This is a genomic window from Polyangium fumosum, from assembly GCF_005144585.1.
Lineage (GTDB): Bacteria > Myxococcota_A > Polyangia > Polyangiales > Polyangiaceae > Polyangium > Polyangium fumosum.
On record NZ_SSMQ01000076.1, the window covers coordinates 1 to 57,671 of the forward strand.

Below are 57,671 nucleotides of genomic sequence, written 5' to 3' on the forward strand. Positions count from 1 at the left end.
GATACGCGAGACCTCCGCACGAATGGCTGCCGCTTGTTGTTCCGTACACATGTTGAGGCTCCTTCCGGCGGGGAGCCTGGGCACGAGGGACACGGGGCGTCAGGACGGGGGTGGGCGAGGTGATACAGAAGATCTCGCTTGCCAACTCAGGTTCGAACTCTACCAACAGCAGCGCGCCGGCTTCCGACAGCGCAATTTGCCGAAACTGGTCGTCCACGGGAGCCCTCGGACCATGAGGCCATGCGTCAGGTACAGGCGACCGAGACTCGGGCAAGACAGAAATCGGCTCCAGCAGGTACCGCAGATTCTGCGGTACATCCACCGGGTGAGGTTCCACACGCCGCTCCTGGTGTCTCTTCGGCGTCCGACCAGAAAGCTCCAGGAGTAGCGGAACGATACGTTTATGAATGACAGGAACACATTGCAAAAGGATGATGTACAGTTTTTGTTTGTCGCCCACCCTACGAGACTGCTCGGCCAGAGTCGTAACCATTTCGGCGGTCTCTCGGGCGTGTTGAATTTCCAGCGTTGCAAATCCTGGTAACTTCCGAAAAATGTAATCGGCGCTCAACCAGACGTAGGCCACTTGCAGAAATTCATTTGGCGCGAGCTTCAATATGTCGTCCTGCCGTTTGATAAGCCAGCCGACCGTATCAGTCCAAAGTAGGTAATCTGGAATCGGCCAATCGAAGTCGGGCAGGATCTCCTTGAACGACCTTTTCGGTGTCTCCGCAAATCTACAGAGGAAACGACGGAGCAGGACCCCGCCATCAGCGTTGAGGTCGGCACGGATCCGCTCCAGGAGATCCACCGGTTTCGCCGCGTACACCACAGCCTCAAGGAACAGGTCCACCCCGGTACCAGGCTCGGCACTTGGCGGCGCAACTCGGACTGCGTTGCTGCTGTCTACCTCTTGACCGGCGACATACATCGACTTTAGCAAACGCCGCCACTCGCGCAGGCAATCGTCGCCCTCGCGACGTGCCTCAAGTAGATGCTGTCCGAGCAGACGAATCGCGCGATGCCAAATTGGGTTGGTCGCGCGATCTCGCAGCGCATCAAGCCTTCGAGCACGAACCTCGCCTAGAAGATAGCGTTGCCGTGCATATTCGGCATATATGTCATGCGAAAATCGAACCACCTCGTCAGCTTTTAGCACCAGGCCGATTTTGAGTAGACTTTCAACGGCCTCAAGCTGGACAGGATCCAAATCGCTCGTGGGGACGGCAAAGAGCCAGTCGTCGCCCATCTTCGCTGCAATCCATTTGAGCAGGTGGCCATGCCTTTCATCCCTGCCGAGCGCGCACACGTACTGCTCCCAGAACCAGGTGACGAGATCGGATTCCCCCACCCAACCTGCAACGTCTGGTGGCCCGATCTCCATCGCGACGCGTGCGACGACATCCAGAATCTTGATCTTGCTGACGATAGGAACTAGATCTCGTCGTAACAGAAGTGGCGATAAAAACGCACAGTCTCGCGCCAAGGAATCGAGTTCCGGTTGTGCAAGAGCATCGACGGGCGTGAGCAATTCTTTTGGTAGCTGCGCTCCGTACGCATTCAATTCGCGTCTTACTCGATCCCATGTGGTGGTCTGACAGGTGATAACGAGCCTCCAGGGCGAGTCGGCTTCCTTGAGCCCCATGGCTCGAAGAGCATGGCTGATCGATTTTAGGTTTGACTCGCTTACCAAACGCTCAGCACTGTCGAGCACGAGCAGCAGCCAGTTTTCCGATGGATCGCGAAATTCCTCCTCGAGTGCTTGAGCTGAATGGATATCTCCTGAAGTAAGGATGCTCGCAACATCCCCGGCGTCCGCACAGAAGATCGGACCAGGAAGGTGCGCGTTCTCCACTAGCATTTTCACCAGGGCGGATTTACCGACACCAGAGTCGCCAGTCACCACGACCACCCGGTGCTGCATCACGGCATCGGCAAGTCGGCGCAGGAGCGCCTCGCGCGGCAGATGGACGCCCTGCCCGATTACATCACTGATTTGATGTCTCCATCGTCTGGTCCACGTGGACAGGTGCTTTCGTTCACTGCCACGCGGCAGCATTGGCCACGCCGTCCGGATGAGGTGTGCAGCGAACGCTGCTGCGGTTGCGGCCGCATAGGGCTTCCAAGTATCGCGCTCGTGGCTTTGGATGATCGCTGTTTCTGCATTCGACTGCGACGTCGGCAGGTCCGAGATGCCGCGAATCATGAGGAAACCCAGCGTTTGGCGCTCACGGAGCTCCTCGGCGGCCTGCGCCACGCCCGCACCCTCCATTTCGATCGCTAGCGCGCTGGGTATTTTCTCGAGCACCTCCTTCAGGAGGTCGTTCTCGACGTGGTCAACCACCTTGTCGCCGGAAGCAACAAGCCCGAAATGCACTTGTGGCTTACCTGCATCTGCGGGGGGCTCTCTCCGCATTTGTCTTCCCCAATCGTCCTCAACTATGCTCTCAGCACCTCGAATTAGGCTACCTGTCATGCGAAATGTAAAATCGGGGCGCGGCGTAAACTTCACGCCCTGCTTGCCATATTCATAGTACTGGATGACTCGACTAACGACGACATCGCCCTTGCGGACGTTCCCACGCGCTAGCCCGCCAGCGATACCCACGAGCAGTACATACCGAGGCATGAATCGGTCTACGGTGGGGCCCAGTGCGATTGCTCCCGTGGTGCCGAGCGGCTGCGCCAGAAGCGCCACGACGACCCGATACCTCCCCTTTCCGTTCGCCTGCGAGATCCATCCCGCCTGCCAGGCATACTGGTTCGGCGCTTCTTGGGTTCCTGGAACGCGCTCGATGTCCTCCACGTGCGCGAGCATCGCGTGGTACTCGGGCTCGATGACTGTGATGATCGCGACGTCAGTCTGATGCAGCACCATCGGAGCGTGAGTCTACCAGCCGACGTGCGTTCGTCAGCGCGGTCTTTTCGACGTCCGGTCGGGAGCGCGACTCGCCTCGTGTCGTCCGGCAAACCGCTGATCGGTCCTGCGTCAGGGCGTGATCGCCTACAGACTCATCGCGTCTCCGTTCCGACACCCATGCCTGCGGGACGACCATCCCCACTCCCGGTGTCCTCCTGCATCACCTTGATGGCCACCAGGCCCCGCCGCGCCTCGGCCATGTACCTCGCGCGCACCGTCCTGTACTGACTGTCCGGATACTCGCGCTCGTGCTGCTGCAAAACGGCGATCGCCTCGGTGAAGTTTCCCCGCTGCACGGCGTGCCGCGCGTGCTCGATGCCCCTCCGCTCGGGAGGCACGCCGGGGAAGGTCCACGGGTTCGAGGTGGCTGCGGGTACGGTCAACGCGGGCGAGGACGCCGACGCGGACACGGTCGGGGTCACCGGCGACGGCGCGTCCCGAACAGCTTCCTGGCCCGCCCGCTCCACCTCGATGACGACGGTTGTCACCATGGGCCGGACCTCTCGGACGGGCTTCGCCATTCCTCTCGGCACCGACATCCCGCCGATGAATCCCCCGACGAGCCCTCCGAGCGTGCCGGTCACGCCCCAGAAGGCCGGGTTCTTGAAGAGCCGCTCGAGCACCGGCCTCGCAGCCCGAAGGAGCGCCCTCGGCGACATCGAAGAAGACGGCGCCCTCGGCGCGATGAGCCGCTTCCCAGACGGCGGTGTCCCAGCATCGCTCTCGGTGGCGGAGAAGGCCCCCAGTCCGAACGGCAGCAGCGCCAGCCTGCGCCGCCTCGCAGGCGTGTTCGGCGTGAGGCTCCGCTCCACCCTGCGCTGGAAGACCTCCTTCGCATCAGCGAGGCGCGCCTGCGCCGTGTTCCGCGAAATCCCAAGCTCCTTGGCGGTCTCCGGCAGCGTCTTCTCGTCGAGCTCGTGGAGGAGCAGAATCTTCGCCTGTTCCGGCTTCATCTGCTCGAGTACATCGGCGACGAGCTCGACGTCTTCGAGGCGCTCATGCAGGCTCGTCTCGTCGGCAACCTGGACGCCAGCGTTCGGCTCCGGCGCCTCGTACCGGTGGCGACGCAGCCGATAATGGCTCGCGGCCTCCCGCGCACAGATGCAAAAGAGCCAGGGCTCGATACCGTCCTCCTCGACCGGGAGCTTCTCAATGCCCTTGTACACCTTGATGAGGACCATCTGGACGATGTCCTCCAGGTCCGCCGCGCGAACACCGAGCTTCTGGAGCCGGCGCACGATCGTCTGGTGGTGCTTGTCGTAGAGCACCATGAACGCGCGGAGCTGTGGGGAGGCATCACGGTGAATTCGGCCCACACGAAGATACACGCGCCAACCCTGGCCGGGCGTCCAACAAACTTTCAGAACACGTCGAAGATCCCGACCACGCCGGCGCGGACCGCGAAGGTAACCGCCGAGATCCTCCACGCCTCTTCCCCATCGAGCCGCACCACCACGGGCGGGTCGTAGTGGATCACGTCGACCGCGAGCCGCCCTCCCAGGGAGCCGAAACGCAGCTCCAAACCGCCGCGCACGCCCACGCCGAACACGTTCTGCTGCGCTCGAGACTCGTTTGTCCTGTCGGCCTGCAGCCAGAAGTGCGTGACGTGTCCGGACAGGCATGCCTCCAGGAACAGGCGCCGTCCCCAGACACCCGGGTGAACGCAGGGAAGAAGCGCGAGGCCAAGCTGCGAGGCCGCCCGCGTGCCGTCGCGCCCAGGAACGTCGTACCGCCCCTCCAACGAAGCCGAAAACAAGCGCCACCGAAGCCCCCCGCCGAGCGTGAAGCTCGGCGCGACCCCTGGCGCGGCCTCGAGAGCCACGCCTCCGCCGAGCGTGAGCATGAGCTTGGGTACCCACGGTGACCGAGGCGGGCTCGGGCGCGGCGGCGCGGGCGTGTCACGTACGGGGGCCTCTATCGATCGTGGTGGGGGCACAGGAGGAACGGGCGGGGTCGACGGAGGCGGATTGGCCTGTGCGGGCGCCACGGGGGCGGACTCCGCCGGCGCAGGTGGCTGCGGGACGGTCACGGGATCGACGATGTCGACGAGGAAGACGGCCACGTTCTCGACGAGCTGATCGCAGCGCAGCGCAGGGGCCCATGCCTTCGAGGTGTTGACGATCTGGCCCTCCTCGTCGCGCGCCTCGATGAAAGCCTCGAACTTCTGTGGCGTGCTCACCACGGTCACCGAGATCGTGCGCGGTGCGGCGTCGTCGAACGGATCGTAGCCGAGGCGCGCTGCGACGGAGAGCTGCTGCTCCTTCTTATCGGAACAGCTTTCGGTTCCTGCGGACTGCACGTACTCGAGGCGCCACGGTGGCACACGCAGTGGTTCGCCTCTGGCCCCAGAGACAAACCCGAGCACGACGGCCACGACAAGGCTGCTGGCCACCACCTGGCAGCGCTGCAGGATGAGGCTCATGGTGTGTTTGTCCTTCAGGAACCTGCGGATTGACCCCGCCCGGACCGAGGGATAGCATCGCGCGGCATGCGGGGCGTTACGGTCGTTGTCCTTCTGGGAACGCTGCTCGGGGTGGGGCTCGCGAGTTGTTCCGACCCCGTCTACATCGACTTCACCACGAAGTGCACCGACGAGGAGGACCGCGTGGTCCCCTGCTGCGGGCCGCCTGGGAAGAAGTACGCGTGTCCGCCGAATGCAGGCGATGATGCCGACGTGGATGCCGGCGGCGCCGAGGCTGATGCGGGCGACGATGATGGCGGTCCAGGATCGACGTGCCCTGGAGACTGCATCACGCCAGGCAGCGGCGGCTTCAACCGGCATCCGTCGTACGTCTGGTTCGGCGAGGAGACGGATCCTCCGCCGCCGCCACTTCCTGCCGAGCCCTACGAGAGCTGGGTGGACGTCGTGTTCGCTGAACCTTCGTGCCCGACATGCTCCTGCGTGACGCCCTCCGTGGGCTGCGTCCTGCCGAGCGCGTGGGATGCAAAGTCGACCGCTTGTCAAGACAATTCGCTGTTCACCCTCACCCCTTTCGATCCTCCTGCTGGCTGGGACGGGAGTTGTACTTCATCGAGCCCCATCCCAGCAGGCGTGCTGTGCGACGGAGTTCCGTGCGTTCGATCGTTGGTGGTCGAACCGCCCACGGTCGCGCCGTGCGTCGCAGAGCCCGCGATACCGCCCGAGGGGCAGCCTGTCCCACCGCCGATTCGGACGAGGGCCATCGAGTACGCGGCCGGCGACGTGGGGACCTGCGACATCGCCAGGATCTGCGTCCTCCCGCCACCACCAGGCTACAGGCTTTGCCGCGTCGCCTACGGGTTGGGGGCCTTGGCATCGTGTCCAGCGGGCTGGACGGACCGACATGATGGTTGGGCGCAGGTTGAGGAGCAGCGAGCTTGCTCAGCATGCGCGTGCGGCGATCCGCAAGGGGGAGCATGCTCGGTACGGGTCCGGGTTTATGCGAATGAGTCTTGCGCGAACGAGCAGGGAGCTCTCGTTCTGCCCTCGACCGAGGGCCCGAAGTGCGTCGACCTCCCGATGGGCACGGCGCTCGCGAGCAAGATGGCCGAGGTGATCTTCTCAGAGCCTGGTACCTGCGAGCCCAGCGGGGGTGAGGTCATCGGCGCGGCGTACACGGGCGCTCCCGTCACCTACTGCTGCGTCCCGGAGCTTGCTCCGCCGCCATAGCGATTACGGCGTTAGAATCCGCAGATTCCGTTCGAGCAGACGAGGTTGAAGCAATCCTCGTTCTTCGTGCAGGGATAACCGTCCTTCCACACACAGGTCCCACCGAGGCCGCATAGCTGTCCGGGGAGGCAGTCGGCCCATGGGATGGGACCGGCGATCGGGACGCATTCCCCATCGACCTCACACTGCTGGCAGCCGTTGCATACGACCTTGCAGCAGACCCCGACCGCTGCGCAGATCCCCGTCGCGCACTGCTCGTCGGCCTCGCACTTGTAACCGGTGCAGACGGGACAGTGGCCAAGCAAGGAGCCGCAGTCGACGCCCGATTCGTCCCCATTCTGGATCCCATCGTCGCATCGGACGCAAAGGCCTTCCCAGCAATACCCACCAGGACAATCCGCGTCGACGTTGCACGTCCCCGGGCAGAGCGGACATGACCCGCCGCAATCGACCTCGGTCTCGTCCCCGTTCTTCACGCCGTCATCGCAGCGCGCGCACAGGTTCCCGGCCTCGCAGGTATGCCCCGGCTTGCAGTCCGCGTCCTGCAGGCACCCGATGCACGTGCCCGCGCCGTCGCACACGCCGGGGCACTTCTCGTCGTTGGCGCACGGCTCGATGCGGCAGCGGAACCCGACGCGCTCGTTGAAGCGGTGGCAGGTGCCGTCGCACATCCAGCCCGTGCAGAAGGGGAAATCGCCGCAGTCGGTGGCCTTCTCGCACGGGCACCCCTCGCCCCCGTCCGCGCAGGATGGGTCGCTACACGAGGGCAAGACGGAGAAGGCCGGAAGAAGCAGGGCGAACGTGCATGCGGCGACGAAGCGGCAAAGGGACATGGGGCCTCCTTGCCTCACGTCATGCCCTCGCGCGCGGCCGGCGTCGAGGGAGGATTGCGGAGCGCCAGGGTTCGTCCGCGAACATGAACCGGGAAGAAGACAGGAGAGCGGCCGTCCTTCCGGAGAAGCAAGGGCCGACGTAACGAAGGGATAACAATACAGGGGAAAGCCCCCATCGATCCATTCTTCTACCGCGCCTGCGGCGCGCTTTCCTGCGCGTCATGTGAGGTGAGGGCCTCCGTGTGCGCGCTCCCATGGAGGACCCCGTGACGACCACGATTCCGAAGAATATTCGCCAGGAGTTCGAGAAGAAGATCCGGCGTGGCATCTTCAACCCCGTCGCGCGCTTCCTTCACGAGAACATCCGTGAGGAGCGCATGCAGGAAGCCCTCGGCTTCACCTGGGCGCTCTACAAGCGGCACGCCGAGGTGGGCGACATCCTCGACGACGCCCTGCTCGTTCACGCCTGCCGTCTACGCGCCATCGACCTGAGCCGCCATCTCGCCTCCGGCGATCGGACCCAGAGGCTCAAGGACGTCTTCGACCAGCGTAACTACAACCGCCGCCGCGTCGAGGTCCTGGGCCTCGGCGAGTATGTCGCGGAGTTCGAGGACAACCCGCAGATCGACAACCAGGAGTCGAACGCGGATGTCGGCAGGGCACGGCCCCGCAGCCTGAATCCGATGGGTCGGATCATCAGCGCCATCAGCCTGAACGAATGGCTGGAGACGCTGGCTCCGCGGGACCGCCAGCTCATCGAGCTGCGCGCCGCAGGGCACGACCTCGACGAGATCGGAACCGCGCTCGGCATGGAAAGGGTCGCCGTCTGCCGCAGGGTCAAGGTGCTCGGCGAGCTCCTGGCCGAGCACGCCGGGATGCCGGACGCTGTCCATCGCAGGCAGCTCAAGCGCGCGAAGGCGAGCGAGGAGCCGGCGCCGGAGAGCGGCATCCGGGCGAAGACGCGGGGACGGCCCAGGAAGGCGCAGGCGCCGAACTCCATCAAGAGGGACCGGCCCTCTCGGTGGGTACGGCGCGCGGCATGATGCCGCGGAGAACGGGTTCGTCCCGTTCTCATAGCTCCGGGTTCCAGCGCGAGGCGGGCACGCTGGTCCCTGGTCGGTACGTGGCCCGTCCTGGGACCGATCAACCCCATCGAGTTGGTGTACGGAAGGCTTCGATCAGCATGAACAAGCCGCGCTTCACCGAGACGCAGGGCCGCTACCTGGCCTTCCTCCACGCCTACACGTCCGTCCATGGGCACGCCCCCTCCGAGGCGGAGATGCAGAAGCACTTCCAGGTGAGCGCCCCGTCCGTCCACCGGATGGTCGTCACGCTCGAGCAGCGAGGGCTGATCACGCGCGAGCCTGGCATGGCCCGTTCGATCCGGGTGCTCGTCCCGACGGCGGAACTGCCTCCGCTCGAGGGCGCCAAATCGGGGGCGCGTGAACGACGAGCCGCGAACTCGGCGGAGGACCCTCAAGATCGCGCAGCGGTCGTGGAGCAGACGGGGCGCGAGGTGGTGAAGGTCATACTCGCGCGGGCGCTCGATCTCGGCATCGACGACGCGGACAGCCTGCCACTGATCGCCGCGGCAGCGGGCGCGATCGAGAAGATGCTACGCGCGGCTGGCACCGCACCACGAGGCGCACGGTTGGTGCGGGAGCGGGTGCTCCACGCTGCCGAAGAGGAGTACGTGCGCCTGTGCAGCAAACACGACGAGGAAGGGGATCCCGCGGAGGATGCGGCGAGGTTCAGGGAGTTGCTCGAGCCCGACGATGGGCGTGGATGAAGGGCGTCAGTGCCTGGTGGCCAGCGGAATCCAACAAGTCCAACGCGGCCCGCGTCGATCCCGGGGTCCCTGGAGAGAAAACCGCGGCTTTCCAGCCACTTGTCGACTTGGAAGACGTCTGGGGCTCGGGGCCCAACGGAACGTCCAGGTGCCTGCTCCCGAGGGAGTCATAGCGGCGACGCACAGAAGTAGGGTGCGTGCCAGACCGCCGTGATGGGCGGAACTCACCCGCAAAGTGGAACCATTCCGCGAGGTTGCAACGCACCTGGGCCCGTGACCAGCCCCAACCCACCTCGGTTATTTTTAACCAAGGTCCGGTGCTCTCGCCCGAGCCGCGAGCGCAGGCTCTGCTGCCCACTCGCTCAAGCTGCCTCGAACGTCCCGTCCTCCTCGCCGACCTTGATCAGTCCGCAATCCGCGGCAAGTGCCATGGCTGACGCGAGCCGATCCGAGGTCAACTGCACCCGCCATGGCTTGGGGGCCAACACCGTCAGCCCCTCTTCCTCGATGCTGACGCGCAGCCGCTGCGTGCCACCATCATAGCGGTTTGCCGCCACGGCAAAGTGCTGGCTCAGCACCATGCTCTCGAACAGCAGCGTCAAGAACTCCCGCGCCGGCCTCGACCTGCACCTTGCAACGGTGCCCCTCCAGTGCTTCAGCGAGACGCGCTCGACGTGGCCCGTCCCCATCGCCCGCTCGGCCACGGGCTCAACGGCGAGCAGCTCCGCGGCCCTCGCGCAAAGGAGCAGCGCCCGGAGAGCGTGCGCGACGAGCGTGTCGTCCTCTGACTCGGAACGTAGCGCGTCGTCGATGCGTGAGACGGCGGCGAACACGCAGGCATCTTCCTCGACGATCGCCCGCTCGCAGAGCGCCTCGAAGCTGTCCATCTCGGGGACCAGCCGCTCGGCAAGATCGCCCACCGTGAAGTTCGCGGCGTCCTCTCCGAGGATCTCCTCGATCGCCAGCATGGCCACGCGTACCATCATTTCGCTGTCCCGATCTCCGCGAGCGATGCGACGCTCGAGCCATACGAGCAAGCATTCGTGCGCCAGTCGCTGGGTTTGTCGAACCTGAAGGGCGGTCCACCGCAGCCGGGCCGTGTGGAGGCGCTCGGGCACGACGAGAGGCGCGTGGTCAGGGAGGCGTGCATAGACCATGGCTCGCCGGATCTCGTCCAGGGAGAGGGGCCGCTCCGCCCACGTCAATACGGCAAAGGCGAGCGCAAGGGTGGCGCTACGCCACCCCATCTCGCTCTCTTCGCCTACGGCCCCCTCGTCGAAGAACGCCTTCCGGAACGACGCCTGCTCTGCCATCGTCGGCGTGAGCACGCTCCACCCGGGAAACAGGTTCGTGGCGTCTTCCTCGGTCCCCTTCCCCGGCTCGAGCCCGAGGAGGTGCGTGCTGGCGCAGCTCGCAAGGGTCTCATCGATCGCCTCGGCCAGACGCACGCCCTCGCCGCATGCACGGTGAAATCCACCTCCGACAGGATCGAGGAAACCGAGCCCGCCGACGGTCTTCGACGCCGGGCCATACTGCACGGCTGCCATCAAGCTCGTGTTCTCGTAGCTTCGTTTCCAGGCCGCGAAGGTCAGCGGTACTGCGGCTCCGTCGTCCGTCATTGGGGGCTTCGCCGTCGTACCCGGGATGCCGCCGATGCCGTTCCGCACGTGGCCCCAGGTGAACAGCACCTCGACGCGCTCGCGGAACTCGCTGAATCGCTCGCCGAAGATCTGCTTTTGCCCCGCAGCCGCAGCGAGCTCGTGAAACTTCCAGTGGATCCAGCTCAGCAACGAGAACGGGCGGACGTGCACGGTCACGTTGTTGATGCCGGGCAGGCAGGTCGCCATCATCTCGAGGTTCGCCTGCCGGAGACCGAGAAAATCCACGCCGCCGTGTTCGGGCACGTAGGGCGGGACGAAGAAGGGTCCGCTCGGGATCTGCGCGCTCATGGCTTCAACCGCACCGTCAGTCGCCTGCAAGACGTACACTGCGCCACGCGGTAAGCTTCGAGGTCCTGGGCTACGCGCGTATTCAGCTCGACGAAGCAGTGCGCGCACACGGGCTCCTCGGTCCGCTGCTCGCGAATGGTGGGCTTCATCCCCAACCTCGAAAGGGCGGCGCGAAGCTGTGGACCGTAGGGTTGGTCCTTGGAGAACAGCGGGGAGCTTGCATCGGGCATACGCCCGGCGCGGTAGGCATCCATCACGTCCTGCAGGTCCCGACGACGCGTTCTCGTCTCCAGGATGGCCAGAAGACGCGGCTTCAGGTCCGCCACCTGCCCGCCGAGCAGCAAGCTCGTGAAGCCGACGTGCTGGTCCGTGAGCAAGGCCGACACGGCACGCGCCTGATCGACATCCCCGCCCGCGAAGCGCTCCAGCGCCTCGTACAGGTTCGCATGCAGGGCGCGGAGATCGACGTCCACGGCCGCAAGGAGCGACACCAGCGCCGCGGCCGTGAACACGTGCTGCTCCAGGGCGCCAATCCCCTCAGCCAGGCGTGCATATGCGCATGCCAGATGGAACCAGTGGCGCAGGAACGCGGCCGCGCGCGCCCGATCCTTCAGCCGGCGCAGGAGCATGTGCATGCTCACCTCGAACCAGATCACCAGGGCCGCGCGGCGAGCTGCCTCGCTGTCTGCCCCGCTGACGAGGCCCTGCATCTGCTCGTCGAAGTACTCGAGGGCGCTCTCTGCACGACGGCGCGGGGCATCGTCGCCATCGCCCTCGGGGTCTCCGTCGTCGTCCGCAAGCGCGCCGGGGGCCTGTTCCCCAAGCGAGCCACGCTGCGTCGGTTGGCTGATCAGGCGCCTCCGGAGCTGCGCCAGCACACGCTCGAACGCCGCCTCCTCGTTCCCGGACGAACTAGCTGGGAGGAAACCATTGTTCGAGCTGGGGAGATCCGGATCCGGGGCGATCTCGTCGAGGTCCACGACGACGTCGGGCGCCTCGTCATTCGCACTCCCCTGCGTGCTTCGGTCGGTGACCTTGATACGACGGTTGAAGGTCGCGAGGTGCTTCGACGAGCTCATCGCGAAGTACTCGAGCAGCGCGACGTCGTCCTCCTCGGTCTCCTCGCGGTTGATGAGCCGCAAGAGCGAGGTCACGCTGAGGCGATGGAGCCGGGGCATGCGGAGGATCTCGTCGAGCTGCACCCATCCGCGTGCCGTGCGCTCACCGAGAGAGAGCTCGATCTGCAGCGCGCTCGCGAAGGCGAACCGCTCGGCATGCGGGAGCGGTATCCGGAAGTCTCCTGTCGAGTCCACCGCGATCGCGAGCTCGACCTGATCGCCGCCTGCGAGCACGAGCCTGCCATGCCAGGTCCCCGAGGGATCGAACATGGCGAGCAGCCGGCCCACGAGCATGCCGTCGCCGAGGATCGCGGCGTGGACGAGGCAGCTCTGCCCAAGGCCAGGCGTGCGGACAGGACGCTCGGCGAAGTCCTTCGGGATCGCCACGTTCTTCCAGCGCACATGCGTCGTGACCTTCGGCTCGAGACGGAGCACGCCGACCTCCACGTTGTTGATCGTGCAGAGCGACTGCGTCGTCGCGTTGATGCTGCCGGTCACGGTCAGCTTCGCCTCGGGGAGCTCCACCTCGATCCACTTGGCGTGCAGGCCGCGCTCGTCCTCGTCGGAGAGGTCGGGCCGAACCGCACGCAGGGGCTTGTTCCAGCTCTTCGCCTTCGCGAAAGGGAAGGGCGACGAACTGTGCTCGGCAGCCGAAAGCCCCACGGCGATCGTCGAGCTGCCGGTCTTCTCGGCTAGCTTGCGGACAGCAGCACCGTCGGGGTCGTGGAACGGGGAGAGGACGAAGGTCTGCCGGCCGCCACCGTTTGTGGCACACGTCTCGGCGATCTGGTCGATGGCGGGCCTGCCTACCGTGTGGATGAGCCGGGGCTGGCCCTCGATGGGCCGATCAGCGAAAGAGCGGGCCGCGCTGCGCGCCTGCGCCGCGAAGGTCGAGGCCCACGACAAATCGGGCACCATGAATCCGTCGCGCGTACGAAGCGCCTCCAGGAAGCGGGCAAAGTCATCGAACGCCGCAGGCGCAGACGCGGGCTCGAGTACCTCGAGCACCTCGAGGTTCCTGCCGTGTCCGCCGAACGTGAGGTTGCCGCTGCCGACGAGGAGGAGATCGCCCTCGGGGCCCGCGAGGTAGGTGCACTTCGGGTGGAAGACGCCGCGGGGCAAGGCGACGGGGATCAGCCGGTACTCCTGGCCCACGCGGCTCGAGCGCCGCTCCATGAGGGAGGCGCGGTAGCCCTCGGCGTCGGTGACGACCCAGATGTCGCGGCAGCCCTTCTCGCGGAGGCGGCGGAGGAGGATGGACTCGAAGAAGGTCAGGCTGAGGGCGTAGGTCGTGAAGAGGGCCTGTTCCCAGGGGCGGGAGGCGATCACGTCGTCGGGGGTGATGGTGGACATCCGTGCGCTGCCTGGGGGGTGCGTGCCTACAGAGGCTACCCCACGAGAAGAGTACCCGGGCCCTCCGCGGGTAACAACAGGCCGGACTATTCCTTCTTCCCCTTCGCATGCTCCCGGAGCGCTCGCTCACTCACTGCGAGCGCCTCGGCGGCAGCCACGTAGGACCCGTGCTCATTGTGTGCCGCGCGTGCGAGCCGCTGTTTGAATGCCTCCACCCGCTCGTTCCACGTCCCCGTCCCCAGGTCACCCTCCCCTTGCACATCCTTCCGCTCCACGGCCTCGAAACGCGCCTGGAGTGCCTGCCACTCGGCAAGCCCTTCCTCGAGCCAGCGGCCCCCTGTGCCTCCCGTGGCGCGCGCCATCAAAATCAGCGCCAGTCTCTGCAAATCCCGCAAGTTGCCCGATAAAGGCGACTTCCCGAGCGCCTGCGCCATGGCTCCGTTCCAGGGTGCATCCTGCGGTAGCTCCCCGGACGAACGCGCCTCGCGCCATACCCGCTGCCAGTCCTCGCGCAGGTCCTCCCGGCACTCACGCAATGGGGGGATCTCGACGAGGAGCAGGCTCACCCGATCGAACAGGTCCGTGTCGAGCCGTGCGCGTAGCGCCTCCAGGGAGAGGTGCGATGCGCACACGATCTCGGCGCTGGCCTCCTTCTCCTCGGTGCCACCCACCGGGCGGAACCGCCGCTTCGGGTCCTGCAGCACACGCACGAGCTGGCGCTGCACCCGGGCCTCGAGGTCCTGCACCTCGTCCAGGAAGAGCACGCCTCCCTGGGCCTGGGCCAGAAACCCCGCATGCTCTTTGTCGGCCCCCGTGAACGAACCCTTCACATGACCGAATAGCTGGCTCATCGCCAGATTTGGATCCAGGGTGCCGCACGGCACGGTCACCACGTTCGAGCGTCCCTTCAGATGTCCGACGAACGTCTCGACGAGCCGCGTTTTTCCTGTTCCTCGTTCGCCCAGCAAAAGGAGCGGCGCCCGGGGCAGGCGGGCGTAGCGGGCCAGCGTCTCGAGCGCATAGCGCCGCGCCGCCGAGCGGCAATCGGGATCGTATTGCGCTTCGGATGGATTGGCTGCGGCCCCGCGACGAATCTCAGCCAGATAGGTGCGGATCGGAAACTCGACGGGATCGATTCGCGAATCACCGTGCTTCGGCCGTTGCGCCGACCAGAGCCGTGTCCCCTCCGGAAATGCGCCGCCCGCGTGCAGCACGAGCCAGACCGCGTGCATCGCCGGCGTTCCCGCAGAGACGTTGATGTGCAGCACCCCGTCCAGCGAGCGCAGACGCGGCAGCACGCGAGCCCGCACGGCCTCGTGGATGACCGTGTGGTGCGTCGGATCGGAGAGCGGTACGAAGACCTGTTCGAGCTCGACGTCGCCCAAGTCCGCCTTCGCCGGCAATGGCATGCCCTCTGCCTGCATCAGGTAGAGCACGCGCCCGATCCGGGCCCTCTTCGCGCGCAAGAGGCGCAGCACGTCACACAGCACGGCCGGTCCGCCGCCGACCGATGCCCACATGAGCAAAGTCTCCGTCGCCTCACGCGCACCCATTGCCTATCCTCGTAGCACGACGGCGTTCACGCCGAACGGTTGCATCGCCGTCCTCGCCGCCTCGAGCTGGGCGAGCGTGTCGATCGCGAACACACGCCGCCCGCCGGGCGACTCCTCGAAGATGGGGAACGGCGGCGCCGGCGCGTCCACGTCCTTTCGTTTCGGCGGCGCCCAGGGCTTCGCGCCGCGCGCGAGCGAGGGCGGCTCGATAGCCCATAGATGCTCGATCTTATGGTAGAGCCTGCCCTCCGGCGGACGTCTGGGCTTGGGAGGAGCAGCACCCTCGATCTTCGTGCAGCAATCGACTTTCATGTGGCCGTCGTCTACCCGTGTCGCGGGCTCCACCGTGACCTCCTTGTAGCCCTTGCCATTCAATACCTGAACGACCCCGCGCAGCTCGCCGACACGCGCGCTCGCCCGGAGCTGCCACTGCGCCCCGGAATGCCACGCGCCAAGCACCCGGGCGAGGGCCGCCGCGTCGTCGCCCGAAAGCTCGACGCCCACCTCGAATCCATCGTCGAGCCCGTGCGCCTCCAGGTTCGCGGTCATCAAGAGCCCGCGCATCCCGTCCGCGAGGATCGCCTTGGCGTGCAGCCACGGGCTGACCCCGAGCACCGTGACTCTTGCCCGCGCAAGGCGCTGCAGCGTCCCGTGCATGCCGACCCGCGGATGCCTCACCAGGAGCACGACCGAAACGCCGCTGCGCGCGCGTTCCTCCAGCGCCTCGATCACCTCGAGGTCGCCGATCCCGTAAATGGCGATGACGAGCGTGCGATGGGCGCTGCGGATCAATTGCAGCGCGGCGGAGCGCAGATCCCGCCGCTCCCCCGCCGTGGCCACGATTCCAGAAGCGAGCGTCGGGACCGAAAAACGCCCTGCGGCCCGGACCGGCGGCAAGCTCCCCGCAGCGAGCAGCTCCCGCTGCGCCGACTCCCAAAAGGACCACGTGAAGAGCGCCGCGATCGCTCGTACCTCCGCCGGACGCAGGTTCACGGCGAGCTCGTGGTTACGCGTGAGCGGCTTCTCGGCCAGGTTCGCCGTGAGCAGCACACCCCGAGGATCCGTGTTTGGATCGACGAGAACGAACTTCGCGTGAAAGTGCTCGGCCGAGCGCACGTAGACCCAGCCCGCGAGCGCGTTGAGCAGCCGCTTATGGTCTTCGAGCGCCTTCTGATCGAACGAGCCGTCGTCGCGGCTCTCCTTCTCAAGCCTCGCCTCGGAGGCGACGAGCATGTACACCCGCACCCCGCGCCGCGCGGCCTCGAGCAGCGCCCGCTCGGTCCCGGGATCGGCGAACAGGAAGCTCGAGAGCAGCACGACCCCCTGCGCGGCGCCGATCAGGGCCGAGAGGAGGCGGCCGAGCTCGCCCCTCTCCTCCGCCTGGAGGATGCGCCCTTCCATGGGCGTCCGCGCGACCTCTTGCGCGTTTGTCGGAGTCCATGCTCCTTCGAGGACATCGCCGGTGCGATCTTCGATCCAGGTCTCGCCAGGGACAGCGCTAGTCATTGAATTCCTCCGTCGAGATCAATCGTTGCCTGAAGGTGCCAAAAGGCTGGTCGCGGACGCTCCGTGCCTCGAATGGAATGGGCCAGATCTCCCTGCGCTGGGGCACGGAGCGTGAAACCTGGGAACAGCGCGCCGAGCTCAGTGGTATTCCGCGTGTAGAGCTCCGGCCACTGCGTCTCCGCGGCGCGATCCACGAGGAGCCACTCGAACCAGCGCTGCGCGTCCTCCTGCGAGGCGGGCTCGATCGGGATCCCCTCGACAGACATGTCCTCGAACCGGCCGAGGCCCGAAATCTCCGGCCCTTTGAAGGGCAAGCGCAGCCGGAAGGTCTTGCGCGCCTCCTCACGCTGCAGGCTCCTGAATGGAATTCGGAGCTTGCCCGTCTGGGCATTCCATAGATCCGCGATCTGGTTGTGGCGCAAAAGCTCCCAAAAGACCCGCGCATGATCCCAGCCGGCGAGCGCAGGCATCCGTTGATCGACGTTCTTGCCGGCGACGCTCCCGCGGAGCCGCAACGAGCCCTCGGTGGCCCCGGGGAGGAAGGCGATCTCCACGGCGAGTTCGCCCTCCGCCTCCACGATCTCGGCATTCTTGTCGAGCGAAACGAGCCGGATCGGGCGCCCGTCCTGCGTCGCAGGCAGCTCGAGCGGTGCACGCATCCCCTGCGCGTCGCAAAGCTCCAGGAGGGCGCGGGGCGTCTGCTTGATGGGGCGCTGCGTCTCCTGCTCCCGAGACTTCCACCTGCGCCTGCGCTCCTCCGCTTCCGCGTGCGCCGTGGGCTCTTTCCATGGCTCGACGCGCAAGAGCGGCTGCAAGAGGAGCGGATCCTCCGCCCAGAAGAACGCCCACGCGCCAAGCTGCGGAATGAACACGCGCGGCTCACCTCCCTCGGCGACGCGCTCTCCTTCCGGCGTGAGGCCCACGATCCGCTCGTCCTTGCGGTGCAGGAGGCCGAGCTCCTCGCAGACGCGAACGAGCCGCACGCCCACGATCTGCGGAAACCCGAGCAACGGGCCTTCTGCGCTCGGATCGCAGAGCAACGATGCGGACGCATCGAGGCCGCGGCGGAGCCGCTCGGCCGCCCACACGACCACCGCATACTCGGCCACCCGCTTTGCTGGATAGGCCACGCGGCCCACCACATGGGCCCGGCGAACAGGGATCCTTCGACGCAAGACGATGTTCATTATATCCCTCAATAACGCAGGTCCACGTGCCCGAGACGCTTGTGATCCTCCGCGAGAAGCGCGCAGAGCGGCGCCCTCCCGGTCTGCCTGGCGAGGAAGAGCCTGTCCCCCACGAGCACGAGCTGGTAACGCGCTCGCGTCAGCGCCACGTTGAGCCGGTTCGGGCTGTTCAGAAAGCCGGGTCGCTCCGTGCGCACGAACGAGAGCATGACGATGTCCGCCTCGTGTCCCTGATATCGATCCACCGTGCACAGCTCCACCGTGAGGATCCGTCTTTCACGGTCCCGGAAGGTGAAATATCGGCTCTGGCCCCACTGCCGGGTCGCCTTGCGCAAACGGTCACGCAAGAGTCGCTCCTGGCCACGGTAAAAGGTCAAGATGGCCACGGACCAGGGGTCCTTGCGCTCCTGCGTCGTCGCCCACGCCGCGAGCGCGTCGAGCTCCACCATGATCACCCGAGCCTCGGCCTCGTTGCGCATCGGGTGATCTTCCTCCTTTCCCCGCACGTCGAGCCATACGCTCCGCGAGCGGTATCCCGGGTAGAAGAACGCTCGATCCGCCGCCATGTCGTGCGGCGTGTCGAGGAGTTTTCCGCCGTAGATCCGCGCATGAGGGAAGGCAGCGATATCAGGGTGCATGCGATGCTGGTACCGGAGCGGGACGAGGCGCGGCTCCTTGGCGTACTCCGGCAGCCCGAGCGCGAGCGCGTTCTCCCAGAAGCGCCCGGTTCGGCCTGCGCGCGCCGGATCGAAGCCGACCTGCAGGGATTCGAGGATGGAAGGCAAGGCGACCCGTCGCACGCGCTCGACCGCGTCCCGAACGCGCCCGAGCGGCCCCTCGAATCCCGCGCGCGGCATGAGCACCTCGATCTCCTGGGCATAACTCCCCGCGGTGGCCGCAGCCCCCTCGGCCGAGAGCAGCTCGGGCAGGAGCCTCAGCTCATAATCGCGCACCAGCCGCCAGGATACCTCGTGCGCCCAGCTCTCCTCGTCCTCGTTCTGCCGCAGCTTGCGCGCTGCATGCCGGCGCTTCACGGCCGGGAGTTCTCCCTCGGAAACCCGAACGACCCGCGTCGCCAGAGGGAGCGACTCCTCGACGGACGCGACGGCTTCGGTGGATCCAATGACCGCCCGCGCAGCCCCGAGGGCGAGCGGGCCCGGCGCCTCCTTGTCGACGTCGAGACGGACGATCGGCTCGTCCGGGAAGAGCCCGGCGAGCTGCGCGGCATAGATCCGCCGGAGTTCGGCATTCTCGGAGGCCACGACCAGCGCGCCATCCCTCGACTTCACGAGCTCGAACGAATCCACGAGCGCATTTCCGATCTCGCCGCGCGAGGCCTGCCCATCCGGCAATGCGCCCTCGACACTCGTCTCGATCCACCCCTCGTCCACGTACGGCGAGAGCTGGCGGCGGTCGCCGACGATGATCCACCGCCTCGCGAGCAACGCCGGCACCAAGAACTCCGCAAACGGGGTCTTGCTCGCCTCGTCGAGGATGAGCGCGTCGAAGAGCGGCTCCCAGGCCTCGTCGCGTGATCGGGCGAGGTGCTGGATATCGGGGTGCTTGAGGATCCCGATGGTCGTCCCACAGACGACCTCGGCGCAATCGAGCAGGATGCGCTCGAGCGCCTCTGGCCCGTCGTCGGCGCGAAGCGCCTCGAGCATGTGCTCCTGCGCTCGGCTCCTCACCTTCGTCTGCGCGAGCGCATCGCGGACCTTGCCGAGCTCGGTGCGCGCCATCCGGTGGAGGCAATAGGGCTTCACGTCTTCGGCGACGCGGTCCTCATCCCCGATGCGCACGACGAGCACCGGGCCGCCGGGACGCTTGGCGTTCTTCAGCCGCTCGATGACGTTGTCCACCGCGACGTGCGTCGATGCGCAGAGCAGCACGCGCTTGCCCCGCGCCGCAAGCTGCAGCACGAGCTCGACGATCGCCGTCGTCTTGCCCGACCCGGGCGGCCCCTCGAGTAGCATGAAGTCCGGCGTCCGCAGCGCGCGCTCCACGAAATCGCGCTGCTCGCGGGTGCCCGGACGGGCTTCGTCGCGCAGAACCTGCCAGGCAATGGGCGCGTCGAGAGGCTCGAGACCAGGCCACGCGCTCCCCCTGGTGCGGTCACGGTTCTCGAAGAGCCGGAGCAGCGGACGGTGTCCGGCGACCGGACGATCCTCGAGCGCCTGGACCGCCTTCATCATGCATTCGACCGTGTAGGTATTCGGCCGAATGCAAACCGCATTGGTTTGCGGCAACCGCCCGAGCTGCAGCGCGAGGCGCTCGCGGTCTCGGCCTAGCACCGGGATGCGGTGGTTCCTCGCGTAATCGTCGCGCTGCCGGACTCCCAGCGTGACCTCGTAGACCTCTTTCGTGTCCTCATCGAAGAATGCCTCCACCACGGCCCGGCGCCGATCATCCTCGGGCTCCACGAGCTCGATCCACACCGTGCCCTCTTCGACCAGCGCGCCGCGAACGTCCTCGGGCGAGGTGATGGGCACAGGGACCGCGCGCAGCCACGGGCCCGTATCACCAGCGCGCAGCTCGACCTCCGTGCCGGCGCGCGGGGCCGCGTCCAGCGACACGACGCCGACCTTGGGGCGGGTCGCGAGGATCTCGAGCGCTGCCCCTTGGACCTCGCGCACACGAAGAGGCCTGCCCCGCAGGACCTGCTCCAGCGCCCCCTGAAAGGCTCGTAGATCCCGCGTCCCTCGCGGCGGTTCGAGCCTCACGACGGCGCCGAGAGGCATCCAGGGCAGCTCGTACCGCACGCGTTCGAGGTACTTCTTCGCGTGCTCGAGGTACTTGTAAAACGCCTGGAGGCTGTCGTAGGTCGCCCGTTGCACCACGTCCGGCCGGTGCTCGACGACGTTCTGGAAGTAGAGCTCTGCCACGTTGTTTGCCCTCGGGGCGGCGGTAGGAGCACGAACGGTGCCAGCATCCCGGCCATATCGAAAGTCGACTCAGGAGCGGCAGATGGATGCTGCCCCAAGGACAGGCCGGAAGTCGAGTTCCGGCAGGCGGAAGAAACTTACCGGTTGTCCTTCAGGGGAAGGTCGCTGCTCCGGCGAGGGGCGCTGCTTGGGCTTGCGCCGCAGCGCGCGGGTGGCATCGAACCTGCGGTAGCAGGTCACCGGCAGGTGGTCGTCCCCCAGGATGAGGATCCAGCCGCGGGCGCGGCGGGCAAGCTCTGTCTCGCGAAGTGCGGCCGGCAGGCGGCGCACCAGGACGACGAGGTGCGTTGCGCCGGCAGCCTGGAGCTCGCAGCCGTAAGTGAGGATGAAGTCGCGCACGTCGGCGCGGAGGCCGCGCTCCGCGGCGCGGAGGAGGAAGTGGTGCTTGGCTCGTGTAGGCGAAGGCAAAGAAGCAGCACGCATGAGGTGCGCCATCGCAGGACGCGTGCCGCAGGAGGAAGCTGTGTGAACGGCGCGAATCTAGCGGAGAAGCCGCTGGGCCGCGTCGCCCGTGCCGAGCACCGGCGGCAAAAGACGTCCGGCGGGCGGAAGAAAAAATCCGGTCAGCGTCGAGCGCGGCCAGCTTTGAGCTGCCCGCCGTGGAGCGAGGTTCGGTGGTTTGCGGCTGATCGCGATCAGGGACGCAGGGAGGGGTTACTGCTCGCGATCAAGAAGGTTCCGTCAGCGTCGTCCCGCCAGGAAACCGGCCCGGCAACCTCGGTTATTTTTCACCAAGGTTGACGCTGGACGCTCTGGGGTGACGCCGCGCATCGTGAGGTGGGCTGGCGAACTGGGCAAATGCCAGCCGAGGAGACGGAGACCTGCGCGAGCTGCACCGATATTAACGCGGCAGGTTCGAATACCCGCCGGGCCAGCGGGCTGTGTCAGGGTTCACGTTAAACCCTGGACCAGATCGCCGCTAGAATGCAGTGCTTGTGGCGGTGCTCGACGACTGATGGGCTCGACGGAGTTCAACTCTCGTTTAGATCTTCCAGATAATCCTCGTATTCCTCCTGGGAGTCGAAGCCAGCGTCGCGGGCCTCCTGCTCGGGGCTGCGCGAGTAATCGCCAATTTCGAGGACAGAGCCTTCATCTACATCGCTCGGTTTTTCCGGAGATGGCTCCGCCTCATTCGTGCCGTACATTTCGTCGACTTCCCTCTGGAAGCAGGCACCAGAGTTTTCTTCGTTCGGCTCGCGCATACATCCCCCTTTGACGCCACATCTGGCCCACCTTTCCAACCCTGGCAAGGGGGAGATGTCTCAAGTAGGATCGGGCTGCCGGCAAGCAAGCTCCCGTCGCGCTTGTTCGGCATGCGGGTCTCACGCTCGCCTGTGGAGCGGGCTCACGCGCTTCCTCATGGCCGCGCTGCGCGCGGATCGCGCTACCGCACGAGCTCTCGGTCGGGAGATAGGGTGGCGAGCAGGCTATTTGCTATCCGTGCAGAAGGCGGTGCGATGAGGGCATCGGTGCGCGCGCGGAGTATTGATCGCTTGCGACGAACCAGCCGGCCCCGCCAGGAACCCCGCCGGTCGGCCCTGCCACGTCTGCCGGCGTCGAGCAAGACGAGGCTGGGCGAGGACTTACGCGCCCTCGAGATCACTGCGGCAGGCGAGCGGAGTGTGCACGGAGCCGGAGTAAGGATAGGCCGTCAACCGACCTGCGCCGATCCCTCTGAAACTTGATGGAGCTCACGAACGCCCTCAAACACGCGCCGCACGTCTGTGCGCGTGGCGGCAGCTGAAGCCAGGAATTCGTCCACAGCCTTTTGGAGCTCAGCGGGCCATGGCTTAAGCGCCGTGAGGGCATGCGCCGCCGCGACAGCGACCCCGTACTCGGGCTCGTATTCGTCGTCGTGCCAACCATAACCATGATTGGCAGCGTCCGAGGTGTCGGAGTTATCCCTGAGCATTCCGACAAGCGCCATCCATGCCAAGGAGGAAGCCCGCCCGGCAAGCGCGTCCGCTGCAAAGATACGAACGCTTGCTGTCGGATCCTTGAGGACCGTGAGAATGGCCTCCGTGGCGCACTCGTCCTCGCGGTGGGCTGCAAGAATCGAGAGAGCGTGCTTGCGAACGCGGGCCCTATCGTGCTCGAGCCCCAGGCTCCCGCATCGCATTGTAACGGTTTGAGATAAGCATGCAGCCGCGTCCAGAGCAGCGATCGCCCGATCCACATCGCCGGTTGGGTTCAGCCAAGCTTCAATCAGAGCTTCCACCGGGCGACCCTCGCAAGCCAGCGCGATGAGCGCCCGCTCAGCGGCATCCCCCGGTGAGTCTGCGATCTCTTTGAGTAGATCGATGCATAAGCTTGTCGTGGCACCAGGCTCCGAGGCCAAAGCTGCGATGGCGGAACGTCCGGCGTCGTCGAGCTGCGCGCGAATATATTCGCCAAGGTCACGAGTAGACTCGGATGCGAGGAAATCATAGGTCAACGCTACTCGTTCATATGGTGCCAGCGCTGCCATCTGCGCCATCACGAAAGCTCTCACATGCTCCGTTCGGCGTCTTCGCTCGGCTTCATCGTCATCGAGATGATACGCGATCCACCTCCTCATTATTCTTGGCCAGTCATGCGAGGGGACGCTCTGTAGGAGTGCGATGGCCTGATCTGCGGCGTCCGGCCTAACCGCTGCCGCCTCGACAATGGCTGCGCGTAGATGCCCGGGGCAGACGCTGAGGACGCACCGAATGACTTCCACGCTCTTTTCTCCGCCATTTCTGACCCTGTGAACGAACCGCTCGAAGATAACCGGCTCAGTGCGAGAAGCGGCCCAATCATGCTTACCCATGCGTGCCTGCTGGTCGAGGATCGCGTCGATCAACGCATGCGCAGGGCCTATATGGCGCTGGTACTCTTCACTCAGCCAGTCCGATGCCGCATATGAATCCTCGTCTACCGGAGCCTGAGCAGAGGCCCACGCCTCTGCTGATTCCACCAGCTTGATCGCTCGACTGATCAGCTTCTCGACGTCTACGGTCTTCGACCGAATAGCCCCTGCCGCGACAACATCGGCCTCGAAATAGTCGAAGTCATCCAACGTGATTGCTAGGTGGTCGAATTCCGCAGATACATCAGCGAGACCATACAAGAAGTCCACGAGGCTGGAGGCCCCTCGGAAGTACCCGCTGGGGAGGGTTGGCAAGCCTCGCCGAACGAACGCGCGAACGATGGGCGCCGTATCAGGATCCTCGTTGACGCGGGCAGCGGTATTGGTGTCCCAGTTGGGCGGAAGCCACTGTGGAAACCCCCAGCCCAGACCGACGCTCTTGCGGCCGTACCCGGGCTTGCGGCATAGCGCGGCCGCCAAGGCGTCCAGGGAATGCTCACCCCGCTGCCCGTGCTCTGCGAGCAAGGTCAACGCTGCAGCGAAGCAATCTTCCTTACTTTGCGCGTTCTTGTCGATATGTGCGCTTCTCCTAAGAATCTCACGTGCACCCTCTCGAATCCTCGCAGCCATATTGTCGCGCACGCGAATACGTCCCGCTGTGGCACCGAGCAGGTCCTCAAGCCCCTGAATATCGTTTCGAGCCAGGTGGGCCTCCATCAGGTGCTCGACGACGCGGCCCGTGATGGCAGTATTCTTCTTCAAGACATTGAGACACGCTTCGAGATAAATTGGATGCATCTGCCACACGTCTAAACGTAGACGCAGCCAGCGATGCTCACGCAGCTTGCCGAGGGCGCCGGAGACCTCCCCTTCGATGTCGAGAAGGTCGTCCTCGAACTGCTGCAGTCGCCGGGCCTGCTCCGACGCGTAGGGCCACGCTGCAAGTGCCAGCCAAACAGCCGCGAGGCCACGCAACTCGCCCGGCGACGATCTCTTGAAGGTCTCCTCGAGCTCCTTCCCCAGCTCAACCACTGCAGACTCGCTCGCGAGACGCTCCAGGCGTTCGTCGGTTCGTTCTTTCACTGGCACCTTCGCCGCGCGACCGACGAAATTAGAATAGCTTATCGGCCTCGTGAGCTTCTCGACGACCAAGGAAGCCCGCGCCTCGATCCAACCCCGGGCCCCGGAATCGGCAAATCGCGCTTTTTCCAAGTACTCCTTCAGGAGCGCACGTCCGTCGATGCGACCTTCCTCGAACTGCACCCGGTGTGCTCTGATGTTTGGCGCGTGCGGCCCAAGGTGCGGCGCAGCGAAGCTCGTGCGTGAGGTAATAAGCAACCGAATGTCCGAGCGGACATGCTGACACAGCCGGTCCAGCTCGATGCTCCATTCGTGGCCCTGGTCGGCTGGATCGAACCGTCCGAACGGATCCTCCACATAAATGAGCGTGGGCTCGGTCTCCCGCTCCAGGGACCGGAGATCGCGCGGTGCACCTGGTTTTACAATGTAGAATGGCTCGTCGCGAGTCTGGTGCTCGTACAGGAGCCTCTCTGCGGCAGTCGTCTTACCGACGCCTGGTTCTCCCAAAAGCAGAAGAACGAAATTGCTATTCAACCGCTGGCGAAGCTCATCGAAATTATGCGGCTCAACAAACGGCGAAGGGCCTTCGGGCAAACCGCCGTGCTCTCGTGCGACCGCACGAATCTCCTCTGCTGTCAACGCACCTTTGCTCTCATCGAGCATTGCCTCACGCACTCGGGCTGCCAGGCGCTTGCGACAACCTTCTCGCTTTGCGTGAGGCACGTGCAGTTTGCGTGCAAGAATCTTGTCTACATGACTGGCCACAACGCCGATAGGGCACATCTGCACGAGTCCGACACGCCCTCGCAGTTCGTCCGGTTCTAGGCGGAGGGATTTTGGAAAACCCTCGTTGTTCTCCTCGTCTGCGTCGCTGTCGTCATGCTTGCCAATTGGTCGCGGTGTAAAAACTGGAGTATCGACTAGAAACGGCTTAAGCGAGGGCGAAACAGTTGCATCGGTTACAAATAGAAACGCTGCCCTGGCATCCTGCTTTAGGGTCTCGAGAGGCCACTTCCGCCCGCTTTGCTTCTTCTTATCCTTGGCCTTCGGGCCGACCAACATCTCCTCCAAGGCACCGGGTGGCCATGAGCCGGCTCCCGCAGCCTTGATCTGCACGAGGTAGCGCGCCGCCGAGGCCATCGTTGCGCTGAGGCCCGTTGCTTTCCCGCTGGTGTCGGTATCAAGGTCGCACCTTTGGAGGATCTCGAGATCCTCACCTTCAAGGGGCTCGACAACGACCGTCGCACCGTCCTGCGAGAGGCTGTTGATAAGGAATTCGAGCGATAGCCAGACAGAAACCTGGATCTGGTACTCGAACCCACGGTAGGCAGTACGGCCGGGCTGGTTCATGACATGGATCCGGGAACGGCTGGTCAACGCCTTCCGTCGTCGACAACCCAGGCTACCATGATCTTGAGAAGTCTGCAGACTTGTTACCGCCTACCATGCTTCCTGCCGGGTGACAGGCAGCCCCCCTTCCTCGGGCGAGTCGACGCGAGCGCTTTGCTGGCCGCAGGCCAGCTCACGCCGTGCCTTGCAGCCGCCCCCTCGACAACGAGCACGAGGCGGCGGAGAACGGCGTACTGTTCACGAGGAACGCCGACCCGGGAGATGGCGGAAGGAGGACCGTGGGCTTCTGTGCGTCGCGATGGGGGCAGCAAGTACCGCTTGGAGTCAGGCGCCCCGGACGTCCGTCACCCCCCCGGCCCCGTCGACGAAACGGACAGGCGGGCCGACATACGTCGGCACGGTCTGTTAACGCGGTGCGATCTGCTCGCTAAAGCTGGCGGTCGCATGCGTGGGAACCTCGGGCAACTCGCCCACGTCGCAGGAAGCTCGCGATGCCAGGGCGATCATGCTCGGCGGGGGGCTCGGCACGTTTCTTCGACGTCGGAGCCGACGGGGCCCGTGAACGAGGAGCGACGCTCGGCGGGGACTTACCGCGTTTCTTCGACGTCAGAGCCGACGGGGCCCGTGAACGAGGAGCGACGCTCGGCGGGGACTTACCGCGTTTCTTCGACGTCAGAGCCGACGGTCGTTGTTCGTGCGGTCGGCGTCGCGTCGGGCCGAGAGTGGCGAGAACAGCGCGCAGCTCGCAGGGGATAACCGTCAGGATGACCGGCGTCGACTCCCCGCGCTCGATGACGTGAAGCGTCCCCCTCATGGGGGCGAGCGAGCCCCAGGAGCGCCCGAAGTCTGCGCCGCATGTCAGGTGGAAATGTCGCTCAGGCCCAATGGCTCCGGCGACCCTTCCCGGCACCGTTTCCCATGTGCCGTCCATGTGCCGCGACCCTGCACCACACCACGGACTCCCCCGGCACGAGGCGTGGCGCCGCGGAACGAACCTTCCGCAACGATCTCCGGCACTTCGAGGGCCAAGTCCGCGTCTCGCATGGACTTTCCGGATCCCGCTTCCCAGGGTTCGATTCCCGGCGCCTCCACTAAAATTTGCCGCGTTACTTAGCCGTTCTTACCCGATGGTGCCCGGACCGATCCTCTCGGACCGGGCCATCGAGCAGGAGCAAGGCGTCCTGTCCGGCCTCCGGCAAGAGGTGGGCGTAGCGCATGGTCATGTCGATCAGCGGGAGCCCTGCGCGTCGGCAGGTCCGCCAGACGGGATGCTTGCCAGATCGATCGCCGAGCCCGGATGGTCCGGAGGCCGAGCAGAATCATCGGGTGGAAATCCGGCTCCTTGGCGTCGACGAGGCGCGTGGCCTCCTCGAAATCGAGAAAATCGAATTCCGGCTCCGTCGTGGGGAGAAAACCAATGCGAGGAACGGTCGCAACCTTGCGCCATTCCTTCGCCACGTTGAACCGCTCGTGTGCTGCCTCCCTTGGAAGCGGACGACGGGGAAGCGCTGCGGATCATGCTCGAGCGCACCGGCTTCCCAATCGAGACGGTCTCGTTCCGGGAAAGGCATATCCGCCGCGAGCGCCGCAGCACTCTACATCCAGAAGCTCAACAATCGCTTCAGAACCTTCGATGGTTTGAATCTGATCTGGTGGACGACCTTTATCGGCCCCAAAGCGTCAGGCGTGATTGCTTTGTCGAGATTGGATCTCGTCCTGCCTTTGACCCTGATAACCTTGCACCGCTTCATGCGCTCCCCCTTCACGGCGCAAGCATACTAGCCGCGAAGTGAGATTCGATGGCGTGCAGGCCTCACTTTCTCGTCCGGCCAGCCCCTTAGCTTGTTGGCAACGCATCGGCCGGCGACGTATCGTCCTCGGCGGTCCGCCGGCGCTCGATCCGGCTCCGTCGTTTGAATCCACGCGCCGGACGTGCGCGACAGCTTCGCCCGGCACGGTGGTTCATTGGGAGCGCGCTCCCATGCCCGGACGTTCGGCGCCCACCAGCGCAACCAGCTTGCCAGCGTGTGCGGACGACGCCTGGATCGCTTGCGCCCGCGGGATTTCATCGAATGGGAAGACCTGAGACACCACCGGACAGACTCGCCCATCGGCCACAAGCTGGTTGGCGCGGGAAGCGTCCCATGAATTTGCGAAATGGGATCCAATGATGGTTTTTTGACGCATCCAGAGGTAACGTACGTCGAAGCCCAGATCGTAGCCGGTGGTCGCGCCACAAATGACCACGCGACCGAACTTGCTGCACACATACACGCTGGTGGCGAAGGTCTTCTGTCCGACGTGCTCGAAGACGAGATCCGGATCGCGGCCCCCTGTGACGTTCCGGATGGCAGCGCCAAAGCTCCGCTTCCCTTCCGGACTCGCGAGGTCATGATGCCGGCGATCCACGAACAAGGTCGCCCCGAGCGAACGGCAGACCTCGGCCTTCTCGGGCGAGGAGACCACGCAGACGGGGATGGCGCCGACCAGCAGCGAAAGCTGGATCGCGAAGACACCGAGCCCGCCCGAAGCGCCCCAGACGAGCACGATCTCCCCCGGCTGGAGCTGGCCTCTCGTGAACAGCATACGGTACGCGGTGAACAGGCAGAGTCCGTACGAGGCCGATGCCTCCCATGTGAGGCGTGGGGGCTTGGGCAGGAGTTGTTGGGCCTGAACGATGGTGTAGGGGGCGAAGGAGCCGTAGTTGACCTCGTAGCCCCATATCCTTTGCTGATCGCAGGCCAGGGGATCCCAACCGTTACAGGCCGCGCATTGACCGCAGCTCACGTTGCAGTGGAGCACGACCTCGTCGCCAGGCTTCCACCGTTTCACGCCCCGACCGACTTCGACGACCACTCCGGACGCGTCACTGCCAGTGATATGGAAGTCATAACCGGTCTTCAATTTGGACAGGCCGACCGGCTCCCCGCGGCAGACCCACACGCCATTGTAGTTGATGCCCGCGGCCATGACGGCCACGACCACCTCGCCGTCGCTGGGCCTGGGCACCGCGACGGTCTCGAGCCGCATCGCCCGCTCTGGGTCGCCGTGGCGATCCTCGCGGATGACCCAGGCATTCATCGATTGCGGCACGCTGAATTTTTCTCGTTCTTGCATCGTGTCATCCGGACCCGAAGAAGCAGGTCTCTGCGGATGCGGGGCGGTAGGAAATGACCGCAATGGCGCAAGAAACTGCTCGACGCCTGCGCCATTGCGGGCAATCCTCTGGGGGTATGCCTGCGGAGCTCCGTGGACGGGACTCTAGCGGAAGAACCCAAACACGTTCTTCATCACACGAACGCGACGGCGGACCGTCTTTCCGCTCACCGACTTCGCCATGAGGCTCGGGACCTTGCTCGACTTGCTGAGCGTCTTGCCGAAGCCCGCAGCCGAGTTCTTGAGGATGTCCCGGATCATGCCGTCACGGCGCTTCTTGGACGACTTGTCGGCGCGCTTCGTGTAGGTCTTGAGCCCAGCCGCGATGGCCTTCACCATGCGGTTGCCACCCTTGGTGGAGCGATGCAGGCTCTGCTGAAGACCCTTCAGCGAACGAGAATACTTCCGCTTCTTGCCGCTGCCCTTGACGCGCACGACGATGGGCTTGCGGCGTCCCTTGAGGCTCAGACCCGTCTCGGCCTCGGCAATCTCGACACTGGGCGTCTCCGGCGCTGCGTTCGGTGCTGCTACGTCTGCCATGGGTTGACTCCTTTCACCGTGAATCCGACGACGATGTTCATGGGTCCGCCTAGAAGATGCGGAGCCCCTTGCGACGCTTGTCCTTCTGCCGGTACAAGATTACCACAGGGACGAGTTCTTTCCTCGCGCCTTCGGCGCCGAGCCCGATGCGGACCTCGTCGAGCGTCTGCTCGACTTCGTCCATCAGGCGACCACGGCCGCGCTTGAGGTCCTTGATCGCGCTCCGCTTCCTCTTTCCGACCTTGAGGACAATGGGAGTGATCTGCTCTACTTCCACATTCGACGCTTCATCCGACATGTTGCATTCTCCTTCTCGTCTTCTCGTCGACGCGAGAACCAGACGGGCAGACCGACCGTCCTCGTCCTACCCGAGGATTCCGCCGAGCCCCTTGCTCCGCTTCTGCTTCTTCCGATAGACGATGACGATGGGGACGATCTCCTTGTTCGCGGCCTCCTGACCGAGGCCCTCGCGGATCTCGTCGATCGTCTGCTCCACCTCGTCCACGAGCCTGCCACGCCCGCGCTTGAGGCTCTTGAGCGCGCTCCGCTTCTTCTTTCCGAGGTCGACGATGATGGGAACCGTGGTCTCTACCATGGCATTCTACTCCTGCGATTGCCGCCAAACCGGCTGGGTTGATGGAGCCACTATGGATCCATCGTCAATTCTTGTGATGCAAGAGGTCATTCGACCTCCATGTCGCCGAGGCGGAGCATGATGCGCCGCACGGTGATGAGCGAGATGAGCCCCGCCACGGCAAGGAATGCCTTGTGTTTGGCGACCTGCATCAGGGTCGCCATGAGCTCGAGGTCCATTCCGTGGAGCTTTCGGTAGACGAGGACGCCGCCCAACGCCGTGAACAGGGCGAAGGACAGGAGCACGACCAGCCGGATGATCTCCATGACGGTGAAGACCGATTTCTCCAGCATGTAGGAGAAGCTGAATATCGGCCTATCGACGAGGCGCCGCATGGTCCTCATGCCGCGGCTCAGGATGTTGAAGAGATCATTGATCGTTCTGATGTCCGATCCGGAGATCAGGCCGCGGGAGAGCCGCTTTCGCAGCGCCACGCCGGCCGCGCTCTTGCTGTTCTCGTCGAAGTGCTCGAGGAACTTCTTCGAGACGCGGAACGTGTCGAGCTCGGGGTAGATGCGCAGCGCGAGCGTGTCGTAGAGCATGTTCGCGCGGAGCGCGCGCACAGTGTCCATGTTGAGCGGGATATTGAACTGCTTGGTCAGGTTGAAGAGCGCAAACCAGTTCGGTGCAGTGCTCTTCTCGTGCCACTCGGCGCGCTTGCTCCAGAGCTTCTGCAGGTTCTGCCCGATCTTGATCTCGAGCTCCTTCGTGAACTGCGCCATATCGATCGGCGGGAGCGGCTCCATGAAGGCGATCATGGCCTGCACGAAGCCAGCGACGTCCTTCCGATGGAAGTAGTAGAGCTGGTCCATGGCCGCTTCCTTCTTGATGCGGTCCATCGATCCGCAGGCGCCGAAATCGACAAAGACGATCTTGCCGTTCTCCTGGACGATGATGTTCGCCGGGTGCGGATCGGCGTGGAAGATCACGCTGACGTACTGGCTCCACATCTGCACGAACATGAGGCGCTCGGCGAGCGTCTTGGGGTCGATGAAGAGCTCGCGCATACGCTGGAGCGCGACCGGGTCCTTGTTCTCGACGGCCGCGAGGATCTCCCACATCCACATCCCGTCCACGAACTCCTCGACCATCACCTCGTTGTTCGACAGCTCGTAAATGGCCTCCGGCGCGCTGCAGATCTGCTTGCCCTTGATCTTGAACTTCCGGGCCTCGCGCATGAAGACCGACTGGTGGTACGCCTCCATCTTGAAGTCGAGCTCCTCCATGATGGTCTCCTCGAACTCCTTGATGAAGTTCTGGAGATACCCCGGCCGGATGATCGACAAGGACTCGAGGGCGTTGATGATCCAGCGCATCGCCTTGAGGTCCGTGGCGAAGACCCGGCCAATGCCTGGGCGCCGGACCTTGATGGCCACCTTCCGGCCATCCCGGAGGACCGCCTGATAGACGCAAGCAATCGACGCCGAACCAATGGGCTTCGGATCGAAGATGAGGAACGTCTCGTCGAGGGGCTTCTTCGTGGCCTGCTCGATGATCTGGATCGCCGTCTTGGTGGGGAACGGCTTCACGTTGTCGAGGAGCTTGGAAAACTCTCGGCAATACTCGTAAGGCAGCATGTCGACGCGCATCGAGAGCTGCTGCCCGATCTTGATGGCGGTGCCGCCAAGCCGCCGGACGATGGCCAAGGTCCGCTTCGCGCGGGACTCCACGGTGTCCTTCCCGCGGAGCTTGGCCATGAGGATGCCGAGCAACAACACGAAGGAAATGTTGAGCCACACGAAGCAGCGCAGGACCGTGGCCCATGTGCTCGCCTCGAATTTCTCGGCCTTCGGTTGCGGTATTTCGGGGGGAGGACCCGGCTCTATCCTGGAGACCTTGCGACGAGGGATCGGCCGGAGGACGCCTGCGTCCGCGCCCTCGGCGAACGAGCTGAAGAGGTCGACCTTCTCCTTGTATCCCTTGAGCGATCTCGAGACGAGCCGCTCGATGTCTCGCTCGCGCGCGATCTGATCGGGCAGCGCGCGCCTCGTACGCGGGACGGCGCCGCTGACCGACCGCCTCCGCGGCAACTTGTTCTCATCCCCCTTGACGAGCCGGAGGTGGGAAACCGCCGTGGGCCGCGGACCGCTCTCGGGACCTCTGCCATTCCCGGGCTCCAGCGCTTGATCGCCTTTCATCCTCATGACCATGTTAAATGTCTTTCGCCGGCGGTGAAAGCGGTACGACACATCATCGTTCTACGAGACATCCAGATCACCGAGACGGAGTGTGATTCGTCGCACGCTCACGAGCGAGATGAGCCCTGCCACAACGAGGAATACCGTATGGGTCGCGACGCTCCGAGCGATGTCGACCATGTCGAGGGGCAAACCTTGGACCTTGCGGACGACCATGGCGATGACGGAGCCCATGAAGAGCGTCGCGGAGAGAAGGATAGCCAACCTCATGACCTCGACGACGGTGAAAATCGATTTCTCGACCATGTACGAGAACGAGAGCATCGGCTGATCCATCAAGCGGCGCGCTGATTTCATCGCGCGACTGACGACGCTCACGGTCTCGTCGATCGCCCTGCTTTCGGCGCCCGTGAGCAATCCGCCCGTGAGGCGCTTCTGCAACGCTTTCTTCGCGTCCCGCTTGGCGTTCTCGTCGAATTGCTTCAGGAATTTCCGCCAGACGTTCAGCGGCTCGAGCCTGGGATAGACGCGGAGCGCGAGCGTGTCATAGAGCATATTGGCCCGGAACGCCCGAACGGTATCCAGGTTCATGGGGAGCTGATACTTCTGCGTCGTGCTCATCATGGTGAACCAGCCCGACGCGGTCGTTTTCTCGTACCATTCCGCGCGCTTGCTCATGAGCCTTTGCAGGTTCTGCGCGATCTTCACCTCGACGTCCTTCGCGAACTTGTCGACATCGATGGGCGGGAGAGGCTGCATGACCGCGAGCATGCACTGGATCATGCTGGAGAGATCGTTCTGCAGCATGAAATGCAGCTGATCGAGCGCGGCCTCCTTCTTGACGCGATCCATCGCGCCGCAGGCGCCGAAATCGATGAAGACGATCTCGTTGTCCTCCCGGACGAGGATGTTCGCCGGATGAGGGTCGGCGTGAAAGATGCTGCTGATGTACTGACTCCACATCTGGATGTAGAGGAGGCGCTCGGAGATGACCCTGGGCTCGATGTGCATCTCGTTCATGCGCGCGAGCGTTTCGGGAATCTTGTGCTCGACACCAGAGATGATCTCCGACATCCAGATCCCGGAGACGAACTCCTGAATGAGGACCTCCGTGCTCGAAATGTCGAGGTAGCACTCCGCCGCGGAGCAGATCTGCTTGCCCTTCACCTTGAACTTCTTCGCCTCGCGGCTGAAAAGAGCCTGGTGATAGGCCTCCAGCCTGAAGTCGAGCTCCTCCATCACGGTGTCCTCGAACTCCCGGACGAAGTTCTGCATGTATCCGGGACGAACGATCGCGGAGAGCTCCATGGCATTGATGAGCCAGCGCATCGCCCTCACGTCCCTCGCGAAGACCTCGCCAATCCCCGGGCGGCGCACCTTGACAGCCACCTTTTGGCCGTTCTTGAGCACGGCTTGGTAGACGCACGCGATGGAGGCGGAGCCAATGGGCTCGGGGTCGAAGATGAGAAAGGTCTCGTCGAGAGGCTTCCCGGTCGCACGCTCGATCGCCTCGACCGCCTGCTCGACGGGGAAAGGCTTCATCGCGTCGAGCAGCTTCGCGAGCTCCCGGCAATACTCGTAAGGCAGCACGTCCACGCGGATGGCGAGCTGCTGGCCAATCTTCACGAGCGAGCCGCCAATGCGCTGGAAGCTCTGGAGCAACCTCTTCGCGCGGGACTCCACGCTATCCTTGCCACGAACCCTGTCCCAGAAGACGGCGAGCATGTAGAAGATGTAGACGCGGTACCACGACAGGAATCGCACGAGCGTGGACCACGTGCTCGCCTTGAACCGCTCGACCTTTGCCATGGGGATCTCGGGAGGAGGACCCGGCTTGGCCCCCGAGATCTTGCGGCGCGGCATGTCCCGCACGACGCCGGCATCCGCCCCCTCGTTGAACGCGCTGAGCATGTCCTCCTGCGCCTTGTAGTCCTTGAGGGAGGAAGCGACGCGCCTCTGAATGTCGCGCTCACGCACCGACCGGTCGGATCGACCGCGTCTGTGGCGCCGCACGGAGCCGCTGATCGTCGTCTGGACCTCCGCCTGCTCGACGACCTCGGCCTCCAGGATCAGAGGTTGCGATACCGGGAGCGTGAGCAGTCGTCGCTCGGGAGCGCTGCTTTCCTCCTCGATTCGCGGATTTTTGACGTGATCGCTGGATGTTGCCATGAGGTGGACTGTCAGGTAGGCGGGACCGGGGCACCGACGCGCGTTCGAGCGCTCAGGAACAAGAAGAGAAGCTTTCTCGTCGTACCCTGAAAAAACGTCTCGAACAAGCGCAAGTCATGGGGGTCACGGATCAACCTCGAGCAGGCACCGCCCAAGTTCGTCCGCAAGGGTGCGGGCGTGAGGGCCGATGACCATCGAGAAGTGGTCTCCAGGTACGTCGCGAACTTCAACGGGCTGCGCGGTGTGCTTCGCCCACAGGAGGCTCGGATCCGTGAGGAACTGTGATTCCCTGCCGAGGACAGGGGGGACCTGCTGCGTGGGACGCAGGTAGACGATGCGGCCAGGGTAATGGCGGGGCCGGTAATCGAACATGGCCGATGCGTGTTTCTTCACGGCCAACGCCAGGCGGTTCATGTCGAGCCCCGGGGAGATGGCGCGCGCCTGCGCCAGGAGTTCCTTCACCCGGCCGAGGCGCGCCTCCGGATCGAGGCCAAAGAGCTCGGCGTCCGAGAAGGACACGCCGAGGCCCCTCGCCATCGCGGCGACGAGGAACACGTCCGCCTCCGCCGTGTCGAATACCACGAACGGAGTCTCGGCGTCGGGGCACACGGAATCGAGCAGGACGAGCAGGTCCACCGCCTGCCCCGCGGCAAGAAGCTGTTGGGCCATCTCGAATGCGATGGTCCCGCCGAGCGACCAGCCGCCCAGGAGATAGGGGCCCTTCGGCTGAACCTCGCGCAGCGCCTCGACGTACTGCGCGGCCATGTCCTCGATCCGGGTGAGAGGCTCCAGGCCGTCGTCGAAGCCCTGGGCCTGGAGCGCGTAGAACGGGCGCGTATTGCCCAAGTGGCGCGCCAGATCGGCATAGCAGAGGACCATGCCTCCGAGGGGGTGCACGAAGAAGATCGGGCGCCCGCGGCCAGACGGCTGGAGGGTGACGAGCGGCGACCATCGTTTTGATGCATGATGGTCGCGGAGCTTGAGCGCCATGGCCTCGATGGTCGGCCCCTCGAGCAGCGCCGCGAGCGGCAGGGTGCGGCCGAGCTCCTCCTTGATGCGCGTCATCAGGCGAACGGCCAGCAGAGAATGCCCTCCGAGGGCGAAGAAGTCGTCGTGTACGCCAATCGGGTGGACGGAGAGGATTTCCTCCCAGATCCTGACGAGCGCGAGCTCCGTGGTGTCCCGCGGGGCGAGCATATTGGCATCGCGCTCGGGTCGCGTCAGCTCCGGGGCCGGAAGCGCCCGCCTGTCGACCTTGCCGTTCGGGCTGAGCGGCATGGCCGGGAGCCGCACGAATGCAGCGGGAATCATATAGTCCGGCAGCTTGGTCTGGAGGTGAGCGCGCAGCTCCGCGGCGGTGGGCGAAGCGCCCTCGCGCTCCACGATGTACGCGGTGAGGCGCTTGTCCTGAGGCGAATCCCCGTGCACGACGACGACGACCTCGTCGATGTCCGGGTGCTGGCCCAGCACCACCTCGATTTCCCCGAGCTCGATCCGGAAGCCACGAATCTTGATCTGGTTGTCAGCACGCCCCAAAAACTCGATGGTCCCATCGGCGCGATATCGCGCGCGATCCCCTGTCTTGTATAGGCGCGTACCAGGCTCGCCGCTGCGAGGATCGGCGACGAATTTTTGCTGCGTGAGCTCGGGACGCCTCCAGTAGCCCCGGGCCAGACACACGCCGCCGATGTAAAGCTCGCCGGGGATCCCCACGGGCACAGGCTCCATGCGGGCGTCGAGGATGAAGATTTGCGCGTTGTCGATGGGCCGCCCGATCGGCGCCGGGCCGGGCTCCAATGCTTCGGGGAGGGTGAACGCCGTGACCACGTGCGCCTCCGTAGGACCGTAATGGTTCTGGAGGACGCATCCCGGGAGGGCGCGCACGAGGTGGATGATCGGGCGCGTGATCACGAGCTGCTCGCCCGCAGTAATGATCTCGCCGAGCGCCCTCGGGAGGATCTCTTCGCGTGGTGCCGCCTCGGCGATCTGCTGGAGCACGACGGGGGGCAAGAATGCCCTTTGGATGCGCGCCTCGTCGAGCTTGCGGAGCAGCGCCAGCGGATCGCGCCGTTCTTCGTCACGGAGCAGGACGAGCGTGCCGCCCGCGCTCCAGGTGGAGAAGATCTCCTGGAACGAGACATCGAAGTTCATCGACGCGAATTGCAGCGTGCGCGTCGCGGCGGGGCCCCCAAAGCTGCGGAGCTGCCAGGTGAGCAGGTTGACGAGCGCGCGGTGCGGCATCGCCACGCCCTTGGGCTCGCCGGTCGAACCGGACGTGTAAATGATATAGGCCAGGCTGTCCGGCGTCCCGGTCGGGGCCGGATCATGCGCCGGCTCGCGGCCAAGGACCTCCTCGTCCGCGTCGAGGCAGATAAGCCTGGCTCCGCCCGCCGGGAGGCGCGGGGCAAGGCTCGCCTGCGTCAGGAGCACGGGCGCCGCCGCGTCCTCGATCATCGACACGATGCGCTTCATCGGGGAGAGCGGGTCGATGGGCACATAGGCCCCGCCTGCCTTGAGAATGCCGAGCAGGCCTACCACCATCGCGATGGAACGCTCGACGCAGATCCCGACATTCACGTCCGGTCCCACGCCCAGCGATCGCAGGTGATGCGCGACCTGGTTGGCCTTTTGGTTCACCTCGCGATACGAAAGCTCCTGCCCTTCGAACTCCACCGCCACCGCGTCGGGCGTCCTCCGCGCCTGCGCCTCGAACAGCTCGTGCACGCGGTCCGCGACGATGGCGTCGGTCCGGGTGTCGTTGAATCCGAAGAGCAGCTCGTGCCGCTCGCCCTGCGAGAGCAGCGGCACCTCCGCGACCCGCCGCGACGGCGCCGCCGCGAGGCCCTCCATCAAGATCGCGAAATGGCCGACCATCCGCGCAACACTCGCGGGATCGAACCTGTCCGCGGCATACTCGATCCGGAGCAGCAGCTCGGGACCGGGCACGACGAGCACCGTGAGGAGGTAGTTGGTCTGCTCCATGGTGCAGACCTCCTTGATGGCGAGCCCGTGCAATCCCTGCCGCAGCGACGCATCGACAGGATAGTTCTCCACGACGAGCAAGCTCTCGAATAGGGCTCGGCCGCGCGGGACGTCGCTCCATCCCTGCACGCGGGACAGCGCGCTGTGCGCGTGGGGAAGCATCTCGGCCTGCTGCTCCTGGAGCTGCTTCAGCCAGGATAGGACGGGAACGTCCGGCGGCACGCGCACCCGGACGGGCAGCGTGTTGACGAACATGCCGACCATGGACTCGATTCCGTCGAGCCCACCGGAGCGGCCCGACATCGTGGCGCCAAAGACCACGTCGCTCTGGCCGCTGTAATGCGAAAGGAGGAGCGCCCACGCGCCCTGCGCCAGTGTGCTCAGCGTCAGCCCCTCCGTGCGCGCGAGCCGATCCAGTGCGGCGGTCGCATCGGCTGACAGCCGGCGATCCTCCATGGGCGCCAGGTTCGCGGGGGCCGCCACAGAACCTTTCGGACGATCGACGAAAAGCGGTGTCGGTTCGGAGAAGCCCTCGAGCGCACGCCTCCAGTACGTTTCGTCGCGTACCGGATCTTGCTGCCCGAGCCAGGCGATGTAGTCGCGATAAGGACGCGGCGAAGGCAGCCGTGCCGCGCTCCGCAGGTGCGCCGCCTCGTAGCCGTCGAAGACCTCCTTGAGGACGCGCGCCATCGACCAGCCGTCCAGGAGGAGGTGGTTATGACTCCAAATGAGTTCCACCTCATCCTCCGAAAGCCGGTGCAATGCGCAGCGAAGCAACGGGGCGCGCCCCGGATCGAAGCCGCGGGCGCGGTCCTCCGCGAGGAACGTCGCGCGGAAAGCCTCCTTCTCGCCTGCCGTAAGACCGCGGAGATCATGCTCCACCCACGGCAGCTCGACGCCGGAATGGACCACCTGCAAGGGCTCCTCCACGCCCTCCCAGACGAAGCTCGTCCGCAGGATCGGGTGTCGATCGAGGGCGCGTTGCCACGCCGCGCGGAACGCCTCGACGTCGAGCCGGCCGGCGATCCGGAAGGTCATGTGATTGAAGTACACACCTGACGAGGGCTCGCGCAGGATGTGATAGAGGATGCCCTGCTGCACGGGCGTCAGCGGATAGAGGTCCTCCACCTCGCGGCCCCGGCCGACAAGCTGGTCGACCGCCCCCTGCGTGAGGTGCGCCAGCGAATAGTCCGACGGCGTACGGCCACCGGCCTCTGGGGAGAGGCAATGCGCCAAGAGCGCGCGTAGCTCCGTCATGAACCGCCGGGCCAACGCCTCGATGGTCTCCCGCCGGTGGATGTTTTCGCTGTATGCCCAGACGACAGAGAGGCGCCCCTCGGCGACCCAGCCATTGATCTCGATCCAATGGCCGCGGCGCGCTTTCGGGCTGTGCAGCGGGCCCGTGGGCCCGTCGGTCCAGCGGAAGAGTTCCGAGGAGGTCATGCTCGCGTCCATCTGCCCCAGGTAGTTGAAGCTGACCTCAGGAGACCGATGCTCGACGCCCTGCGAAAGGAGCATCGATTCAGGGGAGAGATAACGGAGCAGGCCATACCCCACGCCCCGCTCCGGAATGCGCCGGAGCTGCTCCTTGACGCTCTTCAACGCCTCTCCCGGCGACGAGCCTGGGAGCTCGATCGATACCGGGAACAGAGCAGTGAACCATCCGACCGTGCGCGAGACGTCGAGATCGGAGAACAGTTCCTCCCTGCCGTGCCCCTCGAGATCGAAGCGCAGCGAGCGCTCGCCGGTCCATGCCTCGAACGCCCGGACGAGCGCGGTCAAGAGTACGTCGTTGATTTGCGTGCGGTAGACCGACGGCACGTCCTGGAGCAGCGCGCGGGTCTCCTCCGCGTCGAGCGCGACCTCCACGCGACGTTCGGAAGCCACGGTGTTTGCGCCGCCCACCGCGTCCACCGGCAGCGGCGTGGCGGCGGGCAGCGCCTGCCAGAACGCAAGCTCCCTGAGGACCACGTCCGTACGCGCATGGGCCGACAGACGCTCCGACCACGCCTTGAACGACGTCGTCTTGGCGGGTAGCTCCGGCAGCTCTCCGCTCCGCAGTCGGCGATACGTGGTCTCGAGGTCCTCGAGCAGAATCCTCCACGATACGCTGTCGACCGCGAGGTGATGAATGATGAAGAGCAGCCTGCCCGGCCGTTCCGGTCCGAGATCCAGCAGCGCGACCCGGAGGAGCGGCCCTTCATCGAGCCGCAGGCTCGCCTGCAGCTCCGCAGCGCGCGCCTCGATGGCCGCCACCTGCTGCTCCTCGGCTATCGCCGAAAGGTCGATCTCCACGACCTCCACCTTCTCGTCGAGCCCGGCATTGATCTGGCGGACCGACGAGCCCTCGCGGAGGAACCGGAGTCGCAGCGCGTCGTGATGGCGTACGAGCTCCGCGACGGCTCGCTCGAGGAGGCGCGGATCCATGCGCTCGCGCGTCTCGAGCAGGACGGCTTGATTGAAATGGTGCGGCTCGGGGCGATCCTCGTCGAAGAACCAGCGCTGAATGGGGGAGAGCTCCACGGGGCCGGTGACGGGCCCCTGATCGGCCTCCTGCCTGGCCGCCGTGGTGGCCACTCCGGCGAGCCCCGCAATGGTCTGGTGCACGAACATCTGGCGCACGGAAAGGGCGAGGCCTGCCTGCTGCGCCTTGCTCATGACCCGAATGGCGAGGATGGAGTCGCCTCCCAGCATGAAGAAGTTATCGTGCACGCCGACGCGCTCGACGCGCAAGACGTCCCCCCAGATCGCGGTCAGCAGCTCCTCCTTGGCGGAGCGCGGTGCCACGTAATCGCCCTGCGCCTCGGATCGGGACCGCGAGGGGGCTGGGAGCGCCTTGCGGTCCACCTTGCCGTTCGGCGTCAGCGGCAGCACGTCCAGCTCGACGTACGCGGACGGGGCCATGTACTCGGGCAGCTTGCGCTTCACGAGCTCGCGGAGCGACGGGACGAGCAGCTCCGCCTGCCGCGACCGGAGCGGGTTGTTGATGGTGCCTTGCGCCGTGCTCCGCGAAGCCGCCGGCTCCGGGCGCCATGCCTTCGGCCTCGCCGCGATTGCGTCTCGCTCGAGGAGCGCGTCGAAATGAGAGTGCCCCGACGCAGCCGACCAGGTGAGACGAACCGTGTACCCGAGGCTCTCCCCGAGCTCCCCTAGCGACTCGGGCGAAACGGCTCCTTCCGCGGCGGAGGCGGCGAGGGCGGCGATTTCGCCCGCGGTCCCCTCGTCCTTCGAGAGCAGATCCATGGCGTGACAATCGGCGTACACGCGCGCGCTCGGGATCCCCGTGATCACGGCCGTGCGTGGCTTGGCCTCTCGCAACCATTGCGAGAGCGAGGTGAGGTCGTCGCTTCGCTCCCACTGCCGCGACGCATCGATGCTCACCGCCTCCAGCTCCTCTTCGACGAAGAGCACGACGTCGTAGCGGTAGCGAGTCATTTCATCGTCGCCGCGACCGCGCTTGAGCCAGATCTCGGCATGCGTGAGCCTCGGGATTTCGTCGCAGAGCGATCGAAAGAAATCAGGGGCGACGAGCAATTCGCCCTCGGACTCGACGGCGTGGCTCCACCGCTCGCGCAGCGTCGCGACCGGCGTGTCCGGCGCGGCCCGATAGAGCTCGACGGAGGCATGGAACGCCTCGAGCAGGGCCTGATTGCGAATGTCGCCCAGGAACACCCTGCCGCCGCGCCCGACCGCCCGCACGGCGCCCTCGATCACCTCCCGCAGATACGCCGAGCTCGGGAAGTACTGGACGATCGAGTTGAGGATGATGGTGTCATACGTCCCGGCGTCCTCCCCGGTGAATGCGTTTGCCTCCCGGCGCTCCAGGCGCACGTGGGAGAGCCCGCGCATCACGAGCTCCGGGCGGAGCTTCTGGAGGACAGGCTCGGAGAAGTCGGTGCCCAGATAGGCGTCACAGCCCGGAGCGATCTGCAAGAGGAGGAGGCCCGTGCCGCAGCCGATTTCCCAGACGCGACGCGGTTCGAGGGCGCGGATGCGCGCCACGGTGCAATCGCGCCAAACGCGCATGAGCTCCTCGGCGTAGGGCTGTCGCGTATAGCTGCTCTCCCAGCCGATGGTATTGAGCGTGGCGTCGTCTCCCAGCGCCGGCTTTTGGTAGAGATCGTCGTAGAGCGCCGACCACTCCTGGATCTGCTGGCTCGCGAGGTCCGCGCCCTTCTCCGACTGCGCGGTGCGGCTCCGGTCGGCGACCACATAGGCGACGAGCCTCCGGTCGCCGGGCGTGTCCTCCCGCGCCACGACCACCGCGTCCTTCACACCCGCGTATTGCAGGAGCACGCTCTCGATCTCCCCGAGCTCGATGCGGAAGCCGCGGATCTTCACCTGTTGATCGGCGCGCCTCAGGTACACGAGCGCGCCGTCCGGCGACCTTCGGCAGACGTCACCCGTCTTGTACAACCGCGCGCCGGGCTCATTCGAGAAGGGATCCTCCACGAACCTCGCGGCGGTGAGCTCGGGCTGATTCAGGTATCCGCGCGCCACGCCCGGACCGCCGATGTAGAGCTCCCCCGGCACGCCGATCGGTACGGGTCGCATGTGCGCGTCCAGCACATAGAGCCGGGTGTTCGCGATAGGCCGCCCAATGGGCACGGTCACTGCGTCCCCCGGTACGTTCTCGACGAGGTGCCAGGAAGCGAACGTCGTGGTCTCTGTCGGACCATAAACGTGGAGCAGCCGCGCCGGAGCGCCGTGCGAAATCACCTCGCGGACGCAGCCCGGATCGACCATTTCCCCCCCGAACAGGACGGTGCGCGCCGTCGCGAAGGCCTGTGGGGCGTCACGCGCGATCTGATTGAAGAGCGCCGTGGTGAGGAAGATCGTGGTGATCCCCGTCTCCCGTAGCTTCCGCGCGAGCTCCTGCGGGTTCAGGGTGACGTCGCGGGACAGGCCGACGATGGAGGCGCCGTTCAAGAGGGGGCCCCATATCTCGAACGTGGCCGCGTCGAACGCGCAATTCGCCGCTTGGGCGACACGATCGGTCGGGTCGATCCGAACGTAATCGGTATCGAGCACCAGGCGCGTGATAGACCGGTGCTCGATGGCGGCGCCTTTGGGCTGGCCCGTCGAGCCCGACGTGTAGATCACATACGCCAGGCTCCTCGACGTCGTACCCGACGCCGGATTCGACGTGGGCAGGTCCGAGAGGAGCGTGTCGCCCTCTTCCAGGTAGACGACGTGGCCGTCGTGCTGGGGCAGCCGGTCCTGGAATCGCACCTGGGTGATGACCACCGGCGCGCGCGTGTCCCGGAGCATGAAGGCGAGTCGCTCCTTGGGATAGGTCGGGTCGAGCGGAACGTACGCCCCTCCCGCCTTGAGGATCCCGAGCAGCCCCACCACCATTTCCACCGACCGCTCGATGCAAATGCCGACGAGCACCTCGGGCCCCACCCCGAGCGACCGCAGGTGATGGGCGAGCCGATTGGCGCGCCGGTCGAGCTCTCCATACGAGATGCGCTGCTCGCCATACACCGCCGCCACGGCGTCCGGCGTCCTCGCCGCCTGCGCCTCGAAGAGCTCGTGGACGCAGCGATCCTTCGGGTATGCGGTGTCGGTCTCGTTCCACGCCGAGATCACCTGCTGCCGCTCGGCATTCGTGAGCAGCGGCAGCTCCGAGACCCGGCGCTCCGGCGTCTCCACGATGCTCTCGAGCAACACCACGAACTGGCCCGCGATCCGCTCGATCGTCGCGGCATCGAACAGGTCCGCGTTGTACTGGAGCCAGGCGAAGAACGTGCCCTTCGCCTCGGCCATCATCATCGTGATATCGAACATCGCCTCCCGCTCGGGCAAGGAGAAAGACTCCATCTCCAGGTCCCCGAGCATGAGCCGCGCGTTCGGGTCGCCGAGCGCGAGCGCTGCCATCTCATCGAAGATATGGGATCGCTGCAGGACGAACATGACGTCGATCATGGGCGTGCGCGAGGGATCCCGGTACGGCAGAAGCTGCTCCACGAGGAGCAGGAACGGGTAATCCTGATGCTCGATCGCGCCGAGCACGGTCTGGGTGATCCGGTGCAGCGCGGCGCGGAAGGTGGGGTCGTCCTCGAAGTTGGAGCGCAGGACGACCGGGCTGACGAAATAGCCGACGACCGATTGGAAGAGATCGCTGCTGCGCCCGGCCACCGCGGAGCCCACGAGGAGGTCACCCTGCCCGGTGATCCGGTGGAGCAGCACCTTGAAGGCAGCGAGGAGGAGCGTGTAGAGCGTCGTGCCCTCGGTGCGCGCGAACGACTTGATTCTCTTGGCGAGCTCCGGGGGCAGGCTGAAGATGTGCAGGCCGCCACGATAGGTTTGCACCGGCGGTCTGGCCCTGTCCGTTGGCAAATGGAGCACGGGCAGCTCGCCGCGGAGCTCCTTCTTCCAGTATTCGAGGTGCCGCTGTCCCTCCGCGCCAGCCAGCATGTCGACCTGCCAGCGCGCGAAGTCGACGTACGTGGCGGGGAGCGCGGGCAGCTCAGCACGTGCGCCCCGAACTTCGGCCGCGTAGAGCGCCGATAGCTCCTTCATGATCACGCCGAGGGACCAGAGATCGACGGCGACGTGGTGCACGACGATCAAGAGCACGTGATCCTCGGGCGAGCGCGAGAAGAGCTCTACCTTCAGGATCTGGCCCCGCTCCAGGTTCAAGCGCTGATGCGCGGCGTCGGCGACGCGCTGGGGGAGCTCCTGATCGCTCCACCCGGAGGTATCCACGATATCGAACGGTACCTCCACGCTCGGCTCGACGCGCTGAAGGACCTCCTCTCCGCGCAGCGCATAGGTCGTGCGCAGCGAGGGGTGGCGACGTGCGAGCTGCTGGAATGCGCGCCGCAAGCTCGCGACGTCCAGGCGAGCCCGGATGCGGAGCGCGGGGATGACGTTGTATGCGGTGCTCTCCGGGACCGACTCGTACAGGAACCAGAGGGCGCGCTGACCATACGAGAGCGGCGCCCAGCCCCCCTGCTCGGATGCCGGCGCCGTCTCGGACGCGTGGGCAACCGGGAGGGGTGAGGCCTCGGCCTCGCTGGCATCGAGCGCGAGCTGCGCGAGCAGGGACTGGCCCAAGGACGCGACGTCGATATGGGTGAGGAGCAGGGTCGCCGGGAGCTTGAGCCCGAGGCTCGTCGCCAGCCGATTGCGGAGCTCCAGGCTCATGAGCGAGTCGACGCCCAGGCTGCCGAACGCGGCGCGGCGATCGATGTTCGCGGCGGGGAGGCGCAGGATCCTGCCGAGCTCCTCGATGATGTGCCTCTCGAGGAGCGCCGGACGCTCCTCGGGTGCGGCATTCATGAGCGCGTCGCGGACACGATCTGCCTGCCCTGCATTCTGCTTCGCCGAGTCACCCTCGCGCGAAAGCGTCGACCACAACGGCCTCCCCGCAGCGGCGGGATAAAATTCGAGCCATTTTTGCAGATTCAGATCGAGCACGCCGGCTTGGCAGAGCCCCGCGCGAAGCAGACGCTCGAGCACGTGCGCGCCCTCCTCGGGCGAGATGCTCTTGATCCCGCGATACGATAACCTTTCCCCGCGGTTTTGCTGCGCCGCCGCGAGCCCCACCTCGGAGAACGGTCCCCAGTTGATGGACAGCCCCGGGAGCCCGAGCGCCCGGCGGTGGTGCGCGAGCGCATCCAGGAACGTATTCGATGCCGCGTAGTTCCCCTGGCCGGGCGAGCCCACCAGCGAAGCAGCCGAGGAATACAGCACGAAGAAGTCCAGCCCCGAGCGCAAGCTCCGGGTGTGCAGGTTCCAGGCGCCCAGGATCTTGGGGCCCATCACCTTCTCGAAGGACTCCCAGGTGAGCTCCACCGCCATGCGGTCATCGATCACCGCCGCCGCGTGGAGGACGCCCCGGAGCGGCGGCGCGTGCCGCTCGATGTCCTCGAACATTCGATCGACGTCGGCGGACCGCGAGACATCCGCTGCGACGACCCGGATCTCGGCGCCCCGCTCCTTCATGGCGGCAATGGCCGCCTGCGCCGCGTCGGTCGGTTTGCTGCGACCGACCAGGACCACATGGCGCGCGCCCTTCTCGACCATCCATTGCGCGATCGATAGCCCCAGCCCGCCGAGACCACCGGTGATCAGATAGGAACCGTCCGAGCGGATCGTGGGGCCCTCGATTCCGTTCGCATTCGTGGTCCGCGCGCTGGTTCGGACGAGGCGGGTCACGTAGCGCCCGTCCTCGCGCAGGGCGACCTGATCCTCCCCATCCATCGAGGCAAGCTCGCCGAGCAGCGCCGACGCCTCGTCCTCACCTCGCTTCGGGCTCAGATCGACCTGGGTGCAGCGGAGCTCGGGGTGCTCCAGCAAAAGGGTCCGGCCGATGCCCCATACCGGGGCCTGCGCGGGCGCCGTCACCGCGGACCCTGCCGGTTGCGCTCCACGTGTCACGAGAAGCAGCCGGGGAAGCCCTTGCCATCCGGCTCCGAGCAATGCCTGCGCGAGATGGAGCGCGCTCATGGTCCCCTGTCGCTGATCCGCGTGCAGCGTCTCCGGCGTCGTCTGCTCGATCGGCGTGGCGTCGAGGCTCCCCATGTGGATCACGCCGCGGCAGGGTCGCTCCGCGCCGAAGGCATCCTTGAGCACGGCCCGATAGCCTTCAGGATCCCGCCCGTCGACCTCGTACAGCCCCTCGCGGATGCGCGCATATCGCTCCGCCGGGAGGACCTGCACGCAGGCTTCGCCCCGAGCCTCGAGGAGCGCCGAAACCGCGGCGCCCGCCCCACCCCGGTCCATACACAGCAGGAAGGCGCCGGTGGACGGCTTCGCGCCCGTTTCGGGAGCTTCCACAGCGCGATCCTTGCGATGCCATGCAAGCTCGTACAGCCATCGATCGGAGGGCTCCTCCTCGTCCGACGCGCTCTTTGCGTGCGATTCGGCAGTGAGCCCGGCGGCCTCGTCGCGCAGCGGCAGGCGGCGCGCGGCGGCGGCGTCCATGGGCGGGGGCGCTTCGACCCAGTATCGCTGCCGCTGGAATGGATAGGTCGGCAGCGCGATGCATTGGCCGCCCGACGGGTAGAGGCGCTTCCAATCCACGGCAAAACCGTGGGCGTAGAGCGCCCCGAACGACAAAAGGAGCTCGCGCCGCTCGTCCTGCTCCCGCCGGAAAGAAGGCAGCGCGACGCCGGTGCGCTCGCCGTGCCGCAATGCCTCCTCGATCGCCGGCACCAGGATCGGATGCGGGCTCATCTCCACGAACAGCGTGTGGTCTTCCTGCAGGAGGCGCTGCACGCTCTGGGAAAACAGCACCGGGGCTCGCAGGTTGCGACCCCAGTACTCGGCGGTGAGCTCCGGGCCCGAGGTCACCGCGCCCGTGACGGTGGAGTACATCGGGATGCGGGCAGCACGCGGCGATAGCGCTGCAAGCGAATCCACGATGTCCCGAAGCAGCGGATCCATTTGAGGGCTGTGCGAGGCGACGTCGACCTTGATCATCCGGCAAAACACGCCCTCTTGCGTGAGCCGGGCGGCCACCTCGTCGAGCGCGCGGGGATCCCCGGAGAGGACCGTGGACCGCGGACTGTTGCTGACGGCCACCGACAACCGATCCTCGAAGCCCCGAATCGCCGCCTCCGCCTCCGGAAGCGAGAGCTCCACGAGCGCCATCGCGCCCTGGCCGCTCACCCGACGCAGCAGCTTGCTGCGACGGCAGATGATCCGCGCAGCGTCCTCGAGGCTGAGCGCACCGGAGACGTGCGCGGCGGCGACCTCCCCCATGCTGTGGCCGACCACGGCGTCCGGCTCCACGCCCCACGATCGCCACAATGCCGTGAGGGCCACCTCAATCGCAAAAAGCGCCGGCTGGACGACGTCGATCTGCGCGAGCTTGGACCTTTCGGCGTCGGCGTGGAGCTCCTCGATCACGGAGAAGCCCGATTCGCGCGCGATCGCCTGGTCACACGCATCGAGGGCGGCGCGGAAGGCCGGCTCCTCCTCCCGCAGCCGGCGCCCCATCCCTACCCATTGCGATCCCTGACCGGGATACACGAACACCACCTTCGGACGCGCGCCGGGCGTAGCATCGCCATGCACCACCCCCGCGCCAGCCTCGCCTCGCGTGAATGCCTCCAGCGATGCAGCGATCTCGTCCCGCGTCCGGCCCACCACCGCGAGCCGATGCGCGTGGTGGCTGCGCCGGACACTCGCGGTATATGCGATATCGCGTAGGCTCGTCGCCGCGCCGTCGGCCCATGCCCTACGATACGCCTCGGCCAGGGCGGCGAGTGCCTCGCGGCTCTTCGCCGAGAGCGGCAAGACGACCCACGCATCGGCGGCGGCGGACTCGCCGGCAACACGCGGCGCTTCTTCCAGGACCACATGCGCGTTGGTCCCGCTGATCCCGAACGAGCTCACCCCCGCGAGGCGCGCCTTGCCGCTCGCTCCCCATGCGAGTTTCTCCGTCGGAATGACGAACGGCATGCCATCGAGGTTGATCCGCGGATTGAGCTTCTTGAAATGTAGGTTCCCTGGAATCGCTTGGTGCTGCATGGACAGCACCACCTTGATCACCGACGCGACCCCCGCTGCTGCCTCGAGGTGGCCTACGTTGGTCTTCAGCGCCCCGAGCGCGCAGACCGAGCCGTCCAGGCGCGGCGCGCCGAGCACCGCGCCGAGCGCCTCGAGCTCGATGGGATCTCCGAGCGAGGTCCCCGTCCCGTGCGTCTCGATGTAACCGATGTCTGCGGCCGAGACCCGGGCGCTCTCCAGCGCGCTCCGCAAGAGAGCCTGCTGCGACAGCACGTTGGGCGCAGTGAGCCCCGTGGAGCGGCCATCCTGGTTCATCGCCGAGCCCCGGATCACCGCGAGGACACGATCGCCAGCGGCCATGGCATCCGAGAGGCGCTTGAGAACGAGGACCCCGCAACCCTCGCCGCGCACGAATCCATTGGCCCGCGCGTCGAAGGTCTTGCAGCGTCCGTCAGGCGAGAGGGCACCCGTGGTCGAAATGAGGTCCGTCATCGTCGGGGAGAGCATCAGGTTGACGCCGCCCGCGAGGGCCAGCGCGCTCTCTCCGTTCCGCAAACTCTGGCAGGCGAGGTGGATCGCCACGAGCGACGAGGAACAGGCGGTATCCACCGCGAGGCTCGGCCCACGGAAATCGAGGACATAGGACAGACGTCCGGGAGGAAAGCAATGACCATTGCCGGTCACGTCGTACACGTCGCGCTTGGCGCTGCCGACGGTGGCCTTGAGAAGGGAGAAGTCATTGCTCGACATGCCCACGAACACCCCTGTCCGGCTCCCCACGAGGCTTTCGGGGACCTGACCGGCGTGCTCCAAGGCCTCCCAGGTGACCTCGAGGAGCAATCGTTGCTGTGGGTCGAGGCTCATCGCCTCCCTCGGGGAGATCCCGAAGAACTGCGCGTCGAAGAGATCCACGTCCTTGAGGAAGGCTCCCCAGCGGACGGCGCGCGCCTCGGCGGACACGTCGTCGCCATCCACCGCGCCCGAGAGGCTCCAGCGCTCGGCGGGGACCTCCGTGATGGCGTCGCCGCCGCGCTCGAGCAGCTTCCAGAAGGAATTCGGCCCCGTGATGCCGCCAGGAAATCGGCAACCCATGCCGATGATGGCAATCGGCTGCGTCCGCTCGCGCTCCATGGCCTCGAGCTTCGACTCCATTTGCTTGAGGACCAGCATCGCCTCACGCAGGCGATTGGCATACTCTTGAACAGAAGCGGTCATCGCAGCTTTTCCGTCTTGATACGATTCAACGATTCGTCGAACGCGGCCAGCAGCGCGTCGTCCGGGAGCTCTTCCGCATCGGCGCCCGCGTCGACCCCCCCGAGGGGCTCGACCACAGGTCCGATAACGTCTGCTGGCTCGGATGTGTTTGCCTCTGCGCGGAACTCCATCTTGTCCAAGAGGTGATCCACGAGGGACGTGATGTTGGGATACGTGAAAAGGAGGGCCGCGGAGAGCTTGATGCCCAGGCTGACCTCCAGTCGATTGCGAAGCTCGAGGCTCATCAAGGAGTCCACACCCAGGGTGCTGAACGCGGCCAGGGGATCGATCTTCGCGGCAGGCAATCGCAGCACCCTGCCGATTTCCTCGGCGAGGAGGCGGCCGAGCAGCGCCGGACGCTCGGCCGGCGGGGATGTCGCCAGCGTCTGCCGGAACTTGAGCGCCTCGCCCGCGCCTGGTTGCGCGCGCGTCCCTTCACGCTGGAGCTCGGACCAGAGCGGCATTCCCGCCGCGCTCGGGTAGAACTCGAGCCACTGGCGCAGGTCGAGATCGAACACCCCTATCTGGGCATGCTCCCCCGCGAGCAGGCGCTCCAGCACCTCGAGCCCGAGCGCCGGCGAGAGGCTCTTGATGCCTCGATTCACGAGCCGCTGCTCGCGATTCTGCTGCGCCGCCGCGAGGCCCACTTCGGAGAACGGTCCCCAGTTGATCGACAGCGCCGGCAGCCCCAGCGTCCGCCGGTGATGGGAGAACGCGTCCAGGAATGCATTGGCCGCCGCATAGTTCGCCTGGCCCGGCGCGCCTACCAGCGAGGCTGCCGAGGAGTAGAGGACGAAGAAGTCGAGCGGCCTGTGCGACGTCCGGGTGTGCAGGTTCCAAACGCCCTGCATCTTGGGACCCATGACGTTGCGGACGTGCTCCCGGGAGAGCTCCACGATGGTATGATCCTCGAGGATTCCCGCCGCGTGCACGACACCGCGGAGCGGCGGCATGTGCTGCTCGATCTCCGCGAGCGAACGGTCCACATCCGCGCAAAGGGCGACGTCCGCCTGGAGGACGCGCACCTCTGCGCCCGCTTCCGCCATTGCGGAGATAGCGGCCCGCGCCGCCTCGGAGGGGCCATTGCGACCGAGCAGCGCGAGATGGCGTGCGCCCGCGCGGACCATCCACGCGGCCACGGACAAGCCGAGGCCGCCGAGACCGCCGGTGATCAGATAGCTGCCGTCCGCACGAATGCCCGATCGAGCCGCGCCCATGGATGTCGCGATCCGGGCCTCCGGATCACGCATGTCGACCACGATCTTGCCGACGTGTTGCCCCCGCGCCATCAAGCGGAACGCTTCCTCGACCCTCGACGCGGGGAATCGCTGGCAAGGAAGGGTCGCGAGCCTCCCCGCCTCGATTTCTGCCATCACCTCGCGGAGGAGGGCGCTGACGAGCGCCGGTTTTCTGTTGAGCAGGCCGCCAAGATCGATGGCGGAGTAGCTGAGGGCCTTGCGGAAATGGGAAAGGCCCATCGGGCGGTCCGCATAGATGTCGCGCTTGCCGATCTCCAGGAAGCGCCCGTCGTGCGCGAGGACCGACATGCTCTTCGTGATGGCCTCTCCCGCGAGCGAGTTCAGCACCACGTCCACGCCCTCGCCGCGCGTCGCCTCCAGCACCTCCTCCGCGAAGGAGAGCGTGCGGGAGTCCATGACGTGGCGGATTCCCATGCCGCGCAGCATCTCGCGCTTCTCGGGAGACCCCGCGGTGGCGAAGATCTCCGCGCCGAGCAGCTTCGCAATCTGGATGGCGGCGAGGCCCGTGCCCCCCGCGGCAGAATGGATGAGCACCCGCTCGCCCGCGGAGAGGCGACCCACGTGGCGGAGGGCATACCATGCCGTCAAATAGACGACCGGGATCGCGCTCGCCTCGTCGATACCGATCGAGGAGGGCCTCGGTACAACGAAACGAGCATCCGTGGTCACGTGGGAGCTCGCGCCCTCCAAGGCGAGCGCGATGACGTCCTGCCCGACCATCGCATCGGCGACGCCTTCCCCGACACGAACGACGCGGCCGGCGCACTCGCTCCCGAGCGCAACGGCGCCGTCGCCCTGCCCAGGGTAGATGCCCATGGCCTTCATGACATCGATGAAGTTCAGGCTCGCGACGTCGACCTCGATCTCGACCTGCCCAGGGCCGGGCGGGCGACGCTCGATCCCCTGCAGCGTGAGGCGCTCCAGCACGCCCGGCTCCGAGATTTCGAGGCGGAATGGCCGGCCCTTCGCGGGCTCGAGCCGGCGGGCGGCGCCCGTCCCTCGATCGGATTGGAAGGAGCTCCGGACGAGGCGGGCCACCCAACGCCCCTCCTCCCGCAGCGCGACCTGATCCTCGCCATCGCTCGACAAGAGTTCCGCGAGCAGCGCCGTCGCCTCATCCGCTCCGGGCTGCGGGCTCAAATCCAGGCGCGTGCATTCCATCTCCGGATGCTCGAGCGCCAGCGTACGGCCGAATCCCCACACCGGCGCCTGCGCAATCGCCACCTCGGCCTCCGCCCCGACCGCCTGAGCTCCGCGCGTCACCAACAAGAGCCGCGGCAGATCGCGCCACGCAGCGCGCAGGACCGCCTGCGCGAGGTGCAGCGCGCTCACGATCCCGAGGCGCTGGTCCTTCTCGAGCGTCTCGGCGCTCGTCGCGCCGGTCTCTGCTGCGTCCAGGCTCCACAGATGAATGACCCCACGGCAAGGCTGCTCCTTGCTGAACGCGTCGCGCAGCACGAACCGATACCCCTCGGGGTCCGAGGGGTCGACCTCGTAGAGCCCCTCGCGTACGCGCGCGGCTCGCTCCCCCGCGATCACCTGAATGCAACGCTCGCCCAGGTCCGCGAGAAGCGCGGACAACGCCGCACCCGTTCCGCGTCGGTCCATCCACAACAGGTAGGCCCCGGGCAATGGCTCGGTGCGCGGCGAGGGGGGGGCGACACCGTGGTCTTTTCTTTGCCACGCAAGCGCGTACAGCCATTTCTCTTGAGGAGCCTTGCGCCCGAGCGCGCTCGGCGAGAGCGGCTGGACACGAAGCCCGTTGGCCTCTCCGAAGACCTGCCCGTCGTCGTCGAAGAGGACGATGTCGCCGCTGAAAACGCCCTCGGGGCCGCCTTCACCGTCGCGGCGGCGCGCGTGCACCCACATCTCGCGCCCAGGCCGGCGCGCGAGGCTCGCTCGCGCGAGCCCTATCGGCACATACGGCGCCGCTTCGCCCGTCGTGCCGTCCCGAACCGGAGACAGCCCGCTCACCACCTGAAAGCAGGCATCGAGCAATGCAGGGTGAATCCGGTACGAGGCGGCCTCCCGCGCGGCCCCGTCCGGCAAGCGCACGCGGCCGAGCACCTCGTCCGGCCCGATCCAGAGCTGTTCGACGCCCTGGAATTCGGGGCCATAACCAATCCTGTGCCCAGCCATCCGCTGGTAATGGTCCGCCGCGGAGACGATCGCCGGGCAGCGCGCCTGGATCGCGCTGGGGAGCTCGTGCACCAAGGCCTTGTCTGGCACGCGCTCGCCCACGCGGAGGCTCGCCGTCGCATGCCGCACCCACGCCGTGTCCGACGCGTCACGGCTCGACACCTGGAACGAAGCACGGCCAGGCCCCTGCTCCGTGAGCACCGCTTGCACCGTCCGGGCGCTCCCCTGGGGCAAGGTCAGCATCCGCTCGAAAGAAATTTCCTCGACGGCGTGCGCGCCCTCGCCATGAACCTCGGCTGCTGCGGCGAGCGCCATTTCCACGTAGGCCGCGCCCGGCAGCACCACCTCGTCCTCCACCCGATGATCGGTGAGGTACGAGCTCGATTCGATGCCGAGCGTCCGCTCCCAGAATCGCGCGCCGGGCTGGGTGACGACCGTAAAGGACGTGCCGAGCAGCGGATGGCCCGCGCCAGCGCGCGATGCACGCGGCGCGGCGACCGCCGCCTCCTCCAGCCAGTAGCGCTCTCGCTGGAATGGATACGTCGGCAGGGGGATGCACTGCCCCCCCGAGGGGTAAAACCGCTCCCATTCCACGGCGTGGCCGTTTGCGTAGAGCGCGCCCAGCGACAGGAGCAATTCCCGCTTCTCGTCCTGCTCCCTGCGCAGGGACGGCAGCGCCACCCCTCCGCGTTCGCCGCGACGCATGGTCTCCTCGATCGCGGGCGTGAGGATCGGATGTGGGCTCATCTCGACGAACAGCGCATGACCGTCCGCGAGCAGGCGCTCCACGGCCTGCGCGAAGAGCACCGGTTCGCGGAGGTTGCGCAGCCAGTAATCGACGCCGTACATCGCGCCGTCGTTTACCTCGCCGGTGACCGTCGAATAGATCGGAACCGCGCCGGCCTGGGCCTCGACCCCACGGAGGACGTCACGGAGCTCCGGCAGAAGGAAATCCACCCGGGGGCCATGCGAAGGGACGGTGCCCTTCACCATCCGGCAGAAAACCCCTTGGCCGCGCAAGCGCTCCATCAGCTCTTCGAGCGCGGCGATTTCACCCGAGAGCACGGTGGCCCGCGCGCTGTTGCTGCCGCCGATCGAGATCCGGCCGTCATACGGCGAGATTGCCTGCGCGGCCTCGGAGACGGTCATCTCCACGAGCGCCATGGCCCCGCGGCCGATGAGCTTCTTGAGGAGCCGACTCCGGCGGCACACGACGCTCGCCGCGCTCTCCAGGGACATCGCACCCGCGACGTGCGCCGCCGCGATCTCGCCCATGCTATGGCCCACGACCGCGTCGGGCTCGACCCCCCACGCGCGCCATAGTGCCGACAGCGCGACCGACATCGAGAACAGGACCGGCTGGACGACGTCGATTTCCGCGAGCCGAGAGCGATCTGCGGCCGCGTGCAGCTCTTCGATGACCGAGACGCCGGACTCTTGCGCGATGGCGCGATCACACGCCTCCACGGCGGCGCGGAAGACCGGCTCTTCCCTGAAGAGCTCGCGTCCCATGCCGAGCCATTGCGCGCCTTGGCCGGGATACACGAAAACGAGCTTCGGTCGCGCGCCCGACCGCGCCTCGCCCCGTACGAGCCCAGCGGCGCGCTCACCACGCGCAAAAGCTTCCAGTGCTGTACGGAGATCGTCCCGCCCCCGGCCCACCACCGCGAGCCGGTGCGTGTGGTGGGCTCGGCGGACGCTCGCCGTGTAGGCGATATCGTCGAGACCCGCCGTCAGCTCTCCAGACAGGAAGCTCGCACATGCGCCGGCCTGGGCGGCCAGCGCCTCCGAGGTCTTCGCCGAGAGCAGCAGGACGCTCGGCCCCTCCGAGGGGGCAGATACGATCGTCCGCGGCGCGGGCGCCTCCGCCACCACCACGTGCGCATTGGTCCCGCTGAGCCCGAACGAGCTCACCCCTGCAATGCGCGGCGCGCCGTTCCTGGGCCACGGCAGGGATTCGCTGGCCACCTTCACCGGGAGCTCGGCCCACGGAATGTGGGGGTTCGGCCCCGTGTAATGCAGCGACCGCGGGATACGATCGTGGCGGAGCGCGAGCACCGCCTTGATGAGCCCCGCCACCCCCGCGGCGGCCTCGGCGTGGCCGAAGTTCGACTTCACGGAGCCGATCACGACGGGTTGATCCGCCGGCCTCCCCTCACCCAGCACCGCGCCGAGCGCCTGCACCTCGATCGGGTCGCCCAGCGGCGTGCCCGTCCCGTGCGCCTCCACGTACCCGACCGCCGCGGGCGCCACGCCCGCCTGTTGGAGCGCGCGGCGGATCACCGCCTCCTGCGAGGGACCATTGGGGGCCGTCAAGCCATTGCTTCGCCCGTCCTGATTGACGGCCGTGCCTCGGAGCACCGCCAGGATCGGATCGCCGTCCCGCTCCGCGTCCGAGAGCCTTTTCAGCACGACGATGCCGCACCCCTCGCCGCGCACATAACCATCCGCGTCCGCCGAGAAGGTATGGCAACGCCCCGTGGGCGACACCGCCCGTACCTTGCTGAAGTACACCGTGGCGACGGGCGAGAGCATGAGGTTGACGCCGCCAGCGAGCGCCATCGAGCACTCACCAGCGCGGAGCGCCTGACACGCCAGATGCACCGCCACGAGCGACGACGAGCACGCCGTGTCCACCGGCACGTTCGGCCCCTTGAGCCCAAGCCAGTACGACAGGCGACCTACCGTCGTGCTATGCGCCGTCCCCAGCAGCGAATACGCATCTATCGCCTCGGGCTGCGATAGCGCCATCGTCTGGTATTCGTTGCTGCATATCCCCATGTACACGCCCGTGTCGCTTCCCAGCAGCCGCGACGGCGTTTGCCCTGCACGCTCCAGCGCCTCCCAGCTCACCTCCAGCAGCAGCCTCTGCTGCGGATCGATGCTCGCTGCCTCCCGCGGCGAGATCTCGAAGAACCCCGGGTCGAAACCATCCACTCCATCGAGAAACCCGCCCCACCGTGTCGTCATCTTCCCCGGCGCGTCAGGATCTGGATCGTAATAGGCGTCGATGTCCCAACGCTCTTTGGGCACCTCGCCGATCGCATCCACGCCCTCGTCCAGCAAGCGCCAGAAGCTATCGAGGTCCTTCACGCCTCCTGGATATCGGCATCCGATTCCCACGATCGCGATCGGCTCCTCCGTCGACACCGACACCGCTGCGGGCGCCGCTGCGCTTTTGCTCTCTGCCGGCTGGAGCTGGCCGAGCAGATACCGCGCAAGTGCCTCCACCGTCGGGTGATCGAATACCAGCGTCGCCGGCAGCGTCCTGCCCACACGCGCGGCGAGCGCGTTGCGCAGCTCCACCGCCATCATCGAGTCGAGCCCCAGCTCCCTCAACGGGCGCTCCGAGGGCACGTCACTCGGCGCTCCCAGCGCCAACACCTTCGCGATTTCGGCACGGACCGATGCTGCCATCTCCCCGAGCCGCGCCTCCGGCGCCATCCCGAGGAGCGACGCGGCCCACCCCTTCGCCGCGGGCGCTCGCCCTGGCCGCTGCACGAGCAGACTGCGCCACAGCGGCGGCACCACGCCTGCAAGCGATTGCCGCAGCACTCGCAGATCCACCGGCAATACGCAGAGCTGCGCCTCGGGACGCGACAACGCTTGCTCCAGCAGCCGGAGACCCTCCTTGGGCAATATCGTGCCCATTCCCTGCCGCGCGAGCCGGCTCCGCTGCACCTCGTCCAGCGCCTCCGCCATGCCTCCCTCGGCCCACGCTCCCCAGTTCACGCTGAGCCCCGGCTGCCCCGAGGCACGCCGCTGCGCCGCAAGCCCGTCCAGGAACGCATTCGCTGCCGCGTAGTTGCTCTGTCCCGCTGAGCCCAGCACCGACGTCGCAGACGAAAAGAGCACGAAAAAATCAAGCGGGAGCGCCCGCGTCTCGACGTGGAGGTTCCACGCGCCGCGCACCTTCGGAGCGAGCACTCGCTCGAAGCGCTCCGGGCTCTGCTGCGTCAAAATGCCATCGTCCAAAACACCCGCCGCGTGAATCACGCCACGCAGCGGAACCTCGGGCGGCACCGCGTCGAGCAGCGCACGGACCGCCGATGCATCGGACACGTCCGCTTGTGCGACCGTGATCCGCGCACCCGCCGCACGCAGCGCCTCCACCGCGGACAGGCGCTCTCCCTCCGGCGCACGCCGGCCCACGAGCAGGATATGCCCGACGCGGTGCTCCTCCCAGAGCCACCTCGCAACGTGCAGCCCCAACGCGCCAAGCCCACCTGTGATCAGCACCGTCCCTTCCGCAACGATGGGCGACGCCACGGCCTCGCCGACAGGGAGCAGGGCGATTTTGCCGATATGCCGGGCCTGGGCCATGAGCCGGAATGCGGCCTCGGCGTCGGTGATCGCAAACGAGCGCACCGGGAGGGGGCGCAGGTGGCCAGCGGCAAAGCCCTCCAGGATCGTCCCGAAGAGCTCCTGGATCCGCGCTGGAGCGGCCTCGAGCAGGTCGAACGCTCGATAGAGGATGCCCGGATGGACCGCCGCCACCGCCGATGGCGAGCGGAGATCGGTCTTGCCCATTTCGAGGAACCGTCCCCCGGACGCGAGCAGCTCCATCCCGGCGTCCACCAGCTCACCCGTCAGGGCATTGAGCACGATGTCCACGCCGGCGCCCCCGGTCACCGCCCGGAACGCCTCGGCAAACGAGCGCGTTCGGGAGCTCTGGACGTGCCGCACGCCCATCGCCCGGACGACGTCCCATTTCGACGGGCTCGCCGTGGCCAGCACCTCGGCGCCCGCCCACGCGGCGACCTGCACGGCCGCCATGCCCACGCCACCCGCGGCGGCGTGGATCAGCACCCGCTCGCCGGCCCGCAGCCCCCCCAGGTCGCGCAGCGCATACAGGGCCGTCAGGAAGGCAATGGGCA

The 57,671-nt window shown here is 66.2% G+C and carries 25 protein-coding genes (1 of these 25 running past the window's edge); 4 read left to right on the forward strand and 21 right to left on the reverse strand.

Going from position 1 to position 57,671, the window contains the following annotated elements; genetic code table 11:
* From E8A74_RS42935 to E8A74_RS42945, 3 genes are all read right to left on the reverse strand, one after another.
* The coding region (locus E8A74_RS42935) for a phosphorylase family protein (RefSeq protein WP_211365586.1) at positions 1-2,878 on the reverse strand (2,878 nt) is incomplete at its 3' end.
* 134 nt (positions 2,879-3,012) lie between these two features.
* Positions 3,013-4,236 carry an RNA polymerase sigma factor gene (locus E8A74_RS42940; RefSeq protein ID WP_136934944.1) on the reverse strand — a complete coding sequence of 408 codons (1,224 nt, stop codon included), beginning with the start codon at positions 4,234-4,236 and terminating at the stop codon, positions 3,013-3,015.
* Positions 4,237-4,280: 44 nt separating this feature from the next.
* Positions 4,281-5,342, reverse strand: coding sequence for a hypothetical protein (locus E8A74_RS42945; protein WP_136934945.1), 1,062 nt, complete (start codon positions 5,340-5,342; stop codon positions 4,281-4,283).
* Between the two features lie 1,077 nt (positions 5,343-6,419).
* On the opposite strand from E8A74_RS42945, the gene E8A74_RS53380 reads away from it, so the two are divergent.
* Entirely contained in the window at positions 6,420-6,569 is a 150-nt protein-coding gene (locus E8A74_RS53380; protein ID WP_170229810.1) for a hypothetical protein, read from the forward strand.
* A gap of 11 nt (positions 6,570-6,580) precedes the next feature.
* Here E8A74_RS53380 and E8A74_RS42950 read toward each other — a convergent pair whose 3' ends face one another.
* Positions 6,581-7,402, reverse strand: a complete 822-nt coding sequence (locus tag E8A74_RS42950; protein WP_136934946.1) for a hypothetical protein — start codon at positions 7,400-7,402, stop codon at positions 6,581-6,583.
* 266 nt (positions 7,403-7,668) lie between these two features.
* On the opposite strand from E8A74_RS42950, the gene E8A74_RS42955 reads away from it, so the two are divergent.
* Both E8A74_RS42955 and E8A74_RS54340 read left to right on the forward strand, forming a co-directional pair.
* A complete protein-coding gene (locus tag E8A74_RS42955; RefSeq protein ID WP_136934947.1) occupies positions 7,669-8,445 on the forward strand; it encodes a hypothetical protein in 777 nt (258 codons plus the stop codon).
* 140 nt (positions 8,446-8,585) lie between these two features.
* Positions 8,586-9,191, forward strand: a complete 606-nt coding sequence (locus E8A74_RS54340) for a LexA family protein (protein ID WP_211365587.1) — start codon at positions 8,586-8,588, stop codon at positions 9,189-9,191.
* A gap of 362 nt (positions 9,192-9,553) precedes the next feature.
* Here E8A74_RS54340 and E8A74_RS42965 read toward each other — a convergent pair whose 3' ends face one another.
* The 9 genes from E8A74_RS42965 to E8A74_RS43005 all read right to left on the reverse strand — a co-directional run bounded on the left by E8A74_RS42965 (position 9,554) and on the right by E8A74_RS43005 (position 26,059).
* Positions 9,554-11,140: a hypothetical protein gene (locus tag E8A74_RS42965; protein WP_136934948.1), complete on the reverse strand. Its 1,587-nt coding sequence runs from the start codon at positions 11,138-11,140 to the stop codon at positions 9,554-9,556.
* Entirely contained in the window at positions 11,137-13,611 is a 2,475-nt protein-coding gene (locus tag E8A74_RS42970) for a phospholipase D-like domain-containing protein (protein ID WP_136934949.1), read from the reverse strand. The genes E8A74_RS42965 and E8A74_RS42970 overlap by 4 nt, the downstream gene beginning before the upstream one ends.
* A gap of 86 nt (positions 13,612-13,697) precedes the next feature.
* On the reverse strand, positions 13,698-15,164 hold the full coding sequence (locus E8A74_RS42975; protein WP_136934950.1) for a sigma 54-interacting transcriptional regulator: 1,467 nt from the start codon (positions 15,162-15,164) through the stop codon (positions 13,698-13,700).
* A 3-nt stretch (positions 15,165-15,167) separates the two neighbouring features.
* Positions 15,168-16,670 (reverse strand): phospholipase D-like domain-containing protein, encoded by a 1,503-nt coding sequence (locus E8A74_RS42980; RefSeq protein ID WP_136934951.1) that lies wholly within the window; start codon positions 16,668-16,670, stop codon positions 15,168-15,170.
* The gene (locus E8A74_RS42985) at positions 16,667-17,800 is read right to left on the reverse strand and encodes a hypothetical protein (protein WP_136934952.1); all 1,134 of its coding nucleotides are present in this window, start codon (positions 17,798-17,800) and stop codon (positions 16,667-16,669) included. The genes E8A74_RS42980 and E8A74_RS42985 overlap by 4 nt, the downstream gene beginning before the upstream one ends.
* A 65-nt stretch (positions 17,801-17,865) precedes the next feature.
* Positions 17,866-20,739 (reverse strand): AAA domain-containing protein, encoded by a 2,874-nt coding sequence (locus E8A74_RS42990; protein ID WP_136934953.1) that lies wholly within the window; start codon positions 20,737-20,739, stop codon positions 17,866-17,868.
* A gap of 69 nt (positions 20,740-20,808) precedes the next feature.
* On the reverse strand, positions 20,809-21,222 hold the full coding sequence (locus E8A74_RS42995) for a hypothetical protein (protein WP_211365588.1): 414 nt from the start codon (positions 21,220-21,222) through the stop codon (positions 20,809-20,811).
* Between the two features lie 548 nt (positions 21,223-21,770).
* Positions 21,771-22,001 (reverse strand): hypothetical protein, encoded by a 231-nt coding sequence (locus E8A74_RS43000; RefSeq protein ID WP_136934954.1) that lies wholly within the window; start codon positions 21,999-22,001, stop codon positions 21,771-21,773.
* Between the two features lie 449 nt (positions 22,002-22,450).
* Positions 22,451-26,059, reverse strand: a complete 3,609-nt coding sequence (locus tag E8A74_RS43005) for an nSTAND3 domain-containing NTPase (RefSeq protein WP_136934955.1) — start codon at positions 26,057-26,059, stop codon at positions 22,451-22,453.
* 1,215 nt (positions 26,060-27,274) lie between these two features.
* Here E8A74_RS43005 and E8A74_RS43010 point away from each other — a divergent pair.
* A complete protein-coding gene (locus tag E8A74_RS43010; RefSeq protein WP_136934956.1) occupies positions 27,275-27,841 on the forward strand; it encodes a hypothetical protein in 567 nt (188 codons plus the stop codon).
* Positions 27,842-28,021: 180 nt separating this feature from the next.
* Here E8A74_RS43010 and ccrA read toward each other — a convergent pair whose 3' ends face one another.
* The 8 genes from ccrA to E8A74_RS43050 form a co-directional block, all read right to left on the reverse strand.
* Complete coding sequence (ccrA, locus tag E8A74_RS43015) at positions 28,022-29,176, reverse strand: crotonyl-CoA carboxylase/reductase (RefSeq protein ID WP_136934957.1); 1,155 nt, start codon at positions 29,174-29,176, stop codon at positions 28,022-28,024.
* A gap of 144 nt (positions 29,177-29,320) precedes the next feature.
* A complete protein-coding gene (locus E8A74_RS43020; RefSeq protein WP_136934958.1) occupies positions 29,321-29,755 on the reverse strand; it encodes a DUF6312 domain-containing protein in 435 nt (144 codons plus the stop codon).
* 49 nt (positions 29,756-29,804) lie between these two features.
* Entirely contained in the window at positions 29,805-30,053 is a 249-nt protein-coding gene (locus E8A74_RS43025; RefSeq protein ID WP_136934959.1) for a DUF6200 domain-containing protein, read from the reverse strand.
* A 66-nt stretch (positions 30,054-30,119) separates the two neighbouring features.
* Entirely contained in the window at positions 30,120-30,350 is a 231-nt protein-coding gene (locus E8A74_RS43030) for a DUF6200 domain-containing protein (RefSeq protein ID WP_136934960.1), read from the reverse strand.
* A gap of 86 nt (positions 30,351-30,436) precedes the next feature.
* Complete coding sequence (locus E8A74_RS43035; RefSeq protein WP_170229811.1) at positions 30,437-32,527, reverse strand: ABC1 kinase family protein; 2,091 nt, start codon at positions 32,525-32,527, stop codon at positions 30,437-30,439.
* A 60-nt stretch (positions 32,528-32,587) separates the two neighbouring features.
* On the reverse strand, positions 32,588-34,696 hold the full coding sequence (locus tag E8A74_RS43040; RefSeq protein ID WP_136934962.1) for an ABC1 kinase family protein: 2,109 nt from the start codon (positions 34,694-34,696) through the stop codon (positions 32,588-32,590).
* 123 nt (positions 34,697-34,819) lie between these two features.
* The gene (locus E8A74_RS43045; RefSeq protein ID WP_136934963.1) at positions 34,820-49,357 is read right to left on the reverse strand and encodes a non-ribosomal peptide synthetase/type I polyketide synthase; all 14,538 of its coding nucleotides are present in this window, start codon (positions 49,355-49,357) and stop codon (positions 34,820-34,822) included.
* Positions 49,354-57,671, reverse strand: the 3' portion of a protein-coding gene (locus E8A74_RS43050) for a type I polyketide synthase (protein WP_269749936.1). The gene runs 2,584 nt beyond the window's last position; only the last 8,318 of its 10,902 coding nucleotides appear in the window; its start codon lies beyond the right edge, outside the window; the stop codon is at positions 49,354-49,356. The genes E8A74_RS43045 and E8A74_RS43050 overlap by 4 nt, the downstream gene beginning before the upstream one ends.

Excerpts from the sequence above, each read along its gene's own strand:
- E8A74_RS42945 (WP_136934945.1), bottom strand. The coding sequence starts at position 5,342 with ATGAGCCTCATCCTGCAGCGCTGCCAGGTGGTGGCCAGCAGCCTTGTC.
- E8A74_RS53380 (WP_170229810.1), top strand. The coding sequence starts at position 6,420 with ATGGGCACGGCGCTCGCGAGCAAGATGGCCGAGGTGATCTTCTCAGAG.
- E8A74_RS42950 (WP_136934946.1), bottom strand. The coding sequence starts at position 7,402 with ATGTCCCTTTGCCGCTTCGTCGCCGCATGCACGTTCGCCCTGCTTCTT.
- E8A74_RS54340 (WP_211365587.1), top strand. The coding sequence starts at position 8,586 with ATGAACAAGCCGCGCTTCACCGAGACGCAGGGCCGCTACCTGGCCTTC.
- E8A74_RS42965 (WP_136934948.1), bottom strand. The coding sequence starts at position 11,140 with ATGAGCGCGCAGATCCCGAGCGGACCCTTCTTCGTCCCGCCCTACGTG.
- E8A74_RS42970 (WP_136934949.1), bottom strand. The coding sequence starts at position 13,611 with ATGTCCACCATCACCCCCGACGACGTGATCGCCTCCCGCCCCTGGGAA.
- E8A74_RS42975 (WP_136934950.1), bottom strand. The coding sequence starts at position 15,164 with ATGGGTGCGCGTGAGGCGACGGAGACTTTGCTCATGTGGGCATCGGTC.
- E8A74_RS42980 (WP_136934951.1), bottom strand. The coding sequence starts at position 16,670 with ATGACTAGCGCTGTCCCTGGCGAGACCTGGATCGAAGATCGCACCGGC.
- E8A74_RS42995 (WP_211365588.1), bottom strand. The coding sequence starts at position 21,222 with ATGCGTGCTGCTTCTTTGCCTTCGCCTACACGAGCCAAGCACCACTTC.
- E8A74_RS43000 (WP_136934954.1), bottom strand. The coding sequence starts at position 22,001 with ATGCGCGAGCCGAACGAAGAAAACTCTGGTGCCTGCTTCCAGAGGGAA.
- E8A74_RS43005 (WP_136934955.1), bottom strand. The coding sequence starts at position 26,059 with ATGAACCAGCCCGGCCGTACTGCCTACCGTGGGTTCGAGTACCAGATC.
- E8A74_RS43010 (WP_136934956.1), top strand. The coding sequence starts at position 27,275 with ATGGTCATGTCGATCAGCGGGAGCCCTGCGCGTCGGCAGGTCCGCCAG.
- ccrA (WP_136934957.1), bottom strand. The coding sequence starts at position 29,176 with ATGCAAGAACGAGAAAAATTCAGCGTGCCGCAATCGATGAATGCCTGG.
- E8A74_RS43020 (WP_136934958.1), bottom strand. The coding sequence starts at position 29,755 with ATGGCAGACGTAGCAGCACCGAACGCAGCGCCGGAGACGCCCAGTGTC.
- E8A74_RS43025 (WP_136934959.1), bottom strand. The coding sequence starts at position 30,053 with ATGTCGGATGAAGCGTCGAATGTGGAAGTAGAGCAGATCACTCCCATT.
- E8A74_RS43030 (WP_136934960.1), bottom strand. The coding sequence starts at position 30,350 with ATGGTAGAGACCACGGTTCCCATCATCGTCGACCTCGGAAAGAAGAAG.
- E8A74_RS43035 (WP_170229811.1), bottom strand. The coding sequence starts at position 32,527 with ATGAAAGGCGATCAAGCGCTGGAGCCCGGGAATGGCAGAGGTCCCGAG.
- E8A74_RS43040 (WP_136934962.1), bottom strand. The coding sequence starts at position 34,696 with ATGGCAACATCCAGCGATCACGTCAAAAATCCGCGAATCGAGGAGGAA.
- E8A74_RS43045 (WP_136934963.1), bottom strand. The coding sequence starts at position 49,357 with ATGACCGCTTCTGTTCAAGAGTATGCCAATCGCCTGCGTGAGGCGATG.